This is a genomic window from Mycolicibacterium brisbanense (genome assembly GCF_001570425.1).
Taxonomy (GTDB): Bacteria; Actinomycetota; Actinomycetes; order Mycobacteriales; family Mycobacteriaceae; genus Mycobacterium; species Mycobacterium brisbanense.
The window spans coordinates 57,672-115,342 of sequence record NZ_BCSX01000007.1; the positions used below are offsets into that span (position 1 = coordinate 57,672).

Below are 57,671 nucleotides of genomic sequence, written 5' to 3' on the forward strand. Positions count from 1 at the left end.
ACCAGCAGCCGGTAGCCGTCCCACTTGCCTTCGAATGCCCACTGGGATTCCTTGAGTTTGGCGACGGACCCTTCGGTGGCCAGCATCGGCGCGAAGTCCTGCAGTTGCACGCGCGGCTGATCCTTCATCCGGTGCGCGAGCCAGTTCTTGCCTTCGGTCTGGATGAGGGCGTACCGGCCGTCGATACGGTTGCCGCGCAGTGTGAAGATGACCTCGCCGTTCTTGTCCTCGGGATCGTCTGTGACGCGGAACTTCTCGGCCTCGTAGGTGCCGGTGTCCCAGATGATCATGTTGCCCGCGCCGTACTCCCCTTTCGGGATGGTGCCGTGGAAGTCCAGATACTCGATGGGATGGTCTTCGGTGTGCACCGCGAGGTGATTGACCGACGTGGTCTCGGGCAGGTTCTTGGGGACAGCCCAGCTCACCAGCACGCCGTCGCGTTCCAGCCGCAGGTCGTAGTGCAGGCGGCGGGCGTGGTGTTCCTGGATCACGAACCGGTCGTCGTTGCCCGACGGGACAACGCTTTTGGGTACGGGCTCCGGCGTCTTCGCGGCATCGCGCATACTGCGGTAGGTGGTGAGCTTGTCGGCCACGGGGGCGTCGTGGTCAAGCCCGGCGAGCAGGTCACCGTCCCGCGAAACCCTTTGCAGCACTTCATCGAACCGCAGATGTTGCAAATCCGGATCACCGACCTCCTCCCAGGTGCGAGGCGCGGCGACCGTCGGATACTCCCGGCCCCGCAACGAGTACGGGGCGATGGTGGTCTTGGCCGCGTTGTTCTGGCTCCAGTCCAGGAATACCTTGCCTGCCCGCAGGCTCTTGGTCATGGTGGCCGTCACCTGTTGCGGCATGGCGTGCTCCAGCTGCTGGGCGACCCGCCGCGCGAGCACAGACGCCCCGTGGGAGCTGACCGGATCGGCAAGCGGCACATACAGATGCAGGCCCTTGCTGCCGCTGGTCAACGGGTACGTCGTCAAACCGATGTCACTCATCAGCTCACGCACCGCATGGGCCACCTCGCACAGCTGCGGCATGGTGACGCCCGCGCCGGGGTCGAGGTCGAAGACGATCCGCGTCGCGGGCCCCATCTCGCCGTGGTCGAATCGCCATTGCGGGACATGCACTTCCAACGCGGCCTGCTGTGCGATCCAGGCCAGCCCCTCACGCGTGTCGATGACCGGGTAGGTCGTCGTTCCCGACTTGTGCACGATGGTGCCGCGTGCCAACCAGTCCGGGGCCGACGACGCGAGTTGCTTCTCGAAGAACGACGCTTCGTCCACCCCATTTGGCCAGCGCTTGCGGGTCACCGGCCGGCCCGCCATGTGCGGCAACATGACCTCGGCGATGCTGAGGTAGTAGTCGAACACCTCGGCTTTGGTGGTTCCGGTGGCGGGATAGAGCACCTTGTCGGGGTTCGTCAGCCGAACCCGTTCGTAGCGCTCCATCACCCCAGGCTAGATGCGCGCGCCTGTCTCCGGGTGGAACAGGTGCACGACACCTTCGGGGTGCTTGCGCAGCCGCACCGTCTGGGCCAGCTTCGGCGCGGTACGCGGGTTGCACCGAGCGACCAGCTCCACACCGGAGCCCGAGCCCGCATGGGTGTAGACATAGGCCTCGCTGCCGAGATCCTCGACCAGATCGACCACCACCTCGATGCCGCCCGAGTCCACGATCTCCAGCTGCTCGGGCCGGATGCCGATGGTGACCTCGGAGAGCCCGTTCAACCGGGTCAGCTGTTCACGCTCCAGCTCCAGTGTCGAGTTCTCGCCCACCCGCACACCGTCTGCGACGACGGGAAGCTTGACCAGGTTCATCGCGGGCGATCCGATGAATCCGGCGACGAACTCGTTGACCGGCTTGTCGTAGAGCTCCGACGGTGAGGCGAACTGCTGCAGTTTGCCGTTGCGCAGCACCGCAACCCGGTCCCCCATCGTCATCGCCTCCACCTGATCGTGGGTGACGTAGACAGTGGTGGTGCCCAACCGGCGCTGGAGCGCGGCGATCTGGGTGCGGGTCTGTACCCGCAACTTGGCATCCAGGTTCGAAAGCGGCTCGTCCATGCAGAACACCTGCGGCTCACGCACGATGGCTCGGCCCATCGCGACGCGCTGACGCTGGCCGCCGGACAGCTTGGCGGGCTTGCGGTCCAGGAATGGCTCCAGGTCAAGCAGTTTGGCGGCTTCCTCAACCTTGCGGCGCCGCTCGTCGGCGGGTACGCCACGCAGTTTGAGGGCGAAGCCCATGTTCTCGGCGACGGTCTTGGTCGGGTACAACGCGTAGTTCTGGAACACCATCGCGATGTCGCGGTCCTTGGACGGCACCCCGGTCATGTCCTTGCCGCCGATCTCGATGGCGCCCTCGTCGATGTCCTCGAGGCCGGCCAGCATCCGCAGCGCGGTGCTCTTCCCGGATCCGGACGGGCCGACCAGCACCACGAATTCACCGTCGGCGATGTCGAGGTTGAGCGAGTCGACCGCGAGCTTGTCCGAGCCCTCGTAGATGCACGAGGCGTTGCGGTAAGTGATTGCAGCCATTTGTTCTAACTCCCTACTTGATGGCACCGAAGGACAGACCACGAACCAGTTTGTTCTGCGCGACCCAGCCCGCGAGAACCACCGGAAGCGCGGCCATCGTCGCCGCCGCGCACAGCTTGGCCCAGTACAGGCCTTCACCCGCGATGAAGCCGACCAGGAAAACGGGCATGGTCTGGGCTTGCACCGCAGTGAGATTCACCGCGAAGAAGAACTCGTTCCAGGCGAAGATCACGCAGATCAGCGCCGTGGCCGCGATCCCTGGTGACACGAGTGGCAGGATCACCTCGCGCACCGAGCGCCACGTGCTCGCGCCGTCGAGGCTCGCGGCCTCCAGGAGCTCCCCGGGCACCTCCAGGAAGAACGACCGCATCATCCACACCGCGATCGGCAGGTTCATCGAGGTGTACAGGATGATCAGCGCCCAGATGTTGTCCAGCAGACCGATGTTCGACACGATGACGTACAGCGGGATGATCGCCGCGACGATCGGCAGCATCTTGGTGCTCATGAAGAAGAACAGCGCGTCCTGTGTCTTGCGCACCGGCTTCAGAGAGAGCGCGAAGGCGGCCGGGATACCCAGGGCCAGCACCAGGACCGTGGACACCGTGGTGGCGTACAGCGAGTTCAGCAGGCTGGTCCCGACGCCGTTGGCGAACACCGCCTTGAACTCGTCGAGGGTCGGCACGAAGAAGATCTTCGGCGTCGTGGTGTAGGCGTCGACCTCCTGTTTGAAGGCGGTCAGCACCATCCAGAACACCGGGAAAAAGAACCCGAGGCCGACGATCCAGGCCACCACGCCCCACGGATCGAACTTGCGCCGCTTGACTTTTCCGTTGTTGTCGGCCGTTTCCGGCGTCGCGCTCGTCGTGACGGTACTCATCAGGCCGCCTCCTCCTTGCCCGTGAACGATTTGAAGATCAATCGCAGTGCGAAGCTCGCGATGATCATCGTGAAGATCACGACGATCACGCCCATCGCAGCGGCCTGGCCGATGTCGAAGCCCAGGAAGGCGCGCTGGTAGATGTAGAACGGCAGGTTCGCGCTCGCGGTACCCGGCCCGCCCTGGGTCATCATGTAGATCTGGTCGAAGGTGTTGACCAGGTAGATCGCCCCGAGCACCGTGCCCAGCTCGATGAACCGCCGAAGGTGCGGCAGGGTGAGCTCACGGAACAGCTGGAACGCACCGGCGCCGTCAACCCGGCCTGCTTCGAGGATGTCGCGGGGCATGGACTGCAGGCCCGCGAGGATCAGCAGCATCATGAACGGGGTCCACTGCCACACCAGCGCGATGATGATCGAGGTCAGCGGGAACTGGCTGACCCAGTCGACGTGTTTGAGGCCCAGCGGGGACAGCACCCAGTTGATGATGCCGAACACCGGGTCGAGCATCGCGGTCTTCCACATCAGCGCTCCCGCAACGGGTGTCACGAGGAACGGGGTGATGAGCAGCGTGCGGACGATACCGCGGCCGAGGAACACCCGATCGAGCAGCAGCGCCAGGACCAGCCCGATGATCACCGACAGCAGCACGGTCGCCACGATGATGACCACCGTGTTGATCGCGACCTGCCAGAAGGTTCCGTCCTTGACGACGTCGAGGTAGTTCTGCAGCCCGACGAAGTGCCGGGAGCCGGGCCGAACCAGGTTCCACGACAGGGTCGAGTAGTACAGCGTGAACAGGAACGGGATCTGGGTGACGATGATCATGAAGATCAGCGCAGGCAGCAGGGGCCCGCGGCGGCGCCAGCCTTCGGCCCGGGACACCCCCGGATCCTGCTTCTGTTTGATCCGTGCGACGTGCTCGGCCTCGGTCAGCGCGTCGGCTTCGGCCGGTAACTGACTGGTTGTCATGGCTTCTCCTGGTAGGTCTTGCCGACGACCTCTGCGTATTTCTGCGACTGCTCCAGCGCATCGGCGACGGACTTCTGCCCGGCGATCGCCGCGCTGATCTGCTGGCTCACCCGGGTTCCGAGGTCCTGAAATTCCGGGATGGCCAGGAACTGCACGCCGGTGTACGGCACCGGTTGCACCGTCGGCTTGGCGGGGGTGGCACCCTCGATCGAGTCGAGCGTCACCTGACCGAATGCCTTTGCCGCTTCTTGATATTGGGGAATCTGGTAGGTCGACAGCCGACTGCCCGGTGGCACCCGCGCCCACCCCAGTTGCTCACCGACCAGCTTGATGTAGTTCTGGTCAGTCATCCAGGAGATGAACTTCCATGCGGCGTCTGGCTTGTCGCTGCTCTTGGGGATTCCCAGCGCCCACGTGTAGAGCCATCCGGAGTTGGGCTTCTCGACCGTCGGCGCCATGGCGTAGCCGACCTTGCCGACCACCTTCGACGACGCGGGATCCTCCAGCACCGAGACCGCCGATGTCGCGTCGTACCACATGGCGGCCCGACCTTGTGCGAACTGCGTCGCGCATTCACCGAAACCGCTTGTCGCGGCGCCGGGTTCGCCGTGGTTGCGGACCAGGTCGACGTAGAAGTTGACGGCCTTCTCCACCTCGGGGCTGGTGAGCTGGGCGTTCCATTTCTCGTCGTACCAGCGCCCGCCGAAAGTGTTGATCACGGTGTCCAGCGGGGCCAGCACCTCACCCCAGCCGGGCTTGCCCCGCAGGCAGATGCCGACCATGTCCTGGCTGTCGAGTTTGGCCGCGGCGTCGGCGACCTGCTGCCACGTCGGGTTGTGCGGCATCTCGATACCGGCCTGCTCGAACAGGTCCTTGCGGTACATCAGGAACGAGGACTCGCCGTAGAACGGCACCGCGTACATGTTGCCCTTGTAGGACAGTGATTCCCGCAGCGACGGGATGAAGTCGTTCTCGTCATAGCCCGGCGTGTTGCGCGCGTAGTCGGAAAGGTTGACCAGCCAGCCGTTTTCGGCCCATTGCGGAGCCTCGTAGTTGCTGATCATCACGACGTCGAATTCCCCGCCGCCCATCGCCGTCGACGCGGTGATCTTGGCCCGCGCCTGGTTCTCCGACAGGGTGACGAACCTGAGTTTGATATCCGGGTTGGCGGCCTCGAACCGGTTCGCCAGCGAGCGGGCGTCGGTCATCTGCGAGTTCGACACCATCGCGATGGTCACGGTCTGATCGGTGGCGCCGAGCGAGCCCGCCCCGGCACAACCGGCCGTCAGGGCCAGGCCGGCCGCCGCGACGACCGCGGCCAGCTTTCTTGCGAATCTCATGACAACCTCATTTCTGCGCCAACAACCAACGGGCGCAATCGATATCGCATACCAACAGCCGGGCCAGCTTGCCCCGCAGAGCACCGAGGATGGCCTGATACTTACCGGCGCCGCCGGAGACCAGAATGGTTTTCTCACACGTGCGGATGTCTTCCAGCGGCACCGACATCGCCCGCTGCTGCAGCTCATGGTGAACGGGTTCGCCATGGGCGTTGAAGAAGCGACCGCCAATCTCACCGACGGCGCCCTGGGAGACGAGCTCGTCGAGCATCCGGATATCCAGGAAGCTGCCTTCGAACAGCGTCGTGGAGGTCGATACCGCCCCCACCCCGAACAGCATGGTGTCGGCGCGCCGTCCGGCGTCCAGCGTGCGCGAGATGACCGAATCTCCGCGCATCGAAACCACGGTCGCCGGGTCGGCATAGAGCGGGGCAGGCAGCCGGAAGGTCTCGGCGCGCAGAGTGTCGGCGCACCGCGTGAGGATCTGCTCGGTGCCGGTCTGATACGCGGCGGTGGACATGGCGCCGTCGAGTTGGACCACCGCACGGCAACTTGCCACACCGGGCACCAGCGCGGTCGCGACACTGACCTGCTCCGGGCCCCATGTAAACCCGAGTACGTCGTCGGCGGCGATGCGCCGCATCAGCAACGCGGCGCCGGCCCGCCCGGCATTGGCTGCCACGACCGCTTCGGTGAGGCCGAAGCGCCGTTCGAGTTCCCGTTCCTCGTCGGCGTGGAGGTCATCGCTGATGCCGGGAGGAACCACCACCTCCACGCGCACAAGGCCGTTGGCCTTGGCCTTGGCGACCAGGCGCCCGGCGGTGGGCCGGGAGACCCCGAGCCGGGCCGCGATCTCGGCCTGGGTGAGGCCGTCGAGGTAATACAGCGAGGCCGCACGCAGAGCGAGTCGCAGATCCTCTGGTGTCGGTGCGGACACTGGACCCCACTTCCCGATACAGTGAGCAAATGCTCACGGGTGCGAGTAGATGCTCATCACGCTAACATGACAGATGTGACGCACACAACATCCGCTACGCAAAAGCCCACTGCGGCGCGCCCGAACTACAACCGCGACCAGGTCCAGGTCGGCATCGTGCACTTCGGCGTCGGCGGGTTCCATCGCGCGCATCAGGCGATGTACATCGACCGGCTGCTGCAGAAGGGCCTGGCCACCGAGTGGGGCATCTGCGGTGTCGGGGTATTGCCGTCGGACCGGAAGATGGCCAACGTCATGGCTGCCCAGGACGGGCTGTACACCCTGATGCTGGTGCACCCCGACGGCACCCGCGAGGCACGCGTGATCGGGTCCATCGTCGACTACCGGTATGCCCCCGACGATCCCGAGGGCGTCGTCGAACTCCTGGCCAGCCCCTCCACCCGGATCATCTCGTTGACCATCACCGAGGGTGGCTACAATCTCGACTCCGTGTCCCCCGATGAGGTCAACGTGTTCGGACTGGTGACCGACGCGCTGGCGCTGCGGCGCGACCGTGGCATCGCGGCACCGACCATCGTGTCCTGCGACAACATCGAGGGCAACGGCGACATGGCGCGGCGCACATTCACCACCTACGCCGATCGGGTGTCTCCGGGCCTCGGCGAGTGGATCGACACCCATGCGCGATTCCCCAATTCGATGGTGGACCGCATCACCCCGGTCACCACGCCGGACGTGATCGAGACGGTGCACTCGGAGTTCGGCATCACCGATCAGTGGCCCGTGGTGGCAGAACCGTTCACGTCCTGGGTATTGGAGGATTCGTTCTCCGACGGCCGCCCCCCGCTGGAGGAGGCCGGCGTGCTCATGGTCGACGACGTGAGGCCCTACGAGCTGATGAAGCTGCGGCTGCTCAATGCCGGGCATCAAGCGTTGTGCTACTTCGGCTACCTCGCCGGCTACCGCTTGGTGCACGACGCCGCAGCCGATCCGTTGTTCGCCGAATTCCTGCTCGACTACATGGATTCCGAAGGCACCCCGACGCTTGAGCCCGTGCCGGGCATCGATCTGGACGACTACAAGCGCACGCTGATCGAGCGTTTCGCCAACCCGGGTGTCCGCGACACCATCGTGCGGCTGTGCTTCGGCTCGTCGGACCGGATCCCGAAGTGGCTGCTGCCGGTGATCCGGGAGAACCTCAGGACCGGTGCGCCGATTCGTCTCTCGGCGGCCGTGGTGGCCAGTTGGGCCCGCTACGCCGAGGGCGTCGACGAGCAAGGCGAACCGATCAACGTCGAAGACGCCCTGGCGGAGACACTCGTACCGTTGGCCCGCTCGCAGCGCGAGAACCCGACAGCCTTCATCGAGTACACCCCCCTGTTCGGCGACCTCGCGACCGAACCCCGGTTCGTCGAGGCCTATCTGTGGGCGCTGGATTCGCTGCATCGCGTCGGCGCCCGAGCCACTTTGGAGGCACTGCGATCATGAACCGCGCTCTGGTCATCGGTGAGGCGCTGGTGGACATCGTCAAACGCGGCGGCGCCATCACCAGCGAGCATGTCGGCGGCAGCCCACTCAACGTGGCGCTCGGGCTGGCCCGGCTGGGCCGCGATGTCGACTTCCTGACGCACATCGCCGACGACCCTCACGGCAGGCGCATCGCCGAGTACGCCAAAGCCGTTGGGGTCGACCTTGTTTCGGGCAGCATGAGCGCCAAACGCACGCCCACCGCGCAGGTCACCCTCAAGAACGGCTCGCCGAGCTATACCTTCGACTTGGAGTGGCAACTCTCCGGCACACCCGAAGTAGGCCCCCCGCTGGTCGCGCATACCGGCTCCATCGCCACGGTGCTTGAGCCCGGGTGCCGCGCGGTGGCCGCACTGCTCGACGCGTACCACCTGTCGGCCACCATCACGTTCGATCCGAACGTGCGACCGGCCTTGATCACCGACGACGACGCGGCCCGCGGCCGGATCGAACGCCTCGTGGAACACGCCGACATCGTCAAGGTCAGCGACGAGGATCTGCGGTGGATCGACAAGCGGAGCTCCCCGGAGAAGATCGCCCGCACCTGGTTGGCCATGGGTCCCTCGATCGTCGCGGTGACCGTGGGCTCGGAAGGTGCGTTCGCGCTGTGCGCTGCCGGAATGGTCAGGGTGCCCGCCCGCTCGGTCGAGGTGGTGGACACCGTGGGAGCCGGCGACGCGTTCATGGCCGGCTTGATCGACGCCCTGTGGGATCAGGGTCTGCTGGGCGCCGACAAGCGCCGCGAACTGCGTGCCATCAGCTGCGATGCACTGGAAGACGCCGTCGTCCGGGCCTCGCGGGCGGCGGCCTGGACGGTCGCCCGAGCAGGCGCCGACCTGCCCGATCGCAACGCGTTGGCACATCCCGGCTAGACGCTGAGCCTTTGGTTCTTCGCGCATGCGCTCATCACCGGCCATACTGGGCAAATGCGATCCATCTGGAAGGGTTCGATCGCCTTCGGCCTGGTGAACGTACCGGTCAAGGTCTACAGCGCGACCGAGGACCACGACATCAAGTTCCATCAGGTGCACGCCAAGGACAACGGGCGCATCCGATACAAGCGGGTATGCGAGGTGTGCGGCGAGGTCGTCGAATTCCGGGACATCAACAAGGCCTATGAATCCGACGACGGGCAAATGGTGGTGATCACCGACGAGGACATCGCCACCCTGCCCGAGGAACGCAGCCGCGAGATCGAAGTGGTCGAGTTCATCCCGGCCGAACAGCTCGATCCACTGATGTACGACAAGAGCTATTTCCTGGAGCCCGATTCCAAGTCGTCCAAGTCCTACGTGCTGCTGGCCAAGACCCTCGCCGAGACCGAGCGCGTGGCCATCGTGCACTTCTCGCTGCGCAACAAGACCCGGCTCGCGGCATTGCGGGTCAAGGATTTCTCCAAGCGCAACGTGATGGTGATCCACACCCTGCTGTGGCCCGACGAGATCCGCGACCCCGATTTCCCGGTGCTGGACAAGGAAGTCGAGATCAAGCCGGCCGAACTGAAGATGGCAGGTCAGGTGGTGGAGTCGATGACCGACGACTTCCATCCCGATCAATTCCGCGATGACTACCAGGCCCAGCTCTACGAGCTGGTGCAGGCGAAACTCGAAGGCGGCGAAGCATTCTCGGTCGAGGAGCAGCCGGCAGATCTCGATGAGACCGAGGACGTCTCCGATCTGCTCGCCAAGCTCGAAGCCTCGGTGAAGGCCCGCAAGGGCGGCGGCTCGGCCAAGTCGGACAAGGACTCCGATGAGGACTCCGACAAGGACTCCGATGACGAAGAGGCCAAGCCGGCCAAGAAGGCACCGGCGAAAAAGGCCGCCGCCAAAAAGGCTCCAGCGAAGAAGGCCGCCGCGAAGAAGTAAGTAGGGTAGTCGCCTACCCTAGGCCCGCCCTTCCGTACGACCCGACAATGCCAGCCATGGCAAAGCTGGGCGAGCACGCACTGGTCCTGGGTGGAAGCATCAGCGGTCTGCTGGCCGCCCGGGTGCTGTCGGACTTCTACGACACGGTCACCGTCGTCGAACGCGACGAGCTGTCGGAGACACCGAGCAACCGTCGAGGCGTTCCGCAGGGCAGGCATGTCCACGCCCTGCTGGCCCGGGGCGCCCAGACGGTCGGTGAGTTCTTTCCCGGCATCCTCGACGAACTCGCGGCAGCGGGCGCGCCGGTGTGGGACGACGGCGATCTGTCGCGGTTCTACATTTCCTACGGCGGGCACCTCATGCGGCGCACCGGCCGGGCCCCGGGCACGCCGGCCGACTACAAGGCACTGGCGCTGTACCAGCCCAGCAGGCCGCTGCTGGAATGCCATGTCCGGCGCCGGTTGCAGGCCTTGGGCAACGTGACGATCCGCGACGGCCACGACGTCTCCGAGCTGACCGCGACCGCTGATCGCTCACGCATCACCGGCGCCCGCATCGTCGGCCACGACGGTGGAGACGAACAGCAGCTGAGCGCCGATTTCGTCGTCGACGCCCGGGGCCGCGGCGCACACACCCCGGCCTGCCTGGAACGGCTCGGCTACGGGCGCCCTCCCGAGGACCGCATCGTCATGCACACCACCTACGTCAGCCAGGCGTTGCGGATCCCGCCGAACGCCTACGACGTCATGCTGACGATCATCGGACCTGTCCCCGATCGGCCGAACGGGATGTTCCTGTTCCGCTACGAGGAGGACCTGTGGATCTTCACGGTCTTCGGAATGGTGGGCCACGAGCCGCCGCGGGATCTTGCCGGCATGCTGGCCTACGCCGACGAGTTCGCTCCCCCGCGGCTCGTGGCTGCTGCGCGGGCCGGTGAGCCGATCACCCCGGTGGTGCAGCATCGGCTGCCGTCCAGCCAGTGGCGGCGCTACGACAAGATGCAGCGATTCCCCGCGGGCCTGCTCGTGTGCGGCGACGCGATGTGTAGCTTCAACCCGATCTACGGGCAGGGCATGTCGGTGGCAGCCATGGACGCAGTGGCACTGCGGGAAGCGTTGCGTGGCGGCACCACCGATCTGGCGCGGCGCTACTTCCGGGCCGCCGCGAAATCGATCGGCGTGGCGTGGAACCTGGCGGCGGGGTCAGATCTGGCGTTCCCCGAGGTCGAAGGACACCGCACGCCGTCGATGCGAGTGGCCAACCGGTTCGTGGACCGCGTGCTGACTGCGTGCGAGACCGACGCCGAGGTGCACGCACAATTCTTCAAGGTCACCGGTTTGGTAGATGCGCCCACCCGCTTGTTCCACCCGGCCTTCCTCTACCGGGTCGCCAGAGCCAACATGCGCAGCCACCAAGTCAATTCGCGGTCGAAGCAGGCCGACCTGGCGCGGGTGGGCGATTGATCCCGCGTCAAGCGACGCGCACGTCCACGCGCAGCGTCTCGAACTCGTCGAGGATCCGGCGCAACGCGGCATCCATCGGATGCGCGGCTTCGAGATCGTGGCTGCACCGCCGATCCACTGCCACGACTTCACCGGATTGCAGTGGGGTGTCTTCGACCCGATCGATGAACGCGTCGAACAACCCGGCCGGCGTGGCCAGGTAGTGCAACCGATGCGTCGCGTCGTCGAAATTGGCGCCGTACATCAGCCCGCACTGCGTGATCACGAAGCATTCCGAGGTCATGCCGGTGCCGGCGGACTCAGCCCTGCTCCACACCAATGCGGCGTGGCGCGCCTCGGCAACCCGGTCCTGGACGTCGTCGCTCGAGGCCAGCAACTGGTGCACGAGCCGTCTACCCACGTTTGGGTACACGTCGACCGCGCGGGTGAAGTACCGCCGGAAGACATCGCCGAAAAGGTCATAGGGCTGATCGTTCATAGCGCCTCCCGTATCGGACGGACGCCTCAATTGTGCGCCCGAATCGTCAGCCGGGCGGCGGTTTGGCCCGCTCGGCGAGATGCGCTTCATTGCGCGCGCGTTCGGCCCGGATCTGGCGGGCCCATTGGGCGGCTCGCGTGCGCTTTCGGCGGGGCATCATGACCCCGCGATCGGTGGTGGCCGATGCGCCGGCGGCCGGCGGCAACTCCGCAGTCGTGGTATTCCAGTGCGGGAAGAACAACCGACTGCCCGGCCGCGTCACATAGGTCAGACCACTCGGTGTCGTCCACACGACGCTGCCGTCGGGCTGCTGACGGTCAGACCAGCCGATCCAGAAAGTTTTCAAGAGGTGATGAATTCTGCACAGACACTTGGTGTTTGACGCGTGGGTTGATCCGCTGGGATAGGGCTCGGTGTGGTCGATATCGCAGAACTGGGCAGGACGCCCACACCCCGGGAACATGCACGTCATATCCCTCATACGCACGAACGCCGCCAGCTTCGCCGACGGCCGATACCGCGGCTCAGGCTCGTCACACGGTGGAATGAGTTCGCGAACTTTCGCCCCGTTGGCGATCAGTTCTGCCAGCAATGGCGTGGGCACCACGCCACCGTCGAGTAGGACCGCTGTCGGCTTCTTCTTGGGCTTCTCGTCCTCCACCTGTTGTGGCGGGCTCGGCTCAATAGCGTCATGCCCGGATGCATCGGGAGAAGGCTCGGGCTCCACGGTCACCTGCTCGCGCGGGATCGGAATGGTGTCGTGATCCCCGGACAGGTAGGGATCAGGCTCAGCCTCTAACGCTGCCTTGTCGGCCAACACATAGACGACAGTGTTGGCGCCACGGGCGTCAGGTGCACTGGCCGGACAGTCCGTATTGCCGCACTGACAGCGCAGCCTGTCCCCGAGGACAGCGATCACGCCCATCGCGTCGGACCGGAGTTGGCCGGCGGTCCGCGGATCGTCCGCGCACACGCCACTGAGCACATACGCCATGCGCTTCTTCAGTGCCGCGCCGTCGGCGGCCAACAACCGACCCCACAGCGACACGGTGCCGCTGACATCATCAGGCTTGCCCAGGCACACATCGCGGGCACGAACGGCTTCGCGCAGTCGCCGGAGTGCGCCCGGGTCGTACCGTTCGATCAGGGTGTCGATGGCTTGTTCAAGTTTGTCGACCGACATCGGACCCCACTCGGTGACGCGCTGCACCAACTCCTCGTCGATCAGCCGCAGGGCCTCATCGTCCAGTACCAACAGCGTTCGCCAGGTGATGGTCGCGATCAGCCGGGAGCTGACCCGACCCTCGTCGAACAGGGCGGCCACCCGGGGAAACCGGTCGCCGAGCGCAACCGCTATGCGCATCTCCTTCGACGCGACGCGGTGGGCCACGCCCATCGCTGCTGCGATCTCGGCGGCCGCGGCATCCCAGTAGTCGCACGCCCAGTGCAACAGTTCGTCGTCCTGCTCGGCGACTCGGCGATTGACCAACTCAGCAATCAACCGCAGCCGGCGGGAATCCGACGCAGCCGCTGCCCGGGTTTCCCGCTCGATCTCCGCGACAAGTCCCGCGTCGCCGAGTTCCTCGAACATACGTTCGATTGTATACCCTGCTACCGACTCAAGCTCTCGGCAGATCGACGCTACCCATCTGTCCGAATGCCGCTTCCCACAATCGATTCGGTGCCCTCGTCCCACCGCCAAGCCACATTGTGCCCGGAGAGATGCACACCGCCGATCCACCGGTCGACGCCATTGAGCGTGACGTGGTCGTCCCCGCCGGCGAGCACACACCGCCCGGCATCGGTGATCTGTACTGCCGTATCACTGTTGACGGAAACAGAATCCACGTCCAGCAGCGGCACCGGAGCGGTCGCCAGCCGCTGGATCGCCGCATAACCCCAGCAATCACCGAGGAACCTGCGCGCCTCCCGGGCATTCGCCCGCACAAACGCGGTTGCCGCGTCGGATGCACCTTCGGCGATCGCGGCCAGCAGGCGACGTTCGGTGAGCGACAGCCCGTCGCGTGTCGACGGGTACTCGCGGCTCAGCCTTTCGAACGCCTCGCCGAGGAAACGCAGTTCCCCCGAACGGGTTTCAGCGATGCCACCCAGCGCGGCCGGCGTGGGCGCCCGAAATGCCGCCCATGCCAGAGTGGCAAGCTGCAGAGCCGACGTGGTCAACCGTGCACACGCATTGGTGCCGGGCAGCGCGCGCAACTGCTCGGCACCCAACTCCCCGAGCCCACCGAAGCGGGCGATTCCGGCGTGTTCACCGATGCAGATCAGGGTGATCCGCTCGGCATCCACCTCCAGCTCGGCCAACCGTTCCAAGATCTGGATGATCTGCAGCTGATCGACAAGATCGGCCTCGAACCACAACACGTACTGCCCGTCGCGGTTGGCCGCCAGCACGTTGTCGCGCTCGGCGAATGTCGAACCGATGGCAGCGCGGTCTTCGTCGAGGGCATCGGCCAAAAACGCGGCTCGGATCTGGCTCAGTTCTTCGGCGTCGACGGCCGGGACCGGGCCCTCGTGCAGGACGTCGCGCCAGTAGAGGATGCGACGCGCAATACCGGTACGCGCCAGGTCGGTGGCGTCCCCGTTGCTCACGTGCAGCGCGTCGGCCATCCCGGCAGCGTTCAGCAGTGGAGCGATTTCATCGGATACCTTGGCGAGCAACGCATTACGTGCGCTCACGTAGGATTCGCCGGTCTTGTTCATCCGCGCGCGGACGCGCCGCTTGAAGTCAGCTTGCTTGGTCATGGCATCTCCCGCAGCCGCCGGTCGGGCCCCCAGCGACCGATGCGACAGCCGGACGGTAGATGTCGGTTGTCCCAGCCGAGAGGTGGACCTCCCTTTGCCTCCTGAGGTAACCGTGCTGGGGCGGGTTGCCGAAGGTTGGGCGCGACCGGGCGCCCGGCGCCAGCGTACAACACGCGGTTGGCGCGGTACGTCAGCCGTTGCAGTCACGCAGCTCGATCGTCGAGCCAGGTCCAGCCCCGTCCAGTGCTGCCGCGTCGGCGCCGTCTTGGAACAGTGCAACGCCGCCCGCGAACCGCTTGCCGTCGCCGCTCGCCGCGATCGCGAGACAGCCCAGTCCCGATGTCAGCACCTGGCAGTCGTTCGTCTTGCCCAACACGTCGCACCACAAGACGGCCGCGTCCTCCGCCTCCTGACGGGTCTTGTAGTTGAGTCGCAGCACTTCCTGCCCGGTCGACGAGGACGCCGCAGCCGCGCCCCAACACCCGCGCTCGCATTCGAAGTCGACGTCCGCCCGCGCCACCGGGGATCCGACGGCGACGACACCGACCGACAACCCCGCGGCGACGAGTACCCACACAGTCGGCGTGACACTGTGAATGGTCTTCATGTCGCAATCCCTGGTTCGCTGCATCTATTGCGCCACAGTGGCGCGCCTGCGGGTAGTAGACAGCGGTCGGATTGCTACCGATCCCAACAATCGTCGGCTCACCGACGCGATCCGCGCAGGGCACCCGGCGCCGCGTCGAGAGGCGATTAGAACGTGTTACAGAAAGCTGCCCGACGGGCCTTCGGACACTGCTACGGTGACGCCGTAGACGAACAGGGAGCGCAGCGTGATTCTGGACAGATTCCGACTCGACGACAAGGTTGCGATCGTCACCGGAGCAGGCCGCGGCCTGGGCGCGGCCATCGCCGTCGCCTTCGCCGAAGCCGGCGCCGACGTGGTCATCGCGTCGCGCACGCAATCTCAACTCGACGAGGTGGCCGAGCAGATTCGCCGCGTCGGCCGCAAAGCCCACGTGGTGGCTGCCGACCTTGCCCACCCGGAGGCCACCGCCGAACTCGCGGATGCCGCGGCGAGTGCGTTCGGGAAACTAGACATCGTCGTCAACAACGTCGGCGGCACCATGCCCGCGCCACTGGTCAACACGTCCACCCAGGCTCTGCGCGACGCGTTCACGTTCAACGTTTCGACCGCCCACGCGCTCACCGCGGCCGCGGTGCCGCTGATGCTCGAACACTCGGGCGGCGGCAGCATCATCAACATCACCTCGACCATGGGACGGCTGGCCGGCCGCGGGTTCGTCGCCTACGGCACCGCCAAGGCCGCACTCGCGCACTACACCCGACTGGCGGCGTTGGACCTGTGCCCGCGCATCCGCGTCAACGCCATCGCGCCCGGCTCGATCCTCACCTCGGCGCTGGACATCGTCGCGAGCAACGACGCCCTGCGCGAGCCGATGGAGAAGGTCACGCCGATGCGCCGGCTCGGCGATCCGGAGGACATCGCCGCCGCCGCAGTGTATTTGGCCTCACCCGCGGGCAGCTACCTGACCGGAAAGATCCTTGAGGTCGACGGCGGCATCACCTACCCGAACCTCGATCTGCCCATTCCCGACCTGTAAGGAGCACCGTGAGCATTCGCGTCGCAGCGATCGGCACCGGCAACGTCGGCCGCCACGCCTTGACCCAGTTGATCACCAATCCGGCGTACGAGCTCACCGCGGTCTGGGTGTCCTCGCCGAGCAAGGCCGGCAAAGACGCCGGAGAGCTTGCCGGGCTTGATGTTTCGACGGGCATCGTGGCCACCACCGATCTCGGCGAGGTACTGGCCACCAAACCGGAATGCGCCGTGTACACCGCGATGGCCGACAACCGCCTGCCTGAAGCGCTCGACGATTACCGGCGCATCCTGGCCGCCGGGGTCAACGTCGTCGGCAGCTCGGCGGTGTTCCTGCAATACCCGTGGCAGGTGCTGCCCGCCGAGCTCGTCGAGCCCATCGAGCAGGCCGCCCAAGAGGGTGGTTCGTCACTCTTCATCAATGGCATCGATCCGGGCTTCGCCAATGACCTTCTGCCCCTTGCCCTTGCCGGGACCTGCCAACGCATCGAGCAGATCCGCTGCATGGAGATCGTCGATTACGCCACATACGACAGCGCGACCGTGATGTTCGACGTGATGGGCTTCGGCAAGCCGCTGGACGAGACGCCGATGCTGCTGCAACCGGGTGTGCTCAGCCTGGCGTGGGGCTCGGTGGTGCGGCAGCTGGCCGCCGGGCTGGGGATCAAGCTCGACGAGGTGACCGAGACCCATGTCCGCGAACCCGCACCCGAGGACTTCGACATCGCCTCCGGTCACATCGCGAAAGGCACGACGGCCGCGATGCGCTTCGAAGTGCGCGGCATGGTCGACGGCCGCGCCGCCGTGGTGCTCGAACACGTCACGCGGTTACGCGACGATCTGTGCCCGGCCTGGCCGCAGCCCGCGCAGGAGGGCGGGTCGTACCGCATCGAGCTGACCGGTGAGCCCTCGTACTCCCTTGACCTGTGCCTGAGCAGCCCCAACGGCGACCACAACCATGCCGGCCTGGTGGCCACGGCCGCCCGCGTCGTGAATGCGATCCCGATGGTCGTCGCGGCGGCGCCGGGTATCCGCACGACGCTGGATCTGCCGTTGGTGACGGGCAAAGGGTTGTACGCCGCTGGGTGAACCGCTTCCGGGCATGTTTCCGCCGCACCGCGGGTTTTACTTTCTGTGAGTCTCCCGAGGGTCCCCTCGGCGTACGCTTGACTCACCGATCGGAGCAGGTCATGAGTGGGTGTGCGCGGTATCTCGGAGCGCTTCTGGCAACCGCAGGCATGAGTGTGGCGATGCTGACGGCCGCGTCGGCCAACGCGACGCCCAAGTGCATCAACACCACCCCGACCACCACGCAGTGCCAAACCAACGGCAGCACCCAGATCGTCACCACACCGCCTGCGACGAACTTCTCGCCGGGGTGGGGCTGGGGTATCGGTCTGGGCGGGTTCCCCATCGTCTGGTGACGTGACCACAACCACAAGCGGGTTTCTGGTTTAAACCCAAAAGTTTCGGTTAACCTAACTTTCCTATTCGAGATACCGGATCGAAAGCTGGGTTCAGTTGCTGCAGGACGTCACGGCACGGAAGCGGTCGAGTTGGTTGCTGCTCGGACCGGCGTTCGTCGCCGCGATCGCCTACGTCGACCCCGGCAATGTCGCTGCCAACATCAGCGCCGGCTCGCAGTTCGGTTACCTGCTGGTGTGGGTGATCGTCCTCGCCAACGCCATGGCCGGCCTGGTGCAGTACCTGTCGGCCAAACTCGGCCTGGTCACGGGCCGCTCACTGCCCGAGACCGTCGCCGACCACACGCACAACCGCGGACGCATCGCCTACTGGCTGCAGGCCGAACTGGTCGCCGTGGCCACCGATATCGCCGAGGTTGTGGGTGGCGCGATCGCCCTGCAACTGTTGTTCAAGCTGCCACTTCTGATCGGCGGCGTGATCACCGGCGTCGTGTCACTGCTGCTGCTCGCGGTACAGGACCGACGCGGTCAGGGGATGTTCGAACGCGTCATCACCGGCATGCTGCTGGTCATCGCCATCGGATTCTTGACCAGCCTGTTCGTCGAGACACCGCCGCCGGGAGCCGTCGCCGAGGGCCTGATCCCGCGCTTCCACGGCGTCGAGAGCCTTCTGCTGGCCACCGCCATGCTGGGCGCGACGGTCATGCCGCACGCCGTCTACCTGCACTCAGGCTTGGCCCGCGACCGCCACGGCCACCCCGATGCCGGCGAACGGCGACGCCTGCTGCTGCGCATGACCCGGTTCGACGTCGGGCTGGCCATGATGGTGGCCGGCGCGGTGAACCTCGCCATGCTGCTGGTCGCCGCCACCAACCTGCAGGGACGCAACGACACCGATTCGATCGAGGGCGCCCACGCCGCCGTGCAGGACGCTCTGGGCCCGGCGGTCGCGCTGCTGTTCGCGATCGGACTGCTCGCCTCGGGGCTCGCCTCCACTTCGGTCGGGGCGTACGCCGGCGCGATGATCATGCAGGGCCTGCTGCGACGCAGCTATCCGTTGCTGCTGCGCCGGTTGATCACCCTCATCCCGGCGCTGGCCGTACTGGCCATCGGCGTCGACCCCAGCCGGGCGCTGGTGCTCTCGCAGGTGGTCTTGTCGTTCGGCATACCGTTCGCGCTGATTCCGCTGGTGCGCTTCACCAGCGATAAAGCACTGATGGGCGACGACACCAACCACCGAGTGACCACCATGCTGGGCTGGGCGGTCGCGGCAACCATTACCGTGCTGAACGTGGTTCTGATCTATCTGACCGTCACGGGCTGAATGCGGCACCTGTACTTCGCCTATGGCTCCAATCTGTGCGTGTCACAGATGGCCGCCCGCTGCCCGGGCGCGATCGAGCCCCGGCCGGCCCGCCTCGACGGTCACGACTGGCTGATCAACGAACGCGGCGTCGCCACAGTGGAGCAGTTCGACGGGTCCGAGGTGCACGGCGTGCTGTGGCGGGTGACCGACCACGATCTGGCCGCGTTGGACAGTGCCGAGGGAGTGCCGGTGCGCTACCGGCGGGACCGGCTGACGGTGCACACCGTCGACGGCCCCACGTCGGCGTGGGTGTACATCGACCATCGCGTCAACCCCGGACCGCCGCGACCCGGATACCTGGAACGCATCATCGCCGGCGCCGTCCATCACAAACTTCCCGCGCACTGGGTCAAGTTCCTGCGGCGCTGGGATCCCGCGGGCTGGCCGCAGCCCGCCGCTTTGACGAATATCCCTGAGCCCCAGTCATTCTCGGCACTGCTCGAAACTCCCGGGGTCGACGAGCACAGTGAGCTGCGGTCCCGCTTCGGCTTTCTGGCCATCCACGGCGGCGGGCTGGAGCAGATGACCGACGTGATCGCCGAGCGCGCCGCTGCCGCGGCGCGAGCGTCGGTGTATGTGGTACGCCACCCTGACGGCTATCCGCATCACCTGCCTTCGGCGCGCTATTTCGTGGATGAATCTGCTTGTCTCACAGCCTTTCTCGACCATGTTGAGGCGGTGGTCTCACTGCACGGCTACGGCCGGATCGGACGCAGCACCCAGATGCTCGCCGGCGGCGCCGACCGTGTTCTCGCCCGGCATGTGGCAAGCCACATCGCCATCCCGGGCTACGAGGTGATCACCGACTTGGCAGCCATCCCTCGCGAACTCCGGGGCCTGCATCCCGACAATCCGGTGAATCGGGTGCGCGGCGTGCAGCTGGAACTCCCGCCGCGGGTGCGTGACCTGAGCCCGCGCAGTCCCGTACCGGCCGACGACGGGATCTCACCGGTGACGGCCGCACTCATCGACGGCCTGGCCGCCGCAGCGCGGAATTGGCGGTTACTCTCGGGCGAGTGACCCGCAACTTCCGCTTCGGCGTCGGCCTGCGCACCGCCAAGACCCACAGCCAGGTCGCCGATTCCGCCCGCCGCGCCGAGGATCAGGGCTTCGACATCCTTCATGTGCCCGACCATCTCGGCGCACCCGCCCCCTTCCCCACCCTGATGACCGCCGCCAACGCGACCAGCACGCTGCGGGTGGGGACCTTCGTGTTCAACGCGTGCTTCTACAAGCCGGCCCTGCTGGCCCGCGACATCGAGGCGCTGCGCGACCTGTCCGGAGGACGGTTCGACGCCGGACTCGGGGCCGGTTATGTGCGTGAGGAGTTCGAGGCTGCCGAGTTGCCGTTCCCCAGTGCCCGCGAACGGGTCGACTACCTGCGCCACATCACGACGTACGTCTCCCAGCATGTGCCCAACGTGCCGATCCTGATCGCAGGCAACGGCAACCGGTTGCTGACAGTGGCCGCCGAGACCGCCGACATCGTCGGCCTCACGGGCGGCTCGCACGTCGACGGAGATCCGCTCAAGGAACGAATCGACTTCGTGCGCAACGCAGCTGGTTCACGCTTCGACGACCTCGAACTCAACATCGCCATCACCGCGATGCCCGCTGCCGGATCCGAACTGCCCGATCTGAGCATGCCCCGCCGCTTCCTGCCCGACCTCACCGACGAGCAGCTACTGCGCCATCCCGGCGTGCTGTCGGGGTCGATCACCGCGATCGCCGACCGGTTGCGGGAACTGCGGGAGACCTACGGGGTCACCTATTTCATCGTGCAAGCCGCGCACGCCGAACAGTTCGCGAAGGTCATCGCGCAGCTGAGGTGAGTCGCCTGCGGATGCCGTAGGCCACTGCGCCGACGGCCAGAACTGCGAGCCCGGCCAGCACCGACACCAGCGGCAGGGCGAACGCGACGACGACGCAGCCGAGCAGGCCGACGATCGGGATGAGCCGCGGCGGCCGCCCCTCCGCCGGCGTGAGCGTCCAGGCCGAGGCATTGGCCACTGCGTAGTAGAACAGCACAGCGAACGACGAAAATCCGATCGCACCCCGGATATCGACGGTGGCCGCCAGGGCGGCGACCACCACGCCGACCGCCAACTCTGCCCGGTGCGGCACCGCGAACCGCGGATGCACGGCGGCCAGTGCGCCGGGGAGATGACGGTCGCGGGCCATCGCCAACGTCGTGCGCGACACACCCAAGATCAGCGCGAGCAGCGACCCCACCGCCGCCACCACCGCCCCGACCCGCACCACCGGTGTCAGCCATGCGGCACCGGCGGCCTGCACGATCTCGGCCAGCGGCGCCGCGGACTGCGCCAGCCGGTGCGGGCCCAGCACACCGAGCGCGGCGACCGCCACGAGTGCGTAGACCACCAGCGTGATCGCCAACGCGATCGGGATGGCCCGCGGGATGGTGCGAGCCGGGTCACGCACCTCCTCACCCAGTGTCGCGATGCGCGCATAGCCGGCGAATGCGAAGAACAACAGCCCCGCAGCTTGCAGGATGCCCGCCGCCGATCCGGCCGACGGCGCCCACCCGGACACCTCGAAGTCCTTGCTGCCGAACGCGGTTACCACCACCGCGGCCAATACCGCCAAAACCACGGCAACGATCACCCGGGTCAGCCACGCCGACTTCTGCACACCCACGTAGTTCACCGCGGTCAAGGCCACCACGGCGGCGACCGCGACCGCGTGCGCGTGAGCGGGCCAGGCGTAGAACCCCACGGTCAACGCCATCGCGGCGCACGACGCGGTCTTGCCGACGACAAATCCCCAGCCGGCCAGGTAACCCCAGAACGGGCCGAGACGCTGCCGCCCGTACACGTACGTGCCTCCCGACGCCGGATACAGCGCGGCCAAGCGTGCCGACGAGGTGGCATTGCAGTAGGCGATCACCGCGGCCACCGCGAGCCCGACCAGCAATGCCGTCCCGGCCGCCCGTGCAGCGGGTGCCAAGGCGACGAAGATCCCGGCCCCGATCATCGAGCCCAGCCCGATGGCCACCGCATCGAACACACCCAGTTGCCGGCGTAGCCCCGCGGTCGCGGGCTTCGACCTATCGGACATTCACGTTCCAGACGCGTTCGGAGCACTCACGGACACGTCTATACACCCCTCAGGAGAACAGCGGGAGCCGCCACAGTGGCTGCCCGTGGTCGAGCATCCACAACCGCCGGGCATTCACCCGCACCAAACTCACCGACCCGGCGATGAGCACGAAGGCCAGCGCACCGCCCAGCACCGCCGTCAGCACCGACGCGAACATGTCGCCGGGGCCCGCCGTCGTGATGTCGAACCATGCGTCGCACAACAGCAGGATGCCTGTCGTGAAGGCCGGGAACACCAGCACCTGACGGTGCATCCAGGTCAGGATCGCGGTGGCCGCCATGAAGAAGACGAGCACGCTGTCGAATCCGACCCAGGTCAGCGGCCAATCCCGCACGGTGTAGTTCTCGGGCAACGTCACCGACAGATAGACGATCCACGGGATCATGAAAATCGCACCGCCGGTCATCAGGCCGAGGTGTGCTTGCTTGAGTCTCGCAGGCAGTCCGCGCGGTTGGAGCTCCTCGAGTGGACGTTCGAGGCGTTGAATCAGCTCGCGCCGCTGCGCCGCCGTCATCGCGGCGATCTCCGTGTCGCTCAGGATGTCATCTGTCATCGCCGTTGCCCGTTTGCTACTCAAACCCTGGGCATCCGAATCGACGCCCAGGGTTTCCACCCTAACCACCGGCGTCGGCGTCCATGCCGATTTGCCCACAACCAGGCTTGTCACAGCGAACGAGATCGATTGCCCCAGAATCGGTCTGGCACAGTGGGAGATAAGCGTGCGATGGCCGGTGTCCCGGAAGGTGGGACTTTCGACTCTGTGGTGCCCGCCGCGATTTGGGGCAGTGTGGATCGTGTCGGGTGGCTGCCGACCGGGTATACGAGGAGGGATCATGGAGACCTTCACGCTCAACGCCGGAACCTGGATCCGCCGGCTCGCAACCCGCGGCCCGCTGGTCCGCACGAGCGATCGAATCGAGGCCGCTGTCGGCTTCCTTGTGCTGGTCTTGGTACTGCTGGCCATGCCCGTGGCCGGGGCCATCGGCACGACGGCCTACGACACTCGCGTGCATGAGTACGCCGCTCAGCGGCTCACCACCCACCGCGTCGACGCCGTGACCACGGACGCCAGCGCGCCGAGCAAGATGCGCAATCAAGATGCCTTCGTGACGCCGGTCCAGTGGCAGTTCGCGGGTAAGCAGCACATCGACACCGTCCGGACCCCGGTGAGATTGAAACCCGGCGACCACAAGTCCGTGTGGGTCGACGGTGCAGGCAATCGGACCGTGGCTCCCCTGACCGACCGCGATGCGGCGATCGACGCGGCCGGTATCGCGATCGTGTCGTGGCTGGCGGTCGCCGGAGTCGGTGCGACCCTGCTGGTCGTGGTGCACAACCGGGTCGATCGGCGCCGCTACGCCGGATGGGACCGTGAACTGGAGGACCTCGCCGACAACGGACGGACGAATCGCAGCTGAACGCGTCGAACATCAAGCGGCACCGGCACTTCCGGGCGTCCACGGCCCATCGAACGGCTTCCTGTGCCTAGCTATGCGTGGGCTGTGGATTGATGAGAATGTCTCTTGGAAACTGGCGCACAGAGTGACGCGTCGTAGAATTTTAGTTGTGCTTAGTACTTGCGGTGGGTCCCATGTCCCCGCCGCAGGTCAACAGCCATTTCACCATCGGACATCGCGCGGTCGGGAGCGACGCGATACGGCCACCGGGCCGTAGTTGAGGAGGTCGACATGTCGACTCTCAGTCCCCTGCCCCTGCGGGAGAATGTCATGCCACCCGCCGAGCCGACATCGCGGTGGCGCAGGCTCATCCCCCGCTCGCGCAGGGGCAAAACCGCCGTAGCCGGCGGGGTATCCGTGCTACTCGTCGCTGGCCTGCTGGGCGCGAGCTACGAGACCTCGCCCGGCGGCACCCTGTGGGGTGTCGAGAAGACGATTTTTCCGGCGCACGCGCAAGACGTCGCCCTCACCGCCGTCGTGAACGACCTCAAGAACGCCCAGGACATTCTGGGCAGCGGACAGCAGCCCACAGCCGATCAGCTGACCGAGGCCCGCACGTATCTCAACCAGGCCAAGCAGGACCTGGACTACCTGTCCCCGTCACCGCAGCGGACCAACCTGCAGAACCTCTATTTGCAACTGACACAACAACTTCTGCAGTACACGCCCGGCTCGGCGCAAGAACTTCCCGCACTGCCCGCACCGCCTCCGGCACCGCAGGCCGCCGCGGACCCGGGCAGCCCGTCTCAGCCGGCCGATGTCGCGCTGACCGGCGCGAGCGCGCCGACATGGGGCTACCCGATCACCGATCAGTCAGGCACCGTCGCGCCCGACGACTACGGCCCGCCGCCGCCCGACGTCCCATACGCCCCCGCGGCCGACTGGCCACAGCCCTACGCTCCTCCGCTGACGCCGAATCTCCAAGACCTCGGTTACTACGACCCGTCGTGGGGACCGCTCTACGGCTACGACCCCACCGATTGGTACAACTACAACCTCGGCGGCTACAACCAGTACGGTTACGACTTCCTCGGCTTCGACCGGTGGGGCTACGACCGCTGGGGGTATGACCGGTGGGGATACGACCGCTGGGGCTACAACTGGGCCGGCTACAACTGGGCCGGGTACGACCGCGACGGCTGGGACCGCGACGGATGCAACGAATGGGGCCAACACCGTGGCCACCCCGGTGACCCGCGCGATGTGGACTGGTACAACCGTCACCATCCGTACGCGCAGTACTACCAGTGGCGGTTCCGCCACGACGATCCGGTGTACCACCGCACTCAATGGGACCAGGCGCACGGATTCAACCCATACCTGTACCAGAACTGGAACATGAACCGGGACTGGCACAATCCGCGCAACCGCGACTGGGCGCCGACCGTGCCGGTGGTCACCACCGTCAACTCGGTCACCAACGTCAACATCCATGCGTCCGCACCTGTCGTCAACCTGAATGCCTCACTGGCACAGTTCATCTCCAATGACACGGTGACGACAAACTCCGGGACGCTGATGAAGGACCTGGCGAACAAGTCGGCGCGAGACTTCACCAAAGAGCTCAGCCCACGGATCGTCACTCCGGTCACGTCGCTGCCACCGTCAGCGGCGGAGAAAATACTCGCCACGCCCGCGGCTGACCACCAAACACCCTTCGCACCACCGGCATTGACCGCGCCTGCGCCGACAGCGCCGCCGTCGAAGGTGGCACCCGGGTTCACCGCACCCAAGGTTGCGCCGGTACCCGCCTTCACGCCGCCGACGGTCAAACAGCAAGGCAAGCCGGCGAACGTGGCACCAGGAGCAGACCCCGGGCTGGCGGCCATCCCACCGAAGGCCGGCTCACCGAACCCTGACGCGCAGAACCCTGCTGGCGTGCCACCGGCCGAGCCGAAACCTGCTGGCCCACCAGAAGGTGCGCCGGTTCAGCTCCCGGACAACCCGGCGGTTCACGTGCCGCAGGGCCCGGCGTCAGAGGCACCCGCACCGGATGCCCCGGCTCATCCGGTAGCGCCCGTTCCACAGGAGCCACCACAACAGCGGACCGCACCGGAACCACCGGCGCAGCACGAGGCTCCGGCTCCCGAGTGGCAAGCCCCGACTCCTGAGCCGCAGGCCCCGGTCCAGCAGAAGCCCGTTCACCAGGCGCCTGTGCCTGAGGCCCCGGCCGAGCAGAAGCCGGTGCAGCAAGCACCCGTGGAGGAAGCCCCCGCTCCACAGCGGCCGATCCGCCAGGCCCCGCCAGTGCACGAGGCACCGCCGGTCCAACAGGCACCGGTGCACGAGGCGCCGCCGGTCCAGCAGGCACCGGTACACGAGGCGCCGCCGATCCAGCAGGCACCGCCGGTGCACGAGGCGCCGCCTCCGCGCCCCGCCCCGGAGCCCCGTCAGGCCCCCGCCCCACGGGCACCTGCGTGCGCACCCCCGATGTGTATGACGAGATAACCGAATTCACGGCCGGAGGGCCCCGATTCCCGGGGCCCTCCGTCGATGGATCAGCGCGCCTCCTGCAGCTGGAGCAGAGCGAGCTGCAGCGTTATCACCAGACGAGACAAGGGATCCTCGATGTCGATGTCGACTTCCTCACGAAGTTTGCCGATGCGATACCGGACCGTGTTGACATGCACGTTCAACCGTGCGGCGGCGGCACGAGAATCGGCACCGGTGAGCAGGTATTCGCGCAGCGTCTTGACGTACTCGGTGCCGTTCTGCAGGTCGAGGGACGTCAGCTGGCGCACCGGACCGCTCCGCACGATCTCGGCGGCCAGTGGACTGGTGGCCAACCGCAGTAGCGCGGCGGTCGGCCAGACGTTGTCGAAGACGGCGACGCGTTCGTGATGTCCATGGCGGGCGACCGACAGCGCGCGTTCAGCTTGCAGCCGGGCCTGGGGCAGTTGGCCGGGACCCATCGCGGGTGAACTGAGCCCGATGCAGATTCCCGGGATGTCCGCGAAGAGTGCGATGATCCGGTCGGTGAGCGCGGCGTCTGCTGTCGGCGCCGACACGATGACATAGAGCAAATCGTTGAGATCGCCGACGATCAACTGGACGTCGCCCACGAGTTTCGCGCGATCCAACAGGTGCACCACCCGCGACTTCGCGTGAGTTCTGCGGTCCGGTGTGAGCTCGAAGGCCGCCGCGATGACCCAGTGCACACCATCAGGCAACACCTGCGCGTGGCTCGCCACGTCGGACTCGTCGCCGCTGTGCAGAAGCCGGGCAAGATGCTCAACCTCCACGCGACGCACGCGGCCGAGCACACCGTCAAGCTGCACCAGGTGCGTCGCGGCCCGGGCGGCACAGCGCAGAAAGCCGGCGCGTGCCTCGGGCCCCGGACTCGCTGCTGTGGGCGGCAATACCGCCCACAGCAGGCCCAAGACCTCGTGATCGCTGCGGATCGGCACCACGAGACGTGGCCGTGCGCCCGGCGACACATCCTGCAGCACAAGCGGTTCCTGCGCCGCCAGGACCGCACGAAGGGTGCCGTTGCGCCGTAACTCCTCGATGACCGGCGCGGGTGTTCGACGGTGCAGCAACGTCTGGATGCGAACATCGTCGGTATCGGATTGATCGGCGGAGTAGGCCAGAATCCGGTGCAGCGAGTCCTCCACCGTGACCGCGCCGCCCGCGATTGACGCAGCGGCGTCGGCGATACCGAACAGATCCAGTGAACCCGGTGTCGCGCCCTGAGGCCGAGAGGTCTCAGGTGCACTGATGCGCTCGACCCGGCGCAGCACGTCATTCCAGCTGGTCTGGGCCGACACCCGCAGTATCGCCGCGCCGACGCTGAGCGCCAGGTCGTGTGCCGAGGGCGACAGTTCGCCGCGAACGACGAGTGCCGCCACTGCCGTTTCGCCGATGGCGGTTCCGGCAAGCCGGACGACGGCATCGGATGCGGTGTCGATGAGAAGCACGATCGCATCCTCGGGAAGACCCGCGCCATGCGTCGCGAAATCCGCCTCGTCGAGGACGACGACCCGACCCACCGACACCGCCATCCCCCGGGGGTGCTCAAGGACCTCGCAATCGAGCACCTCGACAAGGTCGGCCAGCGTCGCCCCTGCCGACATCCCGCCTCAGCCTGCCGTCATGCCGCCGTCGACGACGACAGCGCTGCCGGTCATGAAACTCGACAGATCGCTGGCGAGAAACGCGGCGACGTTCGCGATTTCCGCCGGCCGGCCTTCACGGCCCATGGGTTGCCAGTCCGGCAGTGTTGCCCGCACGGTGTCGAGGCCTCCGAGACGCTCGGCGTGGGCGAGGTTGATCGGCGTATCGACCCATCCCGGACATATGCAGTTGCACCGAACCCCGGCATCGGCGAAGTCGAGTGCGACGCTCTTCGTCAGCATCAGGAGCGCACCCTTGCTGACGCAATACGACGCCAGCATCTTTTCTGCGACAAGGCTGTTCACCGAACCCATGTTGATGATGCTGCCGCCGCCCGCTTCCAGCATGTGCGGGATCGCCAGTTGGCACGCAACGAACGCGGCGCGGACGTTCACGCCGAAACTGCGGTCGAAGTCTTGCAGCGACGTTTCGACCACGGTCCCCGGCAGCGAGACCGCGGCATTGTTCACCAGCGTGGTCAAGCGTCCGAAGCGCGCGATCGTCGCGTCGACGAGGGCGGCCATCTCCGTCTCACTGCTGACATCTGCCCGAAACGGCAAGACCCTGTCGGGATCCTCGGTCAGCTCGGCGGTTACGTGGACACCGGCCTCATCGATATCCGCTGCCACCACCTGCGCGCCGGCCCGCACGAATGCGACCGTGATGGCTCGGCCGATGCCGCTGGCCGCGCCCGTCACAATCGCGGTCCGGCCCTGCAAGCTGAGCGGGATCGACGGCGAGGCCACAACGTTGGGTTGAATCACATCAGTCATCTTTGCCCTCCTCACCGGCGTTGTCACCGGAAAACATGACAGCGCCGGCGGATTCGAATTCGGCTTTGTGGGTGCGCCACAAGGTGGTCGCGATAACGACGCCCAGCACCAACCATCCAGCAACGAAGAACAACACGATGTTGTTGGGATACAGCGGGATCGGCACCAGCGAGTAGTACAGCCCGAGTAGAAGTATCGCCGTGGCGACCGCCGGGATCACACCGTGACGGACAATGTTCCACTCCGGACGGTAGCGCTTCCAATAGAGCACCGGGACAGACAAATTCCCCAGCACATACACGACGATGACGCCCAGGGTGATGATCAGGCCGATGAACGCGGCGCCGGGAACCGGGCCGAGCCACACTCCGACGCCGATGGCCAGCACCGCATTGAAGGCTGCGGTCGCCAGGATCGCGGTCCACGGGGTCTGCCACTTGGTGTGGGTGCGGCCGAAGGACTTCGGGAACAGACCGGCACGGCCAAGCGCGTACATCACGCGTGATCCGGCATTGACACCGGCGAGCGAGATCGCCAACGCGCTGTTGAGCAACGCGAAGGCCACCAGGATCCACAGCCACGGGGCGACCACGTTGGCCAGCGTGAAGAACGGGCTGGGCTCATCGGCGATGCCCGTCGCCTTGTCGATTCCCCACCCCATCACCAATGCGTAGTCGACGAAAACCCACACCGCACCAACGAGCAGGATCGACAACATCACGACGCGCGGGATCACCTTGCGTGGCGCTACCGTCTCTTCGGCGAGCGGTGCGGCCGACTCGAAACCCGTGAAGAGCAGAACGCTGAACGCGAATGCGAGGAACAGCGACTGCTGAGAATCGACGTGCGGGAACGCGAACGGTTCGGCCGACACGTGACCGGTATGGATCAGCACGGCAACGGCATACGCGACGATCACGACCGTCTCGAACAAGCCCAGGAGCACGGTGGCGCGCGCGGAAAGCTTGGCGCCCAACAGGGTCAGAGCGGTGACGATCGCGATCAGCACGAGCGTCAGCAGCCACCAGGGGATGGTGATGCCCAGCTGCTGCTCGATCACCGGCTGCAGGATGCCTCCGGTGGCCAACAGGATGAACGCCGGCTGCGGTGGGTCGTAGAGCAGATATGACCACGACGTGACGAAGCCGGCACGGCCGCCCAGGCTGTTGCTCACATACGTGTAATAGCCACCCGCTGACGGCAATTTGCGCGCGAGCGACACCACGCAAAGGCCGGTGAGCAGGACTGCCACCATCGCGGCGATCAGCAGCAGCGGCGACGAGGCGCCCACGAGGCCGGCGATGACCGGCGCCAGGATGATGATTCCCGCCGCAGGCCCCAGATGACTGACGGCCTGGAACAACGCCTCGCGGGCCGTGATGACCCCCGCAGCAAGACCGCCGTCTTGTATCGCCTCCGGGTCGGCATCGGTTTCCTTGGTTTCGGACTTCTCAAGAGTCACCATCGCTCCTCAGTGTTTCTGCAGCCCCACTCGGCTGAGTGATCAGGTTCGGCACCGTATGAGGCACTCTTCCGCCGAAAGTCACCGCAGACCATGTGTGGCCGGTCCAACGTTCGACGACGACTTTGGACAGCGAAAACAACGGACGCCGCCGTGCGCCGTCGCCCACATCGCAGTCGTCGACCACTACACGCCGGACCCGATGCCACTGATCGGCGCTTGGCCGACTACCATGAGTCGTCCCTGTGGGTTTTCACCACCTATTTCGATAGGTCCCGAGCCCCCGTAGCTCAGGGGATAGAGCACGGCTCTCCTAAAGCCGGTGTCGCAGGTTCGAATCCTGCCGGGGGCACACGTCAGAAGCTATATCTAGCTGTGCTACGTAACGTCGACCCATCGATTATTCACCGGTTGTAGTCCGGTCGAGCAGGTGCCGACCACCGTGAGAACACGACCGCGTGGCACGGGGCCGAAGAGGACCCGTTTGGTAGCCCGGTCAGGTGCCGTCAAGACCGCAATAACGCCAGGACAGCGGCCTATGATTTCGCCATGATCCACACAGCGGTGATCGGTGTTTGCGAATACCGGATCAATCCTGACGAAAAAGACGTCATCGACGCGCACTGGATCACAGCTGACCAAGTCGAGGAGGGCGCCAAGGTCTGCCGAGGCCGCGCAACCGGCGACACATCCGACGGCTTTCCCGGTGACTACCACGTTCAGTACTTCAGCGCCGAAGACGAATTGGTGGGCGATTTGGATCTGCGTATCGAACGGCTCGGGGATGCTTGTCGCCTGACCTGGCGGAACCGTCCCGATGCCGAATCTGCGCCCGGCGAAATCGTTTTCGAGGGAATCGGTTTCCCGACTGACGGCCAATCGATGGTGTTGACCTACTGGATGACGGAATAGGCACGCCTGATTCTTCCCAACATCTTTCACGCCGGCTGGGCGTACCTGGCCTGATCTCCGCCCCCCAGGCGTGGCCGCGAAACTGCCGCGAATAAGCAGTCGACAGGTACGGGACAATCGATGTCATGCGTCAGATCGACGGCCACAAGCTGCTCAACTTCGCCTCGCAGATCGATGACAACACCATCGAGCAGGCGAAAGAGACTGCGGCGATGCCGTTTGTGCATCCGCACATCGCGCTGATGCCCGACGCACACAGCGGCAAGGGTTCGGCTGTGGGAACCGTCATCCCGACCATCGACGCCGTCATCCCGGCCGCGGTCGGCGTCGACATCGGGTGCGGCATGATCGCCGCCCGGACCATCTACGCCGAATCCGATTTGGCGGGACGCAACCTCGCGGAGCTGCGTGAGGCGATCGAGCGTGCCACCCCGTTGTCTCCGGGCAACTACAACGCCAACATCGACCGCTTCGGGTTCACCCGCGATCGGCTCGCCGACCTCGAAGAGCGGGCTCGTGCCGAGAACATCGACCTGTCGCACTCGCCGAAGTGGCGCGAGCAGCTCGGATCGCTCGGCGGCGGCAACCATTTCATCGAGCTGTGCCTGGACGAGCAGCAGCGGGTGTGGATGTTCCTGCACTCCGGATCGCGGGGCGTCGGCAACAAGATCGCGCAGAAGCACATCAAGATTGCGCAGCGGCTGTGCAAGACCTGGTGGATCGAGCTGCCGAACCCCGATCTGGCCTACCTGCCGCAATCGACACCCGAATTCGCCTGCTACATCAGGGAATTGCATTGGGCGCAGCGATTCGCGCTGGAGAACCGCGCGGAGATGATGGATCGATTCCGTACGGTGCTGGCGACGTGGATGGGCATCGACGCCGACGGCGCTGCGGACATCGAGGTCGATCGCGTGAATTGTCACCATAACTATACGCAGAAGGAGCACCACGGTGGGCGCGATGTGTGGCTGACTCGCAAGGGCGCCGTCGACGCTCACGAAGGGGTGCGCGCGGTCATCCCGGGCTCGATGGGCACCCGCTCATACATTGTGCGCGGCAAGGGAAATGCCGCAGGACTGTGCTCGGCTCCGCACGGCGCCGGCCGCAGGTTCTCCCGCAATGAGGCACGTCGCCGCTTCACCGCCGACGATCTCGCCGCGCGGATGCAGGGCATCGAGTACCGCCACGGCGCCGAATGGGTCGACGAGATCCCCGATGCCTACAAGGACATCGACCAGGTGATGGCCGACGCCGCCGACCTCGTGGAGGTGGAACACCAACTGCGCCAGGTCCTCAACGTGAAGGGCACGTGACGTGGTGCGTGATCGCCACGATCGCTGGAATCACAACACGCACTACTACGACATCGTGCTGTCAGCAGTCCCACCCGGAGCCCAAACCGCGCTCGACGTAGGCACCGGGGACGGGCTGCTGGCCGCGCGTCTGCGTAGCGAGATTCCGGAGGTCACCGGGATCGATTCCGACGCCGAGGTCATCGGTCGCGCGCGGAACGACCCGGCTGAGGTCAACTGGATGATCGGGGATGTCATGACATCCCCGCTACCCCAGGGCCACTACGACCTCGTCGCAACGGTCGCGACCGTCCACCACCTTCCCGACCTCGCGGGCGGGCTGGCACGTCTGGCCGACCTGACCGCTCCGGGCGGGGCCCTGGTGGTGATCGGTTGCGCCCGCAGCTCGTCACCGTCGGATTACGCGCTTGACGTAATCGGCGCTGTACAGCACCAGTTCTACTCGCGCACTCGGGGTTACTGGCAGCACAGCGCGCCGGTGGTGATGGAGTTTCCTCACACCTACGACCAGGTCAGGCAGATCGCCGTGGCAGCGCTGCCCGGCATGCGCTGGCGACGACTTCCACTCTGGCGATACGCGATCACCTGGACAAAACCGCGCTAGCGCCACGGCCGCCCCGGGAATCACAGCCGTGTAATTCATCCCCAGTGTGGATAGAGCCTGTGGATAGCCACATCCTGCCCGCGTCCACCGACACGCGAGGTGCGCAAAAGGGCTTCCCAGCACCGGGACATCTGCTTCACATGCGGGCTACCAGGCGTAACGCCGATTTGCGGCCAGGACCCGGCACCCACAATTACCCCGCCCCACCGATCAGCCGTTTTCGGCAGTGGTAGCGTCCGCCTATCTGTTGTGTGTGGCGAGGGGCACTAAATGGCAGGTCTTATAGTCGACGGCGCGGGTTTGACTGCGAGCGCGGCAAGCAGTGCGGATATTGCGGACAGACTTGCCGCAAGCGCGGAGGGCGGCCCCCGTCTTGGCGGCCAGCCCAGCCATGCGGGCGTATCCCGGTTCGGCGCGGCCGTCGCATCGGTCCGGATTCGCCAGTCGGCGCGCATGAGCACCCACCACACAGCAATGCGCACAGCAGCGATCCGCTACACCGACGCCGATGATGAAGGCGCCGGTGCGGTTGCCAGGACGGTATGAGCCCGGCCGATTCTCCGGAACCGGTTCTCCCCTCCCGTTCGCAGATCGAGAACTGGGACACGTCGCATCTGGAAGCGGCAGCAAACCGGTGGCGCACCTCCGCCAGCGAGTCCGACACGCTGTTCGCGCAGCACCGCCTCAACGTCGCGACGCCGGCAGGTAGCGAGTGGGAGGGCGCGGCCAAGGACGCCGCGCTGGACCGGGTCACCGCTGACGCAGCGGTGGTCCGCAACCACGCGGACGTCATCGTCGAGGCGGCCGACATCGCCGAGAACGGCATCGTCGATATCCACGCGGCCCAACAGAAAGTCCTCGAGGCGATCGCGGAGGCCGAAGCCGACGGGTTCAAGGTCAACGATGACCTCTCCGTGCGCGACACCCGGCGTGCCGACCTCTCCAACATGGCCGCCCGCCACACGGCGGCCCGGGTGTACGCCGAAGACATCCGCTGGAACGCCGAACGGCTGGTCGCAGCCGACACCTTCGTCAGTGAGCGGCTCCAGGCCAAAGCCGTCGAACTCGACGCCATCAAGTTCGACGACGAGCAACACAACTGATCGCCTCTGTCACGCCACGCGCAGCAGGATTTTCTCGCTGCAAACGTTGACAGCGCAATAACTAGTGAAGTTCCTGTGAGAGCAAAGCCATTGGTGCACTTCAACAAACCCGCTGGTGAGGAATTTCCGGAGGTGTACTAAGGTTCTTCACAGACGGGGGTCTTGAGCTCGTACAGGCAATACAAACCCGGAGGTGGGGAATGATTTCGAAACTGACGCGGGCCGCTGTGATCGGGCTGGGCGCACTGGTGGTGCCAATCGGCATCTCCGTTGCCGGTGCGGCGCCGGCCTCGGCCGGTCCGGATGTGTGCGTGAGCGGGCCGTTCGGCTATGCGTACGCGTGCGTCGACACTCCTGGCTGGGGTCGCTGGGATGACGGGCCACGCTGGCACGGCCATGGTCACGGTCACGGCTGGGACGACTGAGTCGGTTTAACCGGAGGTTGCACAAACAACCTCCGGTCAAATCGGCCCAGTCACTCTCTTAGTTGTAGTAGCCTCGCGCCATGGAAAACGTCTGGATTCTGGGCGGATACCAGAGTGACTTTGCCCGCAATCTCACCCGCGAGGAGCTCGACTTCGCGGACCTGACTTGTGAAGTCGTCGACAACACGCTGGCAGCGGCGAAGATCACGGCTGCCGACATCGGCGTTGTGCATGTCGCGAACGCGTTCGGCGAGCTATTTGCTCGGCAAGCTCATCTCGGAGCGATGCCGGCCACCGTGCACGAAGGTCTGTGGGCCACCCCGGCGTCCCGCCACGAAGCGGCCTGCGCGTCGGGCAGCGTCGCCACCCTGGCCGCCATGGCCGATCTGCGGTCGGGGGCCTATGGCAGCGCGCTGGTGATCGGGGTCGAACTGGAAAAGACCGTGCCCGGCGATGTGGCCGCGCGACACCTGGGCACCGCGGCCTGGACCGACCACGAGGGCACCGAGGCAACATTCCTGTGGCCATCGATGTTCTCTCACGTGGCCGACGAGTACGACCGCCGCTACGGCCTGCTGACCGCTCATCTGGATGCCATCGCCACATTGAACTTCGCCAATGCCCGGGCCAATCCGAATGCCCAGACCCGCAATTGGACGGTGCCTGACCTGACGGCCGACGACGAACTCACCAATCCCCTTGTGGAAGGCCGGATTCGACGCTTCGACTGCAGCCAGATGACCGACGGCGGAGCCGGTGTGGTGCTCGGTACCGACAGGTTCCTGCGTGAACATCCACGTGCCACCCCGCTTGCCCGCATCGCCGGCTGGGGTCACCGCACCGTGGGGCTCGGTCTGCAGCAGAAATTCGATCGCACCGGCGAATCCACCGAGGACAGCCCCTACCTGTTGCCCCACGTCCGCAGCGCCGTGCAGGATGCATTCGACCGGGCGCACGTCACCCTCGACGACGTCGACGGATTCGAGGTGCACGACTGTTTCACCCCTAGCGAGTACTTGGCCATCGACCACATCGGGCTCACCGGACCGGGCGAATCGTGGAAGGCCATCGAGAACGGGGAGATCGAAATCGGTGGGCGGTTGCCGATCAACCCGAGCGGCGGTTTGATCGGTGGCGGTCACCCTGTCGGGGCTTCAGGTGTCCGCATGTTGCTGGACGCAGCCAAACAAGTCGGCGGGAGGGCAGGCGGTTATCAGGTGGACGGGGCAAAGACGTTCGGCACGTTGAACTTCGGAGGTAGCACCGCGACCACGGTCAGCTTCGTCGTGGCGGGAGGTACGGCCGCGTGACCGTGCATCCCGAAGTCGTCGCCAAGTACCTGTCCACCCTGCCCGAGGACGACGACCACCCGTACCGCACCGGGCCGTGGCGGCCGCAGACCACCGAGTGGAACGCCGACGAGCTGCCGGTCGTCGACGGTGAGATCCCCGCCGACCTCGACGGTGTGTATCTGCGCAACACCGAGAATCCACTGCACCCCGCGTTCAAGGTCTATCACCCCTTCGACGGTGACGGCATGCTGCACATCGTCGGGTTCCGGGACGGGAAAGCGTTCTACCGCAACAGGTTCATCCGCACCGACGGTTTCCTGGCCGAGAACGCGGCGGGCGGGCCGCTGTGGCCGGGTATCGCCGAACCCGTCAATCTCGCGCAACGCGACCATGGCTGGGGCGCACGCACCCTGATGAAGGACGCGTCGAGCACCGATGTCACCGTGCACCGCGGCGTCGCCCTGAGTAGCTTCTACCAATGCGGGGACCTGTATCGCATCGACCCGTGCACGGGCGACATGCTCGGGAAAGAGGACTGGTCGGGTGAGTTCCCGAGAGATCTGGGTGTCTCGGCACATCCCAAGGTCGACGACCGCACCGGCGAACTGCTGTTCTTCAACTACGGCAAGCAGGCGCCGTACATGCACTACGGCGTGGTCGACGGCACCAACCGACTGGTGCACTACGTCGACGTCGAACTGCCCGGCCCGCGGCTGCCGCACGATATGGCCTTCACCGAGAACTACGTGATTCTCAACGACTTTCCGCTGTTCTGGGATGCCGAACTGCTCAAGCTCAACGCTCACGTCCCGCGTCTGCACCGCGACCTACCGTCACGGTTCGCGATCCTCCCCCGCCGGGGTCAGCCCGGCCAGATCAGGTGGTTCGAGGCCGATCCCACCTATGTCCTGCACTTCACCAACGCCTTCGAGGACGGCGACGAAATCGTGCTCGACGGGTTCTTCCAAGGCTCGCCAGAGCCCGCCGACGACGGGATCGACCATGGGATGGACCGCCGCTGGCAGCGGTTCTTCCGGTATCTGTCCCTCGACGGTATGCAGACCCGTTTGCACCGGTGGCGGTTCAACCTGCTCACCGGCACCACCCGCGAAGAGCAATTGTCCGACAGCCTCACCGAATTCGGCATGATCAACCCTGAATACGCCGGGCGCGACTACCGCTACACCTACGCGGCCACCGGCAAGCCCGGCTGGTTCCTGTTCGACGGGCTCGTCCGGCACGACCTGCACACCGGGTCCGAGGAACGGTTCGCCTTCGAGGACGGCGTGTACGGCAGCGAGACGGCGATGGCCCCACGCGCCGGCGGGGCCGGTGAAGACGACGGCTACCTGGTGACCATCACCACGGACATGAACGCCGACGCGTCCTATTGCCTGGTGTTCGACGCGGCCCGGGTGGCAGACGGACCGGTGTGCAAACTGGCTCTCCCGGAACGGGTTTCCAGCGGCACCCACTGCACCTGGGCGTCGGGTGACGAGTTGCGCCGGTGGCGGATCTAGGTGCAGCCCAATGCCGTCGGCCGCATGCTCGGCCTCCTCGGTGACGAATGGACTCTGCTAGTCGCGCAGCAGGCCCTGCTCGGAGCCACCCGCTACACCGAATTCATGGCGCGGCTGCCGATCTCCAACTCGGTGCTCACGCGCCGACTGGCCACCATGACACGTGAGGGGCTGCTGGACCGCCACGAATACCAGCAGAACCCGTCACGGTTCGAGTATCGGCTCACCAAACGCGGCTGGTCGCTGTGGCCGGTGCTGGTGTCCATCTGGGAGTGGGAACGCCGATGGGTGCCCGAACACACCGAGACACTGCCTGCCATGTATCACCGCGGCTGCGGCGCCGAGTGTTCCCCCGTGCTCACCTGCCGCGGCTGTGGCGCGACGGCGAACGAGAAAACCCTTACCGCGCAATGGGGTCCGAGTGGATCCTGGCCGCGGTCCATGCCGGTCGAATCCACCCGCAGGCGCACCCACACCGACCGTGCCCCGGGCCAGCCCGACCTGTTCCCGCAGACGATGAGCATCCTGGGCAACCGCTGGTCGTTCGCCATCCTGGTCGCGAGCTTTGTCGGCACCAGCCGGTTCACCACATACCAGGAGCTGCTCGGCCCGCCACCGGGATCACTGACCGATCGGTTACAGATCCTCACCGCCTACGGCGTGCTGGAGGCCGGCGACGGCCGCTACTGCCTCACCGAGAAGGGCCGGGCGGTACTGCCGATCCTGCTCACCGCACTGGACTGGGCGCAGCGTTGGTACACCACGCCCGAAGGCCCCGCGGTGTTGTTGACCCACACCAGCTGTGGTGCCGGGTTCACCGCCGCGTTGACGTGCGACCACTGCGGAGAACCGTTGCGGGCGGGCGCTATCGGGGTCGGTCAGCCGGCGCGCTGAGCGAGCCGGAACTCCAGGTTGTTACGGGCCGCCGGCCACTCGATGTCGAGGATCGAATACACCACGGTGTCGCGCCGCGAGCCGTCGGCCGCGATCTGGTGGCTGCGCAGTACACCGTCCAACTTGGCGCCCAATCGCTCGATCGCGGCCCGGCTGGCGAAGTTGAAAAAGTGGGTGCGGAATTCCACTGCCACGCAGTTCAACTCGTCAAAGGCGTGGCCGAGCATCAGAAGTTTGGTCTCGGCGTTGACGCCGGTGCGCCGGACATCGCCCACGTACCAGGTGTGGCCGATCTCGAGCCTGCGGTTGGGCCCGTCCACATGCAGATAGCTCGAGGACCCTACGAGTCTGCCGTCGAGGGTGCGTACGACGAAGCTCACCCCATGGTCGGCGGCGCGCAACTCCAGCATGCGCTCGACCCACTGCTCGGCCCCACCGGGAACCGGGGTCATGGTGTACCAGAGGGTGCCCAGCTCACCGTCGGCCGCGGCAGCGTCGATCTCGGGGATGTGCGCGCGGGTGAGCGGTTCCAGCCGCACCCACTGTTGACCGGTCAGTTCCACGGGTTTGACGAACTCGCTCATGACCGCCCCAACGTCGACACCAACGCCCACACCGAACACACCGCTGCGCCCACGGCCAGCCCCCCTCCGACGTAGAGGCCGTAGCCCGCCGCGACCGGCGGCTTGACGTTGAGGGTGTAATACCACACCGTCAGGCCGATCAGCAGCAACGAAACCAGCAGCGCCGCAGCCGATGCCATCCGTTCGGAGAGACCACGCCCGGCCATCGCACCCGCGACTATCAACATCGAGCCGAGCAGCACGATCAGCTGCCCGGCGCCGAAGCCCTTGTGCAGCACGATGCTGCCGACCGCTCCGCCGATCGCATTGGCGCGTCCACCACCATTGGCGCTCGTGGTCAACCAGGGCAGCCACGCGACCACCACCAGGACGGCCGCGCACAGAGCCACCAGCCAACCTGGACGCAGACGCACCATAGCGACGAGACTATCGGGTGTGACGTCACTACCGGACTGGGCCCGCAAGCTCGATCTGTCGCCGCACCCCGAGGGCGGTTGGTATCGCGAAACCTGGCGCAGTGACCTGACCGTGAGCGAAGCGGCGCTGCCCCCTGGCTATACCGGCCCGCGCAGCGCGGGTACCGCGATCCTGTTCCTGCTCATGCCCGGGCAGCAATCGGCCTGGCACACGGTGCGCAGTGCCGAGCTGTGGTTCCATCACCGCGGCAGCCCGCTCGAGCTGCAGATCGGCCCCGAGCAGGACGGCGCGGCCACCCACGTGCTCGGCCCCGACATCACGGCCCGGCAGCATCCGCAGTTGCTGGTGCCGCCGGGCCACTGGCAGCGGGCGCGGCCGCTCGATGACGAACCGGCCCTGGTCAGTTGCGTGGTGGTGCCGGGCTTTGACTTCGCCGACTTCGCGCTCAGCCCGGCAGAGACGTCAGATTGAACGCTGCACCGGTCGGGTCCGTCACAGCGGCCAGCCGGCCGTAGGGCGTGTCCTCGGCCGGCCGAATCACCGAACCACCGTTCTCCACGATCAATTCGATGGTTTTGTCCACATCGTCGGAGCCGAAGAACACCGTCCACGTCGCGGGCGCTCCCTCGGGCAGGAACGCGCTGCCGTCCATCACCCCGAGCACCGGAACGCCGTTGAACGACGCTGTGCTGTACCGGAATTCGTCGGTATCGGACACGGTGTTGGTGGTCCAGCCGAACACTGTGCGGTAGAAGTCCAGCGAGCCGGCGTAGTCGCGCGTCGTCAACTGGAAGTAGGCAGGCGCACCCGCCTCGTCGGCGGCCTCGTAGCCGTCGTGGCCCGCCGGTTGCCACAGCCCGAAGAACCCGCAGCCGGGGCCGCTGAGCAGCGCCATCCGTCCCCTGCCCGGGATATCCATCGTCGCCACACAACTCTGGCCGCCGGCCGATACAGCCGCGGCGACGGTGGCGTCGGCGTCGGCGGTGTGCAGATAGGTGGTCCACGCGTCGGGCGCGTTCCACTGCGGATCGTTGCGCATGAGTCCGGCGACCCGCCGGCCGCCGACGGCAGCGCTCACGTAGCCGCCGTATTCGGGACCTGCGGTTTCGAACGTCCAGCCGAACACCGCCCCGTAGAACTGCTGGGCGCGCTCGACGTCGGAAGTGGTCAGGTCGATCCAGATGGGTGCGCCCAGCGGCGCGGGCTCACGGGTAGCCACGATGGTGTCTCCTTCACGGTGATCAAACGGTCACCGGTACAGACTGCCCGGGGCGCAAGAACTCATCGAGGGCTGCCGAACAGAGAGCGTGTCAGGTCACGATGCGCAGCGGGTTCTGCAGCAGTGCCGTCAGGTCACGCAGGAAGATCGCAGCGGTGGCGCCGTCGATCGCGCGGTGATCAGCCGACAGCGTCAGCCGGAGCACCTTGCGGGCAGCCACCTCACCGTCGATCAGGCGCAGTTCCTCGGCCGCCGCCCCCACCGCGAGGATCGCGGCCTCGGGGGGATTGATCACCGCCGCGAACTGCTCGATGCCGTACATCCCGAGGTTCGAGATGGTGAAGGTCCCGCCGGACATCTCGTCGGCGCGCAGCTTCCCGATGCGGGCTCGGCCGGCCATCTCCTTGGTCTCGGCGGCGATCTGCGACACCGTCTTACGGTCGGCGTCGCGCACGACCGGAACCACAAGGCCCGCGTCGACGGCGACCGCGACGCCGATGTGCACCCCGTGGTGGCGCAAGAGAACGTCGCCGCCGAATGACACGTTGACGCCGGGATTGGTGCGAAGTGCTGACGCCACGGCGCGGACGATGAAGTCGTTGACACTGACCTTGGGTCCCCCGTCTGCCTGCAGGCTGTCGTTGACGGTTTCGCGGAAGGCCAGCAGATCGGTGACGTCGACGGCCGCGGTCAGATAGAAGTGCGGGGCGTTCTGCTTGCTCTCGGTCAGGCGTTTGGCGGCAACGCGCTGCAGCGTGGTCAGCGGCACCTCGTCGGCGTCGGAGTTCGCCGGAAGGTTTGGGGCGACGGGGGTTTCGCCGCGCTTGACGGCGGCATCGACATCTTTGCGGATGATCCGGCCACCCGGGCCGCTGCCGTCCACGGTGGTCAGGTCGATACCGTTGGCGTCGGCCACCTTGCGGGCCAGCGGTGACGCCTTGGGCCGGTCGGACCGCACCGCCGGGGTGGAAGGCTGTGGCGCAGCGACGAGTTCTGGTTGCGGCGCGGTGGGCGGGACCGGTTGCGGCGCAGCTGAGGTGGCACTGCCATCGCCGATGACCGCGATCGGGACGCCGATCGGAACGCGGTCGCCCTCGCCGGCGAGCATGTGCTCGAGGATCCCGGCGTCGTAGGCCTCGAGCTCCATGATGGCTTTGTCGGTCTCGATCTCGGCGAGGACTTCTCCGCGCTCGACTCGGTCACCGATCTTCTTGTGCCACGCGATGATTACGCCGTCCTCCATGGTGTCGGACAGGCGGGGCATGGTGATTTCAGGCACGTGTGGTCCTCAAGTTGTGGTCAGAGCCGGCCGACGGCGGTCAGTGTTTCGCGGGCCGCGGCGTAGAGCGATTCGGCCGAGGGCAGGGCGGCTTGCTCGAGCGGTTTGGCATAGGGCAGCGGGACTTCGGCGGCGGCGACGCGGCGCACCGGGGCGTCGAGATAGTCGAAGGCACCGTCTGAGATGGATGCGGCGACCTCGGCGCCTATTCCGTAGGTGAGCCAGTCGTCTTCGGCGATGACGGCGCATCCGGTCTTGCGGACCGACTCCACCAGGGTGTCCCGGTCGAGCGGACGCAGGCTGCGCAGGTCGATGACCTCGGCGTCGATTCCGTTGTCGTCGTGCAGCCTGCGGGCGACCTGCGTTGCCACAGCGGCCATTCGGGAGTAGCCGATGAGGGTGATGTCGGTGCCGACCCGGCGCACCGCGGCCTTGCCGATCTCGGCGGGCTCCAGGTCCGCAGGCACTTCGCCTTTGGTGTTGTAGAGCGCGAGGTTCTCCAGGAACAGCACCGGGTCGTCATCACGGATCGCGGCACGCATCAAGGCTCGGGCATCGGCCGGGGTGCTCGGCGCGACGACCTTGAGTCCCGGCACGAACGCGTAGTAGAGCTCGATGTTCTGCGAATGTGTTGCGCCGAGCTGTTGCCCGCCGCCGCCGGGCGTGCGGATCACCATGGGCACACTGGTCTGGCCACCGAACATGCCGTAGATCTTGGCCGCGTGGTTGACGATCTGGTCGAGCGCCAGCAGCGAGAAGTTGATCGTCATGATCTCGACGACGGGCCGTAGGCCGAGCATGGCCGCGCCCACTGCGGCGCCGACGAAACCTTCTTCGGCGATGGGAGTGTCGCGCACCCGCTTCTCGCCGAACTCGGCGAGCAACCCGGCGGTGATCTTGTAGGAGCCCTCGAAAATCCCGATCTCCTCACCGATCAGGAAGACCGAGTCGTCGCGGTGCATCTCCTCACGCAGAGTTTCGCGCAGCGCTTCACGATAACTGATGACAGGCAACGGTTTTCCTTCTTGCTGAAATGCGGTCAGAACAGCGGGTCTGCGGGCAGTCGGCGCGACTCCCCCGCTACCGGGGTGGCATAGGTGTAGTCGAAGAGCGTGGCGGGATCGGGATGCGGGCTCGCATCGGCGTACGCCACCGCGGCGTCCGCCTCTTCCTGCGCCGAGCGCTCCAGCGCTGCTGCGCCGTCCTCGTCAAATGCGCCCACCCGCAGCAGGGTCGCCTTGAACAGGGCCAGCGGATCCGCGTCTTGCGCTGCGGCGACATCGGTTTCGCTGCGGTATTTCGCCGGGTCGACGACCGAGTGCCCACGCAACCGATGGCTGACCGCCTCCAGCAGTGCGGGTTTACCTTCGGTACGGGCGGTCTCGACCAGCCGGCGCGCGGTATCGCGCACCGCCAGCACGTCGGTGCCGTCGACGCGCTCCCCGACCATGCGGTACGCAGCGGCACGTTTGTACAGCTCGGGTTCGGCGGACGCCTTCTCGACGGTGGTGCCCATGCCGAGGTTGTTGTTGATCACCACGAACACCACGGGCAGCCGCCACAACGCGGCGATGTTGAGCGACTCGTGGAAAGCGCCGATATTCGTTGTGCCGTCACCCATCTGGCACATCACCACGTCGTCGCCGCCACGATAGTCGATCGCGAGGGCGGCCCCCACGGCCAGCGGAAGTTGGCCTCCCACAATGCCGTAACCGCCGAGCATCCGAGTCTCGGTGTCATACATGTGCATCGACCCGCCCCAGCCCTTGGAGATGCCGGTGCTGCGGCCATACAGTTCGGCCATCACCCGTTTGGGGTCGATGCCCTTGGCGATCGCGTAGCCGTGTTCGCGGTAGTTGGTGAACAGGTAGTCGGTGGGCCGCAGGGCGGCCATGAGGCCCACCACGGTCGCTTCCTCACCGAGGTTGAGGTGGCAGTACCCACCCACTTTGGCCTGGGTGTAGCCCTGCGCGGCCCGCTCTTCGAAGCGCCGGATCAACACCATCTGGCGGTAGTAGGCACACAGGGTGTTGAGGTCTTCCCCGGCGAGGGCGGGCCGGTCGATCGTGTCCGTCATGCAGAACTCCTCAGCGCTTCGGTGGCGTGATGTGTACGGGCAGACCCAGCGCAGCGAGCGCGGCTTCCATACCGATCTCGCCGAGGGTCGGGTGCGCGTGGATGGTGTCGGCGAGTTCGTCGAGCGTCGCCTCAAGCGCCATCGCCAGTGCGCCTTCGGTGATCAGGTCACTGGCCGCGGGCCCGATGATGTGCATGCCGAGCACTTCGCCGTACGTACGCCCGGCCACGATCTTCACGAATCCTTCGGTGTCGCCGAAGGTTCGGGCCCGACCGAGCGCGGCGAACGGGAACTTGGCGGTCACCGGATCGTGCCCGGCCGTCTTCGCCTGCGCTTCGGTGAGGCCGACACTGGCGATCTCGGGATGGGTGAAGGTGGCCGCAGGCACGACGTCGTAGTCGATTTTCTTGTCGTGGCCGGCCAGCACGTCAGCCGCGGTGAGACCTTGATGCGACGCGACGTGAGCCAGCAATGCCTTGCCGGTGACATCGCCGATGGCGTAGACGTGGTCGACGTTGGTACGCAGTTGCTCGTCGACCTCGATGAAGCCACGCGCGTCGGCGATCACGCCGGTGGCCGCGAGGCCGAGTTCGCCGGTGTTGGGTTTGCGTCCGACGCCGACGAGCACGACGTCGGCATCGATTTCCCGCGGGTTCGGACCATCGGCCGTGACCCGTAGCGCATCTGCCTGGGCAATCGAGCTGACGGTCGAGCCGGTGAGCACGGTGATGCCCCGCTGCTTGAACGAACGGCCAAGGGCCGCACCGATATCGGCGTCCTCGGCGGGCACGAGCGTATCGCGCATCTCGACGACCGTGACGGCCGAGCCGAACGCGGCGAACAGGCTGGCCCACTCGGCGCCGACGGCGCTACCTCCCACGATGACGATCCGCTCGGGCACCGCGGTGAGGCCGAACGCGCCGTCGGACGTGATCACACCCGGCAGTTCGGCGCCCGGGATCGGCAGCGGGATGGGCGTGGATCCCGTCGCGATGATGACGTCGCGCGCGGTGGCGGCGTCGACGACTTCCCCCGGCGTCGCCGCATACCGCGGACCGTCACCCGAGGCGATGTCGCAGATCTCGACGGTGGTGGGCCCGGTGAATCGGGCGTGGCCCTCAATCACGGTGACACCGTTGGCTTTCAGCAGGCCGGCCACGCCGTCGGCCAACCCGGTGACGACGTCGGTCATGCGCCGTCGCACGACGGCATAGTCGAATCCGACGTTGTCGGCATGGATTCCGTACTCGGCGGCGTCGCGCACGGTCTGCAGCACCTCGGCCGACCGCAACATGGCCTTGGTGGGGATGCAGCCCCAGTTGAGACATACGCCGCCGGGGCGCTCCTTTTCCACCAGGCCCACCGAGAGGCCGTGTTGGGCCGCCCGGATGGCTGCGACGTAGCCGCCGGGGCCGCCACCGATCACCAGAAGATCGAACTCACGCACGCAGTTGAGTCTGCTGCCGTGTGAGCGCCGCCACCATACGAGTCGGCCCAGCGTTGGATCACCCAGATTGGGCAGAGTGCCCAATCTGAGGCAACTCCAGTGCGGACAGCGCGAGGGAGAGTTCGACGTAGGCCGCCCGGCCGTGCAGCGGCCTGCCGATCAGTTCGGTGATCCGGTTCAGTCGGTTGAGCACGGTGTTGCGGTGACAGTGCAGCCGGACGGCCGCGTTGGCCGTCGACCGGTCCTCTTCCAGCCACACGACGAGCGTCTCGAGCAGAACGTCGCGTTCGCGGGTTGGCCGGTCCAGAACACCGCCGAGATTGCGAGTGACGAGTCGCTGGGCAAGGTCCGGCGACCGCACCAGCAGGGCCTCGGGATAGTGGTCGCCGAACGACACCAACTCCGTTGCCCCCGGCGCCACCATGCTCAAGGCGATCAGCGCGAGGGTATAGGCGGAGCCGGCCTCCGCGAGCCCCGATACCGCGGGCGAGACTGCGGCCCGTCCCCGGGCCAGCGGCCGCAGCCGGGCGATCACCGCGTCGGCGTCGCGCTGCTCGAGCGCCACCACGCCGATGCGCGTGTCGACCTTGGTCTGCCACACCGACCGAAAGCCGAGTCCGTCGAGCGCAGTCCGCGGGCTTGCGAGCGCGGGACTGCCGTCCGTGCGGACATCGGCCACGATCACCAGGTAGCCACCCTTGGCGGGTAGTTCCAGCTCGCGCGCCACCCGCGCGGCGAAGCCCACGTCGCCAGCGCGCCGACCGAGCAGATCCTCGATCAGGGCATTGCGGCGCTGCTCATCGTGACGCACGCGCTCCTGCTCACTGTCGCGGTAGGACGTCGACAGTGCCGAAGACAGCTCGTCGATCACCGTCCACGTCGCGGTGCCGGCGTCGAGGACGTCATTGGGTGCGACACCGGTGGCCTCAGCGCGCTCCAGAAGCGCCTGCCAGACGATCCGGCCGCCGAGCCGAAAGGTCCGCAGCATGACCTCCAGGGGCACGCCCTGTTCGGCGCGGTGCCGAGCGATCGCGCCAACCACCTCGTCGGCATGGTCTAGCTCGCCGATCCTGCCGCTCAACAGCTCCAGCACCCGGGTGAGGTAGTCCCGGCAGCCCTCCCGCAGATCGTCGCGCGGAACACTGGCGTAATCGGTCCATTCGGGGTTGTCGGTGAAGATCGCCGACAGCAGCCGATCGATCAGCGTCTCGACGTCGGGCAGAGTGGCACCGGCCAACTCACGGGTGACCTTGGTCGTGAATCCCGGGTGTCGCTTCTGCACAGCCGCACCCTACTGGTAGCGCTCCGCGAGCCGGGCCCGATGCGCTGCCGAGGAACCGAACAGCGAGCGGTTGAGTGCGGCACGTTTGAGGTAGACGTGGACGCCGCTCTCCCACGTGTAGCCGATGCCGCCGTGCAATTGCATGGCCTTACCCGCGACCTCGACCGCGGTATCACATGCATACGCCTTGGCCATGGCCACCGTGATCGCGTTGGGATCACTGACCGCGGATGTCACCAGCTGACGCGCCACCGATATGCGCACGAGCATGTCGGCACAGGCATGCTTGACGGCCTGGAACGCACCGATCGGGCGGCCGAACTGCTGGCGAACGCCGACATAGGACACCGTCGCGTCGAGCATGGCCTGCGCGATGCCGAGGCTGTCGCATGCCACGGCCACCGCTGCGCGGTCTCTCAACGCCTGCAGCCGCGCCCGCGCATCCCCGTCGAACCGCCACACCTCGGCCACCTCGACGCCGTCGGCGGTCACGGCGGACAACTCGCGGGTCCCGTCCAGCACCGGCTGATGCTCGATGCGCAGACCGGCGGCATCCGACGCGACGCCGACGAGCACCGGTTCACCGTCCGGGTTTCTCGCGGGCAACAGAAGACGTTGCGCCACAGCCGCATCCGGTACGAAGTTGGCACGGCCGTGAACGCAGCCGGCGAATTCGAACTCCTGCGACGACTCCCCGGCGGATACCGCGAGCGCGACTCTGGCAGCGCCTGCGGTCACATCACGAAGCAGTCGGTCGCGGAGCTCGCCCGCCTGCACAGCAAGCAACGCCCCGAGGCCCAGCACCGCCCCGCCCAGATAGGAGGTGGTCGCTGCGGCCCGGCCGATTTCCTCTGCGATCACCGCCACCTCGGCGAGAGTCGCACCGGAACCGCCGAACTCCTCGGGTACGTCCAACCCGACCCAGCCGGCCTGCACGAGCAGCGGCCAGTCGGGGTCCTTGGCGAGGAGATCTTGTGCCACCGAACGCAATTCGGCGTGCAACTCTGGGAAACTCATCGGGGCAGCCCCAATCCCCGCTCACCGATGATCGTGCGCTGGATCTCGCTGGCCCCACCCGGGATGGTCCATTCCCACGATCCGATGAAGTCGAGCATCCAGTTGCCGGACTCCCAGCCGCTGGATGCCGGTTTGGTCAGCACGGTCTGGCCCGGTAGCCCGGCGATCTCGGCGCCGAATCCGGTGATGCGCTGCAGCAGTTCGCTGTAGTAGAGCTTGACGATGGACGCGTCGGCCGGACCGGCATGCCCCGTCTCGCTACGCTCCACCAGATCTCGGCACAGCCCGCGCAGGCCCGCGAGTTCGATCTCGAACTGCGCCAGGCGATCCGCGACCACGCTGTCGTCAATCGGTGCGCACGCCTGCACGAGCCACCGGAAACCCGCATTGCTCAAGCGCTCGGCCAACTCAAGCATCGTCATGCCACGCTCGGCGCCGAGGGTGGCCTGGGCGACCTGCCAGCCCTGGTGGACTGTACCGACCATATTGGCGGCGGGGATTACGACATCGTCGAGGAAGATCTCGCAGAAGTGCGACTCGCCGAGCGCATTACGGATCGGCCTGACCTCGATGCCCGGCGTGGCCATGTCCATCAAGAAGTACGAGATACCGTGCCGTTTGGGCGCATTCGGGTCGGTGCGAGCCAGCAGCAGGCACCAGTCCGCATGCATCGCGCCGCTGGCCCAGATCTTCTGCCCGTTGACGACGAACGTCTCGCCGTCCCGCCGCGCGCTCGTCCGCAACGCGGCGAGGTCTGACCCTGCCTCCGGCTCGGAGAAGCCCTGAACCCAGATCTCGCCGTCGAGGATCGCGGGGAGGTGGCGCCGTCGTTGCGCGTCGGTTCCGGCAACGAGCAGGGTCGACGCGGCGTGGTGAATGCCCACGAATGCCAACACGAGCCTTGGTGCGTCGTGCGCGGCGAGTTCCTGATACAGCACGATCTGCTGGGGCACACTCAGTCCACCGCCCCATTCGGCGGGCCAGTGCGGCACGGCATAGCCGGCGCTGTGGAGTTCGGCGAACCACGACTTCTGGAAGGACACGAATTCCTCGTCGCTGAAGCCGGTTTGGGCCGCGCGCCAATCCGTGGGAATGTGCTGTGCGCACCAGTCGCGCACCGTCGCCCGGAATTCGTCGAGTTCGGTCACGAGAACAGCCCGGTGAGCCCGCGCCTGCCGAGACGGTGCGTGAGGATGTCGCGAGTCTGGGACAGCCCGAACGGCAAGCGGCGCAACGGCTGGCTGTACCGCGACAGCCAGGACAACGTGGTCTCATCGCAGAAGCCGACCGCGCCGTGCAGTTGATGGCAAACCCGGAACACCACCTCTGCCGCCTCGATCGCGGCGAGCCGCAGCGCCAGCGCATCGTTGATCGCGTCGGGGCCGCCGATGCTCCAGAGTGCGTACTTGGCGAGGATGTCGACGCCGCTGCGCTCCACCTCGGCATCGGTCAGCTGGAACTGCACGCCCTGGAATGCGGACAAGGTCTGCCCGAACTGCTTGCGCAGGCCCACATGCGCGACGGTGAGTTCGAGGGCCCGGTCGAGCATGCCGAGCAACGTCCAGCACGGCAGTACCAGACCCAGCGCGACGTCAGCGGCGCCGTCGTCGGCGGTGAGCCTCAACGCCGTGGTAAAGGCCGGCCCTGGCACCCCCAGGCCGGTGACGCGACTGCGTCGACCAGCCAATGTGGTTGCGAACCAGTCGATGTCGAGCCCGGCAAGCGCGGCTTCGGGCGCGGTGTCCGAGACGACGAGGACTCCGGCCAGCCGTTCGGCCACCGGGTACGGCAGCGCCCAGTATCCGGCGCTACGGCACAGCGCCGCGGCCGCCTCCAGCGCATCGGGGTCGCTGCGGGGTTCGAGTTCCCACGCCCCGAGACCGTCCAGCGTCGGAGCAACCAGGGCTTCACGGGTCTCCGGCTTGGCTTCGGCTTGTTGCAGAAGCTGATCCCCACCGGCCGCATCGAAAGCCCGAAGGGCCTGCCGGCCGTACTCTTTCGCATCGTCGCTGAGATCGAGAATCACGCTCTGGCCTCCGCCAACATCGCCCGGGACAACAGGATGCGCTGCATCTCGATGCTGCCCGAGGACACCGTCGATGCCTGCGCGTAGCGCCAGTGGTCTTCAACTTCTTGTCGGAAGTACTCGCCGTTGCCGCCCCGCGGTAGCTCCGCGACGATCTCCATGAGCACCTCGGCGCTGTCCTGATCCAGCTTGGTCACGGCGATCCGATAGGCCGCCGCGTCAGCGGGTTTGACGCGCCCGGCGCTTTGCAGCGCCACCACGCGGTAAGCCATCAACCGGGCTCTTCTGCAGTGGGTGAGCATGCGGGTCCAGCGTCCCCGTAGCTCGGCAGGCAGGTCGTCCCAGGCATCACCGAGCACTGCGGGTGCGGCCTGCAGGAGTTTCTCGCACCTGGCGTAGCGTGCGATACCGACACGTTCGAACGACATCACGTCCTGCAGGATCGCCCAGCCCTCGTCCACAGTCCCGAGAACATCGGCGTCGGTGACCCTGACCTCGTCGAAGAACACCTCGTTGAGGTGGTGCGGGCCCATCATGGTGCGGATGGGCCGTACGGTGATGGCCGGATCCGACATGGGCACCAGGAAGACGGTCAAGCCGTGCTGTTTCTTCCCGCCCTTGGACGTGCGGGCCAACAGAAAACACCACTGCGCCATGGTGGCGTACGACGTCCAGATCTTCTGCCCGTTGATGCGCCAGCCGTCGTCGTCGCGGAACGCCGACGTCCGCAGTGATGCCAGGTCGGAGCCGGCCTCCGGCTCGGAAAAGCCTTGGCACCAAATCACTTCGCCGTTCGCGATGGGCGGCAGATGTCTGCGTTGCTGCTCCGGCGTGCCGTGGCGCATGATGATGGGCCCCACCCAGCTGACGCCCATGTACTGCGCGCCCCTCGGTTCGTGGTGGGCCCACATCTCTTCGCGCACCACAGTCTGCTCCCACACCGAGGAGTCGTCGCCGCCGAACTCGCTGGGCCACGACATGCACAGCAGGTGCCGTTGCGCCAGGGTTCGGCAGAACCGCTGGGCCGCGTCGAGATCGGCGGGATCGTCGGTGAACGCCCCGAGGAAGTCGGCGGGCATCTGGTCGGCGATCAGCCCGCGTAGTTCGCCGCGCAGTCGGGTGGCCGCCTCGCCGAAGTCGAAATCCATTGGTCGTCTTTCTAAGCGGTCTCGTGATGGGCGCCGAGCTCGGCGAGTACCTCGGCGGTGTCGGCACCCAGCTCGGGTGCGAATCCGCCCACCCGGCCCGGGGTGCGGGAGAACCACGTCGGCACACCGGGAAACCGCACCGGCCCGTGCGTGGTGGCGACGGTCTCGAACAAGCCGACGGCGTTGAGGTGCGGGTTGTCGAACAACGCGTCGGGCGTGTGCACGGCCGCGGCGGGAATCTCCAAGTCCCGGAACAGCTGCAGCCACTCGTCGGTGGTGCGTTCCTTCAGGGTCCGCGCCAACAGCCCGTACACGGTGTCGATCTGGTGGGCCCGCTGCTCGAGCGTCGCGAATTGTGGTCCGTTCCAGGCGGGCTGCACGCGCTCGATGAAGGCGTTCCAGTGCTTGTCGTTGTAGATCAGCGCCGCGATCTGACCGTCCTTGGTCTCGTAGGGCTTGCGATTGGGCGCGACCGCGCGCGGGTAGACCGCGGGGCTCAGCGGCGGATCGAACATCGCGCCGTTGGCATGCTCGACGAGCATGAACGAGGCCATGGTCTCGAACATGCTGACCTCGACCTCCTGCCCCTCACCGGTGCGCTCGCGGTGGAACAGCGCCATCATCGTGGCGTACAGCGCGGTCAGTCCCGCGACCTTGTCGGCCATGATGGTGCCGACATAGCCGGCCTCGCCCGTCAATTGCTCTTGCACTGCGGGCAATCCGCATTCGGCCTGGATGGTGTCGTCATAGGCGGGGCGATCGGCATCCGGCCCACGCCGGCCGTAGCCGTAGCAGTTGGTGTAGACGATCGCCGGGTTGATCGCCGCGACGCGGTCGTAGCCGAAGCCGAGCTTGGCGATCGCCTTGGCCCGCATGGAATGAATGAACACGTCGGCGGTTGCGATCAACGCGCGCAACGCTTCCCGGTCTGCTTCGGTCTGCAGATCCAGCACGATCCCCCGCTTACCGCGATTGACGTTCACGAACACGCCGCTCATACCCGGTGCCGGGCCCACCGAGATGTACCGCGTGTTGTCACCTTGTGGCGGTTCGACTTTGATCACGTCAGCACCCATGTCAGCCATGATCTGCGTGCAGTACGGGCCCATCACCATGGCCGTGAGGTCGACTACGCGCACGCCGTGCAGCGGGCCGCTCACGATGTTCCAACCCTGGGTGCCGCTCTGTCGAAGCTGTAGCGAATGTGGGCCCCGTGCCCGTCGGGCACCACCGGGAAGCTCACCGGTGCGCTCATGTCACGGATCGCATCGATGTTGGCGTCGACCTCCTCGATCGTCCACTCCGGACGGTAGACGCCCGGTGACTCCGACACCGCGACGCGGGCCACCCGCCCGGCGATCGCGACGTATACTTCGCCTGTGACACTGCAGTTTTCGTGCGTAAGCCAACCTACGACGGGTGCCACCAGCTCGGGGCCCATCGGTGGATAGGCCGACATGTCGAGGCCTTCGGCCATCCGCGTGACGGCACCGGGCACGATGGCGTTGCACGTGACGCCGTGCGCAGCCCCTTCCAGCGCGACGACGTTGCACAGCCCGAGGATGCCCGCCTTGGCCGCCGCATAGTTGGCCACGCCGTGGTTGCCGTACAGGCCGCCGATCGAGCTCGTCAAGACGACCCTGCCGTATCCGGCGTCGCACATCGGCGGAAACGCCGGCCGCACCACGTGGAAAGCGCCCCGCAGGTGAACGTCGAGCACGGCGTCGAAGTCCTCGTACGTCATGTCCCTGAGCGCGCCGCGCCGGACGATGCCCGCGTTGTGGATCAGGATGTCGATGCGGCCATAGGCTTCCAGTGCGGTGTCGATGACGGCCTGGCCACCTTCGGCTGTCGCCACGGTGTCGGTGTTGGCGACGGCTTGGCCACCCGCCGTGAGGATTTCGTCGACCACCGAGTGAGCGGGGCCAGGGTCGTTGCCGCCGCCGGTGAGGCTGCCGCCAGGATCGTTGACGACGACTTTCGCTCCCCGCGCTGCCAACAGCTGCGCGTACGCACGGCCCAGGCCCCGGCCGGCTCCGGTGACGACGGCGACGCGATGGTCGAAGCGCAGCGTCACGTGGTTTCCAGGCCTTCCAAGTCGCCCTGGTCCCGCCATGCCTTGAGCAGATCCCCGAACGCGTAGAAGCCGGGACCATACGGCTCGCCTAAATGGGATCGAATCCCCTCCGCGTCCTTTCCAACCCCGCCACCTTCGTTGTTGTAGTAGCCGGGTGTGCATTCGGCGTCGAACGCCGAGGTGTCGATGTATGACTCCTTGATGGTCCGGCACCAGCCGTCCTGCGCTGCCTGGCTGGGTTCGACGGTGGTGATGCCACGGCTTAGTGCCTCGGCGATCACGTAGGCGATGTGCTCGCCCTGCAGTTCGTAATTCGCGGCGATGTTGGCCGAGATTCCCACTTGCGTGAAGCCGGTGAAGAACTGGTTGGGAAATCCGCGGCTGGTCATGCCGTGCAGGGTCTTGTAGCCGTTGGCCCACGCGTCATACAGCGACAGGCCGTCACGACCTTTGATGGTGTCGATGGAGTAGCGCCTGCTGATCTCGGTGGTGATCTCGAAGCCGCTGGCGAAGATGATGCAGTCGACGTCGTATTCGCGCCCGCCCGCGACAATGCCCGTTGCGGTGATCCGTTCCACGCCTTTGGCTTCGGAGACGTCGACCAGGGTGACATTGGGCCGGTTGAAGCTCGGCAGATAGTCGTCGTTGGAACAGGGCCTCTTGCACAGGAACCGGTAGTACGGCTTGAGCGCTTCGGCGGTGTCGGGGTCTTCGACCAGCGCCTCGACCCTGCGGCGCAGGCGCTCCATGACCTTGTAGTCCTCTTCTTCGCGCAGGCTCATGAACTGCTCGGGGCTCAGCGCCGCCGGATCTGCCAGGGCGAGCACCCGGGCTGCGGTGTTGCGCCCCAGTTCGGTCCAGAAGTCGCACACCAGGTCCGGTTGCCCCAGCGCCATGCCTTCGAATGTCCAGGCGTGGAAGTTGCGTTGGCGTTCCTTCTGCCAGCCCGGCTGCAGCGTCTTGACCCACTCGGAGTCGGTGGCGGTGTTGTTGCGTTCGTCCACCGTCGATGGCGTGCGTTGGAACACGTACAGGTGCTGAGCATCTCGAGCCAGGTGCGGCACCAGCTGCACACCGGTGGCGCCGGTGCCGATCAGGGCGACCCTCTTGTCAGCCAACTTGTGGAGCCCGCCCGAGCTGTCGCCTCCGGTGTAGTCGTAGTCCCAGCGCGACGAGTGGAACATGTGCCCGCCGAAGTCTTTTATGCCTGGGATCCCCGGCAGTTTGGGCCGATTGAAAGATCCGGAGGCCATCACCACGAACCGGGCCCGGATGTCGTCGCCGCGGTTGGTGCTGATCCGCCACCGCTGGATGTCGTCCTCCCATGTCAAGGCCTTGACCTGGGTGGAGAAGACGGCACCGTCGTAGAGGCCGTAATGCTTGCCGATGTTGCGGCAGTGCTGCCAGATCTCCGCGCCGTCGGCGAACTTCTTGCTCGGCATGAAGTCGAGCTCTTCGAGAAGAGGTATGTAGCAGTAGGATTCGTTGTCGCACTGGATGCCAGGATAGCGGTTCCAATACCAGACGCCGCCGAAGTCTCCGCCCATCTCGATGATGTGCACGTCCTCGACGCCGGCCTTCTTCAGATACGCACCGGCGAGCAGACCGGCGAACCCGCCGCCGAGCACGGCCACGTCGTTGTCGACGTCGATCGAGTCCCGCTCGACATACGGGGTGTGCGGGTCGACCTCACCGAATTCCGAGAACTGCTCTCCGGTCTGCACATACTGCTTGGAACCTTCTGTGCGCAACCGCTTCTCGCGCTCGACTCGGTACTTCTCGCGGAGCGCCGCGATGTCGATATCCGTGGGGGTGTCGGTGGGCCCGCAAGTCATGCGTTGGCCTTTTCGGGCAGCGCGGCCGCGTGTAGCGGGGCGTCCATATCGTGCACGGCGGGGAGCACCTCTTGGGCGAACAGCCGGACGCTCTCGAAGGCCTTCTCGTATGGCATGGTGCCGAACTGCGGCACGATGGTGACCTCACAGAACGAGCACGCCTCCTGCGCGGCCTTGAGCTTCTCGAACACGGTCTGTGGCGTGCCGATCAGCAGGTTGGAGGCGTGGTACCCGGGCGGGCCGCCCTTCTTCTGATTCCCGACCTCCGATGCCAGCAGCGCTGTCGCGCTCGCCTCGCGCGCGGCGTAGGCCTCATAACCCTTGACGCCCTGGAAGTTCGAGGCGTCGGCAAAACCGTAGTGCACGTTGACGTCTCGGTTGGCGGTCCAGATCCACTCTTCGGTGTCTTGCGCCTCGGCTTCCGATGGCACGCAGTACATGAACATCACGTTCTTCGGCTGACACGGCCCGAGACCTTCCTCGGCGCGGAAGGTGTTGACCTTGCGGACCTCCTCACCGGCGTCGGTGATCGGCTTGTTGCCGACGAACAGCGGCACCATGCCACGGCGGGACAGGATTTCGAGGGATTCCGCGGTGGAGGACGAGCTGTAGATGCGGTCGAACAGGTCAGTGCTGATCGGTTCGGGGCGCAACGACATCTCCGGGAACGAGAAGATCTTGCCGTCGTAGGAGAACCGTTCACCGGAGAACGCGAGCTTGAGGATGTCCAGCGTCTCGTTGAACCGGTCGCGGCTCTCCTCGCGCGGGACACCGACCGCGGCGAACTCGGCCTTGGACACGCCACGCCCCAGGCCGATGGTGGTGTAGCGACCGTTGGAGACGATGTCGAGGTAGGCGATCTGGGTGGCCAGCCGGATCGGGTTCCACCACGGCACCACCGCGACGAACGTGCCCAGGCTGACCCGTTCGGTGCGTCCGGCGAAATAGGTGAGCGCCTGAATCGGGTTGGGCGTCATGCCATATGGTGTGCCGTGGTGCTCGGGGAACCAGATCCCGTCAAAACCCAGTGGTTCGGCGAGATCACCGAGGGCCAGCGCCGCCTGCACGCACTTGTAGTCGGGCGTGGCGGGACGACGGGTGAAGTCGCCGGCGAGTACGCGTTCCCAATCGTGGGAGTTCTGGGCCCCCGTACCGAGGTTGACCTTCATGTTCTCTCCTCCACAAATCACTGGATGGCCCGGGGTTCTCCGACGCCCATGTACTTCGACAGTTGGTAGTGCAGGTTGACGGTGCTGCGTTCGCGGTAGGGGTTGGGTTTGGTTCCGGGGAAACCGGCCGATTTCATTCCCTGCTGGACGGCGGCCATGTTCGAGAAGTCCTGTGGCAGCACCGATAGCCAGTTTGGGCTGCCGGCCGGGGTGTACACCCATTCGGTCTGGGGCTCTTGCCCTTTCGGGTACAGCTCGAAGACGGACACCTCGAAGATGCACTTGTCGGGGTTGTAGCTCGGATCGGGCCGGGCGCTGTAGCACAGGGCGCTGGTGAGGCCCTGCCCGATCTGGAAGTTCGGGAAGAGCTGCCACGCGGTGCCGCTCTGGCCCAGAATGTCGGGCGGGATGGTCGGCCAGACCACGCCGCGCGCCTCGTCATCGCGGCGGGCCGAGGTCAGCCAGTGCTCGAGCACCTTGTCGGCCGGGGTGCCCTCGGGCAGTTCGTCGACGAGGCGCTTGGCGGCGTTGACCAGTGTCTGCGTAGTGGTCGCATTGGTCTCTTCCATGGTGTAGACCTGCATCTCCGCCGTCGAGATCCGCGGATCCCCGGTGCCGAGACGAATCTTGGACTTGGTCTCCTCCAGATCGTCCGGGGCGTCGTAGCCGATGTTGGAGTGCCGGCCCTGCACTTTCGCCCAGCCCTTGAATTCGCCGAACTTGTTGAACTCCGGGTGAGTGGTGAACACGTGGTAGGTCTCGTTGAAGGCCTCCATCGCGACTTTCCAGTTGCAGTCGAAGTTCAACCATTTGCGCCACTTGTAACGCATGTTCTCCAGACCGAACGGATCAAGGATCTTGGCGGCGGGAAAGAGGAAGTCCGCCAACGGTTCCGGGTCGGAGTCCAGATTGATGAACAGCCAGCCGCCCCAGGTGTCCACGTGAACACGGCTCAGTCGGGTGTTCTCCGGGCTCAGTGCGCCCTGCCAGTCGTCCTGTTCGCGGATGTGGGTGCAGGCGCCGCTCAGATCGTAGGTCCAGCCGTGGAATCCGCAGACGAACGACTTGCGGGTGCGTGCACAGGCGTTCTTGGCGCCTTTCGGGGTGTCGATCAGCCGCCGGCCGCGATGCATGCACACGTTGTGGTGGGCCGCGAAGTCGTCGGCGCCGGTACGCACGACGATGATCGAGTCGTCGAGGATGTCGTAGGTGAGGTAGCTGCCGACTTCGGGCAGGTCCTCGACGCGGCCGACCTGCTGCCATACCTTGCGCCACAACCGGTCTCGCTCGGCACGCGCGTAGTCCGGTGAGAGGTAGGCGTCCACGCCGATGGTCATGGGGCCGGATAGTTCTTCTGTCACTGATGCCTCCTCATGGCCGCGCGAAAGTCGTCGTCCTTCAGGAACAGTGAGGTGTTGTCCGCACCGAGATGCGTCCAGCGCAGGTTGAGCCCGCCGTCGACCAGCAGGGTCTGGCCGGTGATGTAACTCGACAGGTCCGACAGCAGAAACAGGATCGCACCGGCCTGCTCGTCGGGCGTGCCGCGGCGCCCCATCGCGATGGCGCGGCGGTCCCGGTCCGGATCGGTGTCGACATATGTTGCCGAGGCGGCGGTTTCGGTGACGCCGGGTGCGACGGCATTGACGCGGATACCGTCAGCGGCGAGTTCGGCGGCCATGGTTCGCGTGGCCGCGACAATCGCGGCTTTCGCGGTGCCGTACGCGATGTGGTAGGGCGCGGTGTTCATACCGCTGATCGACGACACCGAGACGATCGAACCTGCGTTGCCGTGGGCACGGATCTCCGCGGCGACGGCCTGGCTCATGAAGAACATGGTTTCGAGGTTCGCCGTGAACAATTCGCGCCAGTCGGCCCGCGTGACCCGCGTGGCAGGCATCCAGGTCCGCGGCGCGGCCCCGCCGGCGACATTCACG

Annotated in this window: 54 protein-coding genes and 1 tRNA gene (2 of these 55 cut by a window edge); 22 read left to right on the plus strand and 33 right to left on the minus strand. The window is 66.3% G+C overall.

The window, feature by feature from the left end; translation table 11 throughout:
• The 6 genes in view from RMCB_RS02720 to RMCB_RS02745 are tightly spaced (at most 13 nt apart) and all read right to left on the minus strand, a layout consistent with a single transcriptional unit that may run on beyond the window.
• Positions 1–1,445: the 5' portion of an ATP-dependent DNA ligase gene (locus RMCB_RS02720; RefSeq protein ID WP_109784156.1), read on the minus strand. 814 nt of this gene lie to the left of the window's left edge; 1,445 of the gene's 2,259 nt are visible here — the first part of the coding sequence; the start codon lies at positions 1,443–1,445; its stop codon lies off the left edge, out of view.
• A gap of 9 nt (positions 1,446–1,454) precedes the next feature.
• The gene (locus tag RMCB_RS02725; RefSeq protein WP_029372528.1) at positions 1,455–2,534 is read right to left on the minus strand and encodes an ABC transporter ATP-binding protein; all 1,080 of its coding nucleotides are present in this window, start codon (positions 2,532–2,534) and stop codon (positions 1,455–1,457) included.
• A gap of 13 nt (positions 2,535–2,547) precedes the next feature.
• Complete coding sequence (locus tag RMCB_RS02730; RefSeq protein WP_029372527.1) at positions 2,548–3,414, minus strand: carbohydrate ABC transporter permease; 867 nt, start codon at positions 3,412–3,414, stop codon at positions 2,548–2,550.
• Positions 3,414–4,385 (minus strand): carbohydrate ABC transporter permease, encoded by a 972-nt coding sequence (locus RMCB_RS02735; RefSeq protein ID WP_062827523.1) that lies wholly within the window; start codon positions 4,383–4,385, stop codon positions 3,414–3,416. Before RMCB_RS02735 ends, RMCB_RS02730 begins: the two co-directional genes overlap by 1 nt.
• The gene (locus tag RMCB_RS02740) at positions 4,382–5,725 is read right to left on the minus strand and encodes an ABC transporter substrate-binding protein (protein WP_062827524.1); all 1,344 of its coding nucleotides are present in this window, start codon (positions 5,723–5,725) and stop codon (positions 4,382–4,384) included. Before RMCB_RS02740 ends, RMCB_RS02735 begins: the two co-directional genes overlap by 4 nt.
• A gap of 7 nt (positions 5,726–5,732) precedes the next feature.
• Positions 5,733–6,662 (minus strand): sugar-binding transcriptional regulator, encoded by a 930-nt coding sequence (locus RMCB_RS02745; protein ID WP_029372524.1) that lies wholly within the window; start codon positions 6,660–6,662, stop codon positions 5,733–5,735.
• A gap of 66 nt (positions 6,663–6,728) precedes the next feature.
• On the opposite strand from RMCB_RS02745, the gene RMCB_RS02750 reads away from it, so the two are divergent.
• Genes RMCB_RS02750 through RMCB_RS02765 form a run of 4 tightly spaced genes read left to right on the plus strand, consistent with a single transcriptional unit; the run spans position 6,729 to position 11,517 of the window.
• Positions 6,729–8,150, plus strand: a complete 1,422-nt coding sequence (locus tag RMCB_RS02750) for a mannitol dehydrogenase family protein (RefSeq protein WP_036425583.1) — start codon at positions 6,729–6,731, stop codon at positions 8,148–8,150.
• Positions 8,147–9,061 carry a carbohydrate kinase family protein gene (locus tag RMCB_RS02755; RefSeq protein ID WP_062827525.1) on the plus strand — a complete coding sequence of 305 codons (915 nt, stop codon included), beginning with the start codon at positions 8,147–8,149 and terminating at the stop codon, positions 9,059–9,061. The genes RMCB_RS02750 and RMCB_RS02755 overlap by 4 nt, the downstream gene beginning before the upstream one ends.
• A gap of 54 nt (positions 9,062–9,115) precedes the next feature.
• On the plus strand, positions 9,116–10,054 hold the full coding sequence (gene ku / locus RMCB_RS02760) for a non-homologous end joining protein Ku (RefSeq protein ID WP_062827526.1): 939 nt from the start codon (positions 9,116–9,118) through the stop codon (positions 10,052–10,054).
• Between the two features lie 56 nt (positions 10,055–10,110).
• Positions 10,111–11,517 carry an FAD-dependent oxidoreductase gene (locus RMCB_RS02765; RefSeq protein ID WP_062827527.1) on the plus strand — a complete coding sequence of 469 codons (1,407 nt, stop codon included), beginning with the start codon at positions 10,111–10,113 and terminating at the stop codon, positions 11,515–11,517.
• Between the two features lie 7 nt (positions 11,518–11,524).
• Here the strand turns inward: RMCB_RS02765 and RMCB_RS02770 are convergent, their stop codons facing one another.
• The 4 genes from RMCB_RS02770 to RMCB_RS02785 all read right to left on the minus strand — a co-directional run bounded on the left by RMCB_RS02770 (position 11,525) and on the right by RMCB_RS02785 (position 15,365).
• On the minus strand, positions 11,525–11,995 hold the full coding sequence (locus RMCB_RS02770; protein WP_062827528.1) for a hypothetical protein: 471 nt from the start codon (positions 11,993–11,995) through the stop codon (positions 11,525–11,527).
• Positions 11,996–12,041: 46 nt separating this feature from the next.
• Positions 12,042–13,586, minus strand: a complete 1,545-nt coding sequence (locus tag RMCB_RS02775) for an HNH endonuclease signature motif containing protein (protein WP_062827529.1) — start codon at positions 13,584–13,586, stop codon at positions 12,042–12,044.
• Between the two features lie 50 nt (positions 13,587–13,636).
• Entirely contained in the window at positions 13,637–14,758 is a 1,122-nt protein-coding gene (locus RMCB_RS02780; RefSeq protein WP_201028220.1) for a DUF1835 domain-containing protein, read from the minus strand.
• 190 nt (positions 14,759–14,948) lie between these two features.
• Complete coding sequence (locus tag RMCB_RS02785; RefSeq protein WP_062827530.1) at positions 14,949–15,365, minus strand: DUF4189 domain-containing protein; 417 nt, start codon at positions 15,363–15,365, stop codon at positions 14,949–14,951.
• 226 nt (positions 15,366–15,591) lie between these two features.
• On the opposite strand from RMCB_RS02785, the gene RMCB_RS02790 reads away from it, so the two are divergent.
• The 6 genes from RMCB_RS02790 (at position 15,592) to RMCB_RS02815 (ending at position 21,001) form a co-directional block, all read left to right on the plus strand.
• Positions 15,592–16,383: an SDR family oxidoreductase gene (locus tag RMCB_RS02790; protein WP_062827531.1), complete on the plus strand. Its 792-nt coding sequence runs from the start codon at positions 15,592–15,594 to the stop codon at positions 16,381–16,383.
• A gap of 8 nt (positions 16,384–16,391) precedes the next feature.
• Positions 16,392–17,468: an NAD(P)H-dependent amine dehydrogenase family protein gene (locus RMCB_RS02795; RefSeq protein WP_062827532.1), complete on the plus strand. Its 1,077-nt coding sequence runs from the start codon at positions 16,392–16,394 to the stop codon at positions 17,466–17,468.
• Between the two features lie 101 nt (positions 17,469–17,569).
• A complete protein-coding gene (locus RMCB_RS02800; protein ID WP_062827533.1) occupies positions 17,570–17,803 on the plus strand; it encodes a hypothetical protein in 234 nt (77 codons plus the stop codon).
• A 97-nt stretch (positions 17,804–17,900) separates the two neighbouring features.
• Positions 17,901–19,127 carry an Nramp family divalent metal transporter gene (locus tag RMCB_RS02805; RefSeq protein ID WP_062827534.1) on the plus strand — a complete coding sequence of 409 codons (1,227 nt, stop codon included), beginning with the start codon at positions 17,901–17,903 and terminating at the stop codon, positions 19,125–19,127.
• Positions 19,128–20,189 (plus strand): poly-gamma-glutamate hydrolase family protein, encoded by a 1,062-nt coding sequence (locus tag RMCB_RS02810; protein ID WP_062827535.1) that lies wholly within the window; start codon positions 19,128–19,130, stop codon positions 20,187–20,189.
• Positions 20,186–21,001, plus strand: a complete 816-nt coding sequence (locus RMCB_RS02815) for an LLM class F420-dependent oxidoreductase (RefSeq protein WP_062827536.1) — start codon at positions 20,186–20,188, stop codon at positions 20,999–21,001. Before RMCB_RS02810 ends, RMCB_RS02815 begins: the two co-directional genes overlap by 4 nt.
• Here the strand turns inward: RMCB_RS02815 and RMCB_RS02820 are convergent.
• Complete coding sequence (locus RMCB_RS02820) at positions 20,982–22,247, minus strand: APC family permease (RefSeq protein ID WP_062827537.1); 1,266 nt, start codon at positions 22,245–22,247, stop codon at positions 20,982–20,984. The two genes, RMCB_RS02815 and RMCB_RS02820, sit on opposite strands and share 20 nt — an antisense overlap.
• 49 nt (positions 22,248–22,296) lie before the next feature.
• Positions 22,297–22,842, minus strand: coding sequence for a hypothetical protein (locus tag RMCB_RS02825; RefSeq protein ID WP_029372503.1), 546 nt, complete (start codon positions 22,840–22,842; stop codon positions 22,297–22,299).
• Positions 22,843–23,122: 280 nt separating this feature from the next.
• Between RMCB_RS02825 and RMCB_RS02830 the strand changes: the two genes are divergently transcribed.
• Both RMCB_RS02830 and RMCB_RS02835 read left to right on the plus strand, forming a co-directional pair.
• The gene (locus RMCB_RS02830) at positions 23,123–23,707 is read left to right on the plus strand and encodes an Rv1733c family protein (protein ID WP_062827538.1); all 585 of its coding nucleotides are present in this window, start codon (positions 23,123–23,125) and stop codon (positions 23,705–23,707) included.
• A gap of 270 nt (positions 23,708–23,977) precedes the next feature.
• Positions 23,978–26,194 (plus strand): hypothetical protein, encoded by a 2,217-nt coding sequence (locus RMCB_RS02835; protein ID WP_131805479.1) that lies wholly within the window; start codon positions 23,978–23,980, stop codon positions 26,192–26,194.
• 50 nt (positions 26,195–26,244) lie between these two features.
• Here RMCB_RS02835 and RMCB_RS02840 read toward each other — a convergent pair whose 3' ends face one another.
• Genes RMCB_RS02840 through RMCB_RS02850 form a run of 3 tightly spaced genes read right to left on the minus strand, consistent with a single transcriptional unit; the run spans position 26,245 to position 30,094 of the window.
• Positions 26,245–27,819: a PucR family transcriptional regulator gene (locus RMCB_RS02840; protein ID WP_062827540.1), complete on the minus strand. Its 1,575-nt coding sequence runs from the start codon at positions 27,817–27,819 to the stop codon at positions 26,245–26,247.
• 6 nt (positions 27,820–27,825) lie between these two features.
• Positions 27,826–28,632, minus strand: a complete 807-nt coding sequence (locus tag RMCB_RS02845; RefSeq protein ID WP_051244216.1) for an SDR family NAD(P)-dependent oxidoreductase — start codon at positions 28,630–28,632, stop codon at positions 27,826–27,828.
• A complete protein-coding gene (locus RMCB_RS02850; protein WP_062827541.1) occupies positions 28,625–30,094 on the minus strand; it encodes an APC family permease in 1,470 nt (489 codons plus the stop codon). Before RMCB_RS02850 ends, RMCB_RS02845 begins: the two co-directional genes overlap by 8 nt.
• 279 nt (positions 30,095–30,373) lie before the next feature.
• Here RMCB_RS02850 and RMCB_RS02855 point away from each other — a divergent pair.
• The 9 genes from RMCB_RS02855 to RMCB_RS02895 all read left to right on the plus strand — a co-directional run bounded on the left by RMCB_RS02855 (position 30,374) and on the right by RMCB_RS02895 (position 38,160).
• Positions 30,374–30,446: transfer RNA gene (locus RMCB_RS02855), tRNA-Arg, on the plus strand.
• A gap of 197 nt (positions 30,447–30,643) precedes the next feature.
• The gene (locus RMCB_RS02860) at positions 30,644–31,006 is read left to right on the plus strand and encodes a hypothetical protein (protein WP_062827542.1); all 363 of its coding nucleotides are present in this window, start codon (positions 30,644–30,646) and stop codon (positions 31,004–31,006) included.
• Between the two features lie 125 nt (positions 31,007–31,131).
• Complete coding sequence (locus RMCB_RS02865; protein WP_062827543.1) at positions 31,132–32,322, plus strand: RtcB family protein; 1,191 nt, start codon at positions 31,132–31,134, stop codon at positions 32,320–32,322.
• 1 nt (position 32,323) lies between these two features.
• Positions 32,324–32,926 carry a class I SAM-dependent methyltransferase gene (locus RMCB_RS02870; RefSeq protein WP_062827544.1) on the plus strand — a complete coding sequence of 201 codons (603 nt, stop codon included), beginning with the start codon at positions 32,324–32,326 and terminating at the stop codon, positions 32,924–32,926.
• Between the two features lie 542 nt (positions 32,927–33,468).
• Complete coding sequence (locus RMCB_RS02875) at positions 33,469–34,029, plus strand: hypothetical protein (RefSeq protein ID WP_062827545.1); 561 nt, start codon at positions 33,469–33,471, stop codon at positions 34,027–34,029.
• Between the two features lie 200 nt (positions 34,030–34,229).
• A complete protein-coding gene (locus RMCB_RS02880) occupies positions 34,230–34,454 on the plus strand; it encodes a hypothetical protein (protein ID WP_029369631.1) in 225 nt (74 codons plus the stop codon).
• A gap of 80 nt (positions 34,455–34,534) precedes the next feature.
• Positions 34,535–35,764 carry an acetyl-CoA acetyltransferase gene (locus tag RMCB_RS02885; protein WP_062827546.1) on the plus strand — a complete coding sequence of 410 codons (1,230 nt, stop codon included), beginning with the start codon at positions 34,535–34,537 and terminating at the stop codon, positions 35,762–35,764.
• Positions 35,765–35,766: 2 nt separating this feature from the next.
• Positions 35,767–37,266 carry a carotenoid oxygenase family protein gene (locus RMCB_RS02890; RefSeq protein WP_062827728.1) on the plus strand — a complete coding sequence of 500 codons (1,500 nt, stop codon included), beginning with the start codon at positions 35,767–35,769 and terminating at the stop codon, positions 37,264–37,266.
• Between the two features lie 24 nt (positions 37,267–37,290).
• Positions 37,291–38,160 (plus strand): winged helix-turn-helix transcriptional regulator, encoded by an 870-nt coding sequence (locus RMCB_RS02895; RefSeq protein ID WP_062827729.1) that lies wholly within the window; start codon positions 37,291–37,293, stop codon positions 38,158–38,160.
• Here the strand turns inward: RMCB_RS02895 and RMCB_RS02900 are convergent.
• Together RMCB_RS02900 and RMCB_RS02905 are read right to left on the minus strand one after the other, a co-directional pair.
• Positions 38,145–38,744 carry a GNAT family N-acetyltransferase gene (locus RMCB_RS02900; RefSeq protein ID WP_029369635.1) on the minus strand — a complete coding sequence of 200 codons (600 nt, stop codon included), beginning with the start codon at positions 38,742–38,744 and terminating at the stop codon, positions 38,145–38,147. The two genes, RMCB_RS02895 and RMCB_RS02900, sit on opposite strands and share 16 nt — an antisense overlap.
• Complete coding sequence (locus RMCB_RS02905) at positions 38,741–39,160, minus strand: hypothetical protein (protein ID WP_062827547.1); 420 nt, start codon at positions 39,158–39,160, stop codon at positions 38,741–38,743. Before RMCB_RS02905 ends, RMCB_RS02900 begins: the two co-directional genes overlap by 4 nt.
• Before the next feature lie 19 nt (positions 39,161–39,179).
• On the opposite strand from RMCB_RS02905, the gene RMCB_RS02910 reads away from it, so the two are divergent.
• Positions 39,180–39,632: a cupin domain-containing protein gene (locus RMCB_RS02910; protein ID WP_029369637.1), complete on the plus strand. Its 453-nt coding sequence runs from the start codon at positions 39,180–39,182 to the stop codon at positions 39,630–39,632.
• Here the strand turns inward: RMCB_RS02910 and RMCB_RS02915 are convergent.
• The 16 genes from RMCB_RS02915 to RMCB_RS02990 all read right to left on the minus strand — a co-directional run.
• Positions 39,607–40,380, minus strand: a complete 774-nt coding sequence (locus RMCB_RS02915) for a VOC family protein (protein WP_062827548.1) — start codon at positions 40,378–40,380, stop codon at positions 39,607–39,609. The two genes, RMCB_RS02910 and RMCB_RS02915, sit on opposite strands and share 26 nt — an antisense overlap.
• A gap of 91 nt (positions 40,381–40,471) precedes the next feature.
• Positions 40,472–41,659, minus strand: coding sequence for a dihydrolipoamide acetyltransferase family protein (locus tag RMCB_RS02920; protein WP_201028221.1), 1,188 nt, complete (start codon positions 41,657–41,659; stop codon positions 40,472–40,474).
• Positions 41,660–41,679: 20 nt separating this feature from the next.
• Positions 41,680–42,663, minus strand: a complete 984-nt coding sequence (locus tag RMCB_RS02925; protein WP_201028227.1) for an alpha-ketoacid dehydrogenase subunit beta — start codon at positions 42,661–42,663, stop codon at positions 41,680–41,682.
• A gap of 35 nt (positions 42,664–42,698) precedes the next feature.
• Positions 42,699–43,736: a pyruvate dehydrogenase (acetyl-transferring) E1 component subunit alpha gene (gene pdhA, locus RMCB_RS02930; protein ID WP_062827550.1), complete on the minus strand. Its 1,038-nt coding sequence runs from the start codon at positions 43,734–43,736 to the stop codon at positions 42,699–42,701.
• Positions 43,737–43,746: 10 nt separating this feature from the next.
• Positions 43,747–45,183: a dihydrolipoyl dehydrogenase gene (gene lpdA / locus RMCB_RS02935; RefSeq protein ID WP_062827551.1), complete on the minus strand. Its 1,437-nt coding sequence runs from the start codon at positions 45,181–45,183 to the stop codon at positions 43,747–43,749.
• A gap of 58 nt (positions 45,184–45,241) precedes the next feature.
• Complete coding sequence (locus RMCB_RS02940) at positions 45,242–46,465, minus strand: PucR family transcriptional regulator (RefSeq protein WP_062827552.1); 1,224 nt, start codon at positions 46,463–46,465, stop codon at positions 45,242–45,244.
• A 9-nt stretch (positions 46,466–46,474) separates the two neighbouring features.
• Positions 46,475–47,482 (minus strand): acyl-CoA dehydrogenase family protein, encoded by a 1,008-nt coding sequence (locus tag RMCB_RS02945; RefSeq protein WP_062827553.1) that lies wholly within the window; start codon positions 47,480–47,482, stop codon positions 46,475–46,477.
• Positions 47,479–48,630, minus strand: a complete 1,152-nt coding sequence (locus RMCB_RS02950) for an acyl-CoA dehydrogenase family protein (protein WP_062827554.1) — start codon at positions 48,628–48,630, stop codon at positions 47,479–47,481. Before RMCB_RS02950 ends, RMCB_RS02945 begins: the two co-directional genes overlap by 4 nt.
• Positions 48,627–49,508, minus strand: a complete 882-nt coding sequence (locus RMCB_RS02955; protein ID WP_062827555.1) for an acyl-CoA dehydrogenase family protein — start codon at positions 49,506–49,508, stop codon at positions 48,627–48,629. Before RMCB_RS02955 ends, RMCB_RS02950 begins: the two co-directional genes overlap by 4 nt.
• The gene (locus tag RMCB_RS02960) at positions 49,505–50,656 is read right to left on the minus strand and encodes an acyl-CoA dehydrogenase family protein (RefSeq protein ID WP_062827556.1); all 1,152 of its coding nucleotides are present in this window, start codon (positions 50,654–50,656) and stop codon (positions 49,505–49,507) included. The genes RMCB_RS02955 and RMCB_RS02960 overlap by 4 nt, the downstream gene beginning before the upstream one ends.
• A gap of 11 nt (positions 50,657–50,667) precedes the next feature.
• Positions 50,668–51,819: a CaiB/BaiF CoA transferase family protein gene (locus tag RMCB_RS02965; RefSeq protein ID WP_109784157.1), complete on the minus strand. Its 1,152-nt coding sequence runs from the start codon at positions 51,817–51,819 to the stop codon at positions 50,668–50,670.
• Positions 51,813–52,733, minus strand: coding sequence for an SDR family NAD(P)-dependent oxidoreductase (locus RMCB_RS02970; RefSeq protein WP_234791973.1), 921 nt, complete (start codon positions 52,731–52,733; stop codon positions 51,813–51,815). Before RMCB_RS02970 ends, RMCB_RS02965 begins: the two co-directional genes overlap by 7 nt.
• Positions 52,730–54,568, minus strand: coding sequence for a flavin-containing monooxygenase (locus RMCB_RS02975; RefSeq protein WP_062827558.1), 1,839 nt, complete (start codon positions 54,566–54,568; stop codon positions 52,730–52,732). Before RMCB_RS02975 ends, RMCB_RS02970 begins: the two co-directional genes overlap by 4 nt.
• Positions 54,565–55,737 carry an LLM class flavin-dependent oxidoreductase gene (locus RMCB_RS02980; RefSeq protein WP_062827559.1) on the minus strand — a complete coding sequence of 391 codons (1,173 nt, stop codon included), beginning with the start codon at positions 55,735–55,737 and terminating at the stop codon, positions 54,565–54,567. Before RMCB_RS02980 ends, RMCB_RS02975 begins: the two co-directional genes overlap by 4 nt.
• Before the next feature lie 17 nt (positions 55,738–55,754).
• The gene (locus RMCB_RS02985; RefSeq protein ID WP_062827560.1) at positions 55,755–57,074 is read right to left on the minus strand and encodes an aromatic ring-hydroxylating oxygenase subunit alpha; all 1,320 of its coding nucleotides are present in this window, start codon (positions 57,072–57,074) and stop codon (positions 55,755–55,757) included.
• A gap of 20 nt (positions 57,075–57,094) precedes the next feature.
• Positions 57,095–57,671: the 3' portion of an SDR family NAD(P)-dependent oxidoreductase gene (locus RMCB_RS02990; RefSeq protein ID WP_062827561.1), read on the minus strand. Its footprint extends 272 nt past the window's final position; the window shows 577 of its 849 coding nt (coding positions 273–849); its start codon lies beyond the right edge, outside the window — the gene reads right to left on this strand; it ends in the stop codon at positions 57,095–57,097.

Excerpts from the sequence above, each read along its gene's own strand:
- RMCB_RS02785 (WP_062827530.1), bottom strand. The coding sequence starts at position 15,365 with ATGAAGACCATTCACAGTGTCACGCCGACTGTGTGGGTACTCGTCGCC.
- RMCB_RS02830 (WP_062827538.1), top strand. The coding sequence starts at position 23,123 with ATGGAGACCTTCACGCTCAACGCCGGAACCTGGATCCGCCGGCTCGCA.
- RMCB_RS02895 (WP_062827729.1), top strand. The coding sequence starts at position 37,291 with ATGCTCGGCCTCCTCGGTGACGAATGGACTCTGCTAGTCGCGCAGCAG.
- RMCB_RS02860 (WP_062827542.1), top strand. The coding sequence starts at position 30,644 with ATGATCCACACAGCGGTGATCGGTGTTTGCGAATACCGGATCAATCCT.
- RMCB_RS02780 (WP_201028220.1), bottom strand. The coding sequence starts at position 14,758 with ATGACCAAGCAAGCTGACTTCAAGCGGCGCGTCCGCGCGCGGATGAAC.
- RMCB_RS02865 (WP_062827543.1), top strand. The coding sequence starts at position 31,132 with ATGCGTCAGATCGACGGCCACAAGCTGCTCAACTTCGCCTCGCAGATC.
- RMCB_RS02845 (WP_051244216.1), bottom strand. The coding sequence starts at position 28,632 with ATGACTGATGTGATTCAACCCAACGTTGTGGCCTCGCCGTCGATCCCG.
- RMCB_RS02775 (WP_062827529.1), bottom strand. The coding sequence starts at position 13,586 with ATGTTCGAGGAACTCGGCGACGCGGGACTTGTCGCGGAGATCGAGCGG.
- RMCB_RS02800 (WP_062827533.1), top strand. The coding sequence starts at position 17,570 with ATGAGTGGGTGTGCGCGGTATCTCGGAGCGCTTCTGGCAACCGCAGGC.
- RMCB_RS02835 (WP_131805479.1), top strand. The coding sequence starts at position 23,978 with ATGTCGACTCTCAGTCCCCTGCCCCTGCGGGAGAATGTCATGCCACCC.
- RMCB_RS02885 (WP_062827546.1), top strand. The coding sequence starts at position 34,535 with ATGGAAAACGTCTGGATTCTGGGCGGATACCAGAGTGACTTTGCCCGC.
- RMCB_RS02770 (WP_062827528.1), bottom strand. The coding sequence starts at position 11,995 with ATGAACGATCAGCCCTATGACCTTTTCGGCGATGTCTTCCGGCGGTAC.
- RMCB_RS02960 (WP_062827556.1), bottom strand. The coding sequence starts at position 50,656 with ATGGATTTCGACTTCGGCGAGGCGGCCACCCGACTGCGCGGCGAACTA.
- RMCB_RS02945 (WP_062827553.1), bottom strand. The coding sequence starts at position 47,482 with ATGAGTTTCCCAGAGTTGCACGCCGAATTGCGTTCGGTGGCACAAGAT.
- RMCB_RS02975 (WP_062827558.1), bottom strand. The coding sequence starts at position 54,568 with ATGACTTGCGGGCCCACCGACACCCCCACGGATATCGACATCGCGGCG.
- RMCB_RS02980 (WP_062827559.1), bottom strand. The coding sequence starts at position 55,737 with ATGAAGGTCAACCTCGGTACGGGGGCCCAGAACTCCCACGATTGGGAA.
- RMCB_RS02985 (WP_062827560.1), bottom strand. The coding sequence starts at position 57,074 with ATGACCATCGGCGTGGACGCCTACCTCTCACCGGACTACGCGCGTGCC.
- RMCB_RS02755 (WP_062827525.1), top strand. The coding sequence starts at position 8,147 with ATGAACCGCGCTCTGGTCATCGGTGAGGCGCTGGTGGACATCGTCAAA.
- RMCB_RS02765 (WP_062827527.1), top strand. The coding sequence starts at position 10,111 with ATGGCAAAGCTGGGCGAGCACGCACTGGTCCTGGGTGGAAGCATCAGC.
- RMCB_RS02820 (WP_062827537.1), bottom strand. The coding sequence starts at position 22,247 with ATGTCCGATAGGTCGAAGCCCGCGACCGCGGGGCTACGCCGGCAACTG.
- RMCB_RS02840 (WP_062827540.1), bottom strand. The coding sequence starts at position 27,819 with ATGTCGGCAGGGGCGACGCTGGCCGACCTTGTCGAGGTGCTCGATTGC.
- RMCB_RS02730 (WP_029372527.1), bottom strand. The coding sequence starts at position 3,414 with ATGAGTACCGTCACGACGAGCGCGACGCCGGAAACGGCCGACAACAAC.
- RMCB_RS02875 (WP_062827545.1), top strand. The coding sequence starts at position 33,469 with ATGAGCCCGGCCGATTCTCCGGAACCGGTTCTCCCCTCCCGTTCGCAG.
- RMCB_RS02725 (WP_029372528.1), bottom strand. The coding sequence starts at position 2,534 with ATGGCTGCAATCACTTACCGCAACGCCTCGTGCATCTACGAGGGCTCG.
- RMCB_RS02810 (WP_062827535.1), top strand. The coding sequence starts at position 19,128 with ATGCGGCACCTGTACTTCGCCTATGGCTCCAATCTGTGCGTGTCACAG.
- RMCB_RS02750 (WP_036425583.1), top strand. The coding sequence starts at position 6,729 with ATGACAGATGTGACGCACACAACATCCGCTACGCAAAAGCCCACTGCG.
- RMCB_RS02825 (WP_029372503.1), bottom strand. The coding sequence starts at position 22,842 with ATGACAGATGACATCCTGAGCGACACGGAGATCGCCGCGATGACGGCG.
- RMCB_RS02735 (WP_062827523.1), bottom strand. The coding sequence starts at position 4,385 with ATGACAACCAGTCAGTTACCGGCCGAAGCCGACGCGCTGACCGAGGCC.
- RMCB_RS02880 (WP_029369631.1), top strand. The coding sequence starts at position 34,230 with ATGATTTCGAAACTGACGCGGGCCGCTGTGATCGGGCTGGGCGCACTG.
- RMCB_RS02905 (WP_062827547.1), bottom strand. The coding sequence starts at position 39,160 with ATGGTGCGTCTGCGTCCAGGTTGGCTGGTGGCTCTGTGCGCGGCCGTC.
- ku (WP_062827526.1), top strand. The coding sequence starts at position 9,116 with ATGCGATCCATCTGGAAGGGTTCGATCGCCTTCGGCCTGGTGAACGTA.
- RMCB_RS02740 (WP_062827524.1), bottom strand. The coding sequence starts at position 5,725 with ATGAGATTCGCAAGAAAGCTGGCCGCGGTCGTCGCGGCGGCCGGCCTG.
- RMCB_RS02900 (WP_029369635.1), bottom strand. The coding sequence starts at position 38,744 with ATGAGCGAGTTCGTCAAACCCGTGGAACTGACCGGTCAACAGTGGGTG.
- pdhA (WP_062827550.1), bottom strand. The coding sequence starts at position 43,736 with ATGACGGACACGATCGACCGGCCCGCCCTCGCCGGGGAAGACCTCAAC.